Origin of the sequence: Nonomuraea sp. NPDC049758 (genome assembly GCF_040674635.1) — a bacterium.
Lineage (GTDB): Bacteria > Actinomycetota > Actinomycetes > Streptosporangiales > Streptosporangiaceae > Nonomuraea.
Map to the genome: position 1 here is coordinate 333,625 of NZ_JBFAMZ010000007.1, position 55,544 is coordinate 389,168.

General features: G+C 74.2%; 57 protein-coding genes (2 of these 57 only partly in view). 21 read left to right on the forward strand and 36 right to left on the reverse strand.

Going from position 1 to position 55,544, the window contains the following annotated elements:
* The 3 genes from AB0J46_RS21080 to AB0J46_RS21090 form a co-directional block, all read right to left on the reverse strand.
* Positions 1-99, reverse strand: partial view of a hypothetical protein gene (locus AB0J46_RS21080; RefSeq protein WP_364334220.1) — the 5' portion only. It extends 408 nt beyond the left edge of the window; the window shows 99 of its 507 coding nt (coding positions 1-99); its start codon is at positions 97-99; the stop codon falls past the left edge of the window.
* A gap of 135 nt (positions 100-234) precedes the next feature.
* Complete coding sequence (locus AB0J46_RS21085; RefSeq protein ID WP_364334223.1) at positions 235-393, reverse strand: hypothetical protein; 159 nt, start codon at positions 391-393, stop codon at positions 235-237.
* 497 nt (positions 394-890) lie between these two features.
* Complete coding sequence (locus AB0J46_RS21090; RefSeq protein WP_364334226.1) at positions 891-1,997, reverse strand: dipeptide epimerase; 1,107 nt, start codon at positions 1,995-1,997, stop codon at positions 891-893.
* A gap of 107 nt (positions 1,998-2,104) precedes the next feature.
* Here AB0J46_RS21090 and AB0J46_RS21095 point away from each other — a divergent pair, with 107 nt between their 5' ends.
* Positions 2,105-2,608 carry a CAP family protein gene (locus AB0J46_RS21095; RefSeq protein WP_364334229.1) on the forward strand — a complete coding sequence of 168 codons (504 nt, stop codon included), beginning with the start codon at positions 2,105-2,107 and terminating at the stop codon, positions 2,606-2,608.
* 19 nt (positions 2,609-2,627) lie between these two features.
* Here the strand turns inward: AB0J46_RS21095 and ppk2 are convergent, their stop codons facing one another.
* The 4 genes from ppk2 to AB0J46_RS21115 form a co-directional block, all read right to left on the reverse strand.
* Complete coding sequence (gene ppk2 / locus AB0J46_RS21100; protein WP_364334232.1) at positions 2,628-3,587, reverse strand: polyphosphate kinase 2; 960 nt, start codon at positions 3,585-3,587, stop codon at positions 2,628-2,630.
* Between the two features lie 103 nt (positions 3,588-3,690).
* Positions 3,691-4,767 (reverse strand): phosphate ABC transporter substrate-binding protein PstS, encoded by a 1,077-nt coding sequence (pstS, locus tag AB0J46_RS21105; protein ID WP_364334235.1) that lies wholly within the window; start codon positions 4,765-4,767, stop codon positions 3,691-3,693.
* Positions 4,768-4,835: 68 nt separating this feature from the next.
* Entirely contained in the window at positions 4,836-5,543 is a 708-nt protein-coding gene (locus tag AB0J46_RS21110) for an alpha/beta hydrolase (protein ID WP_364334238.1), read from the reverse strand.
* A gap of 1 nt (position 5,544) precedes the next feature.
* A complete protein-coding gene (locus AB0J46_RS21115; protein WP_364334241.1) occupies positions 5,545-6,303 on the reverse strand; it encodes a DinB family protein in 759 nt (252 codons plus the stop codon).
* A 72-nt stretch (positions 6,304-6,375) separates the two neighbouring features.
* Here AB0J46_RS21115 and AB0J46_RS21120 point away from each other — a divergent pair, with 72 nt between their 5' ends.
* Positions 6,376-7,332 (forward strand): WYL domain-containing protein, encoded by a 957-nt coding sequence (locus AB0J46_RS21120; protein WP_358293426.1) that lies wholly within the window; start codon positions 6,376-6,378, stop codon positions 7,330-7,332.
* Here AB0J46_RS21120 and nhaA read toward each other — a convergent pair.
* Both nhaA and AB0J46_RS21130 read right to left on the reverse strand, forming a co-directional pair.
* On the reverse strand, positions 7,329-8,546 hold the full coding sequence (gene nhaA, locus AB0J46_RS21125) for a Na+/H+ antiporter NhaA (RefSeq protein WP_364334244.1): 1,218 nt from the start codon (positions 8,544-8,546) through the stop codon (positions 7,329-7,331). The two genes, AB0J46_RS21120 and nhaA, sit on opposite strands and share 4 nt — an antisense overlap.
* A 103-nt stretch (positions 8,547-8,649) precedes the next feature.
* Positions 8,650-8,796, reverse strand: coding sequence for a hypothetical protein (locus AB0J46_RS21130; protein ID WP_364334247.1), 147 nt, complete (start codon positions 8,794-8,796; stop codon positions 8,650-8,652).
* A 97-nt stretch (positions 8,797-8,893) separates the two neighbouring features.
* Between AB0J46_RS21130 and AB0J46_RS21135 the strand changes: the two genes are divergently transcribed.
* The 3 genes from AB0J46_RS21135 to AB0J46_RS21145 are packed head-to-tail and all read left to right on the forward strand — an operon-like array spanning position 8,894 to position 9,902.
* Complete coding sequence (locus tag AB0J46_RS21135) at positions 8,894-9,265, forward strand: hypothetical protein (protein ID WP_364334250.1); 372 nt, start codon at positions 8,894-8,896, stop codon at positions 9,263-9,265.
* Positions 9,262-9,564: a MerR family transcriptional regulator gene (locus AB0J46_RS21140; protein ID WP_364334253.1), complete on the forward strand. Its 303-nt coding sequence runs from the start codon at positions 9,262-9,264 to the stop codon at positions 9,562-9,564. Before AB0J46_RS21135 ends, AB0J46_RS21140 begins: the two co-directional genes overlap by 4 nt.
* A 5-nt stretch (positions 9,565-9,569) precedes the next feature.
* The gene (locus AB0J46_RS21145; protein ID WP_352353939.1) at positions 9,570-9,902 is read left to right on the forward strand and encodes a YnfA family protein; all 333 of its coding nucleotides are present in this window, start codon (positions 9,570-9,572) and stop codon (positions 9,900-9,902) included.
* Here AB0J46_RS21145 and AB0J46_RS21150 read toward each other — a convergent pair.
* On the reverse strand, positions 9,880-10,569 hold the full coding sequence (locus tag AB0J46_RS21150; protein ID WP_364334257.1) for a glycosyltransferase family 2 protein: 690 nt from the start codon (positions 10,567-10,569) through the stop codon (positions 9,880-9,882). The two genes, AB0J46_RS21145 and AB0J46_RS21150, sit on opposite strands and share 23 nt — an antisense overlap.
* The gene (locus AB0J46_RS21155) at positions 10,566-11,546 is read right to left on the reverse strand and encodes an NAD-dependent epimerase/dehydratase family protein (RefSeq protein ID WP_364334260.1); all 981 of its coding nucleotides are present in this window, start codon (positions 11,544-11,546) and stop codon (positions 10,566-10,568) included. Before AB0J46_RS21155 ends, AB0J46_RS21150 begins: the two co-directional genes overlap by 4 nt.
* Before the next feature lie 128 nt (positions 11,547-11,674).
* On the opposite strand from AB0J46_RS21155, the gene AB0J46_RS21160 reads away from it, so the two are divergent.
* From AB0J46_RS21160 to AB0J46_RS21170, 3 genes are read left to right on the forward strand one after another with little or no spacing between them, the layout of a single operon-like run.
* The gene (locus tag AB0J46_RS21160) at positions 11,675-13,009 is read left to right on the forward strand and encodes a glycosyltransferase 87 family protein (protein WP_364334263.1); all 1,335 of its coding nucleotides are present in this window, start codon (positions 11,675-11,677) and stop codon (positions 13,007-13,009) included.
* 41 nt (positions 13,010-13,050) lie between these two features.
* Positions 13,051-13,665 carry a TIGR04282 family arsenosugar biosynthesis glycosyltransferase gene (locus tag AB0J46_RS21165; RefSeq protein ID WP_364334266.1) on the forward strand — a complete coding sequence of 205 codons (615 nt, stop codon included), beginning with the start codon at positions 13,051-13,053 and terminating at the stop codon, positions 13,663-13,665.
* Entirely contained in the window at positions 13,662-14,273 is a 612-nt protein-coding gene (locus AB0J46_RS21170) for a methyltransferase domain-containing protein (RefSeq protein ID WP_364334269.1), read from the forward strand. Before AB0J46_RS21165 ends, AB0J46_RS21170 begins: the two co-directional genes overlap by 4 nt.
* Positions 14,274-14,360: 87 nt before the next feature.
* Here the strand turns inward: AB0J46_RS21170 and AB0J46_RS21175 are convergent, their stop codons facing one another.
* The 4 genes from AB0J46_RS21175 to AB0J46_RS21190 all read right to left on the reverse strand — a co-directional run bounded on the left by AB0J46_RS21175 (position 14,361) and on the right by AB0J46_RS21190 (position 18,066).
* A complete protein-coding gene (locus AB0J46_RS21175; protein ID WP_364334272.1) occupies positions 14,361-14,870 on the reverse strand; it encodes a PepSY domain-containing protein in 510 nt (169 codons plus the stop codon).
* Positions 14,871-14,998: 128 nt separating this feature from the next.
* Entirely contained in the window at positions 14,999-15,838 is an 840-nt protein-coding gene (locus AB0J46_RS21180) for a GNAT family N-acetyltransferase (protein ID WP_364334275.1), read from the reverse strand.
* Positions 15,839-15,906: 68 nt separating this feature from the next.
* Complete coding sequence (locus AB0J46_RS21185) at positions 15,907-16,953, reverse strand: methyltransferase (RefSeq protein ID WP_364334278.1); 1,047 nt, start codon at positions 16,951-16,953, stop codon at positions 15,907-15,909.
* Between the two features lie 183 nt (positions 16,954-17,136).
* Positions 17,137-18,066 carry a hypothetical protein gene (locus tag AB0J46_RS21190; protein ID WP_364334281.1) on the reverse strand — a complete coding sequence of 310 codons (930 nt, stop codon included), beginning with the start codon at positions 18,064-18,066 and terminating at the stop codon, positions 17,137-17,139.
* 164 nt (positions 18,067-18,230) lie between these two features.
* Between AB0J46_RS21190 and AB0J46_RS21195 the strand changes: the two genes are divergently transcribed.
* Positions 18,231-18,845 carry a peptide deformylase gene (locus AB0J46_RS21195; protein ID WP_364334284.1) on the forward strand — a complete coding sequence of 205 codons (615 nt, stop codon included), beginning with the start codon at positions 18,231-18,233 and terminating at the stop codon, positions 18,843-18,845.
* A gap of 24 nt (positions 18,846-18,869) precedes the next feature.
* Here the strand turns inward: AB0J46_RS21195 and lexA are convergent, their stop codons facing one another.
* On the reverse strand, positions 18,870-19,529 hold the full coding sequence (gene lexA, locus AB0J46_RS21200) for a transcriptional repressor LexA (RefSeq protein WP_364334287.1): 660 nt from the start codon (positions 19,527-19,529) through the stop codon (positions 18,870-18,872).
* Positions 19,526-20,347: a CPBP family intramembrane glutamic endopeptidase gene (locus AB0J46_RS21205; protein WP_364334290.1), complete on the reverse strand. Its 822-nt coding sequence runs from the start codon at positions 20,345-20,347 to the stop codon at positions 19,526-19,528. Before AB0J46_RS21205 ends, lexA begins: the two co-directional genes overlap by 4 nt.
* Before the next feature lie 213 nt (positions 20,348-20,560).
* Here AB0J46_RS21205 and AB0J46_RS21210 point away from each other — a divergent pair, with 213 nt between their 5' ends.
* Both AB0J46_RS21210 and AB0J46_RS21215 read left to right on the forward strand, forming a co-directional pair.
* Complete coding sequence (locus AB0J46_RS21210; protein ID WP_364334293.1) at positions 20,561-21,529, forward strand: EamA family transporter; 969 nt, start codon at positions 20,561-20,563, stop codon at positions 21,527-21,529.
* A gap of 91 nt (positions 21,530-21,620) precedes the next feature.
* On the forward strand, positions 21,621-22,970 hold the full coding sequence (locus AB0J46_RS21215) for a S8 family serine peptidase (RefSeq protein WP_364334296.1): 1,350 nt from the start codon (positions 21,621-21,623) through the stop codon (positions 22,968-22,970).
* Between the two features lie 71 nt (positions 22,971-23,041).
* Here the strand turns inward: AB0J46_RS21215 and AB0J46_RS21220 are convergent, their stop codons facing one another.
* The 4 genes from AB0J46_RS21220 to AB0J46_RS21235 form a co-directional block, all read right to left on the reverse strand.
* The gene (locus AB0J46_RS21220) at positions 23,042-23,764 is read right to left on the reverse strand and encodes a hypothetical protein (RefSeq protein WP_364334299.1); all 723 of its coding nucleotides are present in this window, start codon (positions 23,762-23,764) and stop codon (positions 23,042-23,044) included.
* Positions 23,765-23,851: 87 nt separating this feature from the next.
* Positions 23,852-24,895, reverse strand: a complete 1,044-nt coding sequence (locus tag AB0J46_RS21225) for a helix-turn-helix transcriptional regulator (RefSeq protein WP_364334302.1) — start codon at positions 24,893-24,895, stop codon at positions 23,852-23,854.
* A gap of 60 nt (positions 24,896-24,955) precedes the next feature.
* The gene (locus tag AB0J46_RS21230) at positions 24,956-25,828 is read right to left on the reverse strand and encodes an aldo/keto reductase (RefSeq protein ID WP_364334305.1); all 873 of its coding nucleotides are present in this window, start codon (positions 25,826-25,828) and stop codon (positions 24,956-24,958) included.
* A gap of 6 nt (positions 25,829-25,834) precedes the next feature.
* Positions 25,835-26,782 (reverse strand): NAD-dependent epimerase/dehydratase family protein, encoded by a 948-nt coding sequence (locus AB0J46_RS21235; protein ID WP_364334308.1) that lies wholly within the window; start codon positions 26,780-26,782, stop codon positions 25,835-25,837.
* A gap of 72 nt (positions 26,783-26,854) precedes the next feature.
* Here AB0J46_RS21235 and AB0J46_RS21240 point away from each other — a divergent pair, with 72 nt between their 5' ends.
* Together AB0J46_RS21240 and AB0J46_RS21245 are read left to right on the forward strand one after the other, a co-directional pair.
* On the forward strand, positions 26,855-27,784 hold the full coding sequence (locus AB0J46_RS21240; RefSeq protein ID WP_364334311.1) for a LysR family transcriptional regulator: 930 nt from the start codon (positions 26,855-26,857) through the stop codon (positions 27,782-27,784).
* Between the two features lie 50 nt (positions 27,785-27,834).
* Complete coding sequence (locus AB0J46_RS21245) at positions 27,835-28,296, forward strand: VOC family protein (protein WP_364334314.1); 462 nt, start codon at positions 27,835-27,837, stop codon at positions 28,294-28,296.
* A gap of 24 nt (positions 28,297-28,320) precedes the next feature.
* Here the strand turns inward: AB0J46_RS21245 and AB0J46_RS21250 are convergent, their stop codons facing one another.
* Positions 28,321-28,620 carry a hypothetical protein gene (locus tag AB0J46_RS21250; protein WP_364334317.1) on the reverse strand — a complete coding sequence of 100 codons (300 nt, stop codon included), beginning with the start codon at positions 28,618-28,620 and terminating at the stop codon, positions 28,321-28,323.
* A complete protein-coding gene (locus AB0J46_RS21255; protein ID WP_364334320.1) occupies positions 28,617-28,763 on the reverse strand; it encodes a hypothetical protein in 147 nt (48 codons plus the stop codon). The genes AB0J46_RS21250 and AB0J46_RS21255 overlap by 4 nt, the downstream gene beginning before the upstream one ends.
* Before the next feature lie 108 nt (positions 28,764-28,871).
* Here AB0J46_RS21255 and AB0J46_RS21260 point away from each other — a divergent pair, with 108 nt between their 5' ends.
* Positions 28,872-29,513 carry a 4a-hydroxytetrahydrobiopterin dehydratase gene (locus AB0J46_RS21260; RefSeq protein ID WP_364334323.1) on the forward strand — a complete coding sequence of 214 codons (642 nt, stop codon included), beginning with the start codon at positions 28,872-28,874 and terminating at the stop codon, positions 29,511-29,513.
* Between the two features lie 13 nt (positions 29,514-29,526).
* Here AB0J46_RS21260 and AB0J46_RS21265 read toward each other — a convergent pair whose 3' ends face one another.
* Both AB0J46_RS21265 and AB0J46_RS21270 read right to left on the reverse strand, forming a co-directional pair.
* Positions 29,527-30,585: a cobalamin-dependent protein gene (locus AB0J46_RS21265; protein ID WP_364334326.1), complete on the reverse strand. Its 1,059-nt coding sequence runs from the start codon at positions 30,583-30,585 to the stop codon at positions 29,527-29,529.
* Positions 30,582-32,156: a PP2C family protein-serine/threonine phosphatase gene (locus AB0J46_RS21270; protein ID WP_364334329.1), complete on the reverse strand. Its 1,575-nt coding sequence runs from the start codon at positions 32,154-32,156 to the stop codon at positions 30,582-30,584. Before AB0J46_RS21270 ends, AB0J46_RS21265 begins: the two co-directional genes overlap by 4 nt.
* Positions 32,157-32,392: 236 nt before the next feature.
* Between AB0J46_RS21270 and AB0J46_RS21275 the strand changes: the two genes are divergently transcribed.
* The 6 genes from AB0J46_RS21275 (at position 32,393) to AB0J46_RS21300 (ending at position 39,506) form a co-directional block, all read left to right on the forward strand.
* Positions 32,393-33,751, forward strand: coding sequence for a potassium transporter TrkG (locus AB0J46_RS21275; protein ID WP_364334332.1), 1,359 nt, complete (start codon positions 32,393-32,395; stop codon positions 33,749-33,751).
* Entirely contained in the window at positions 33,744-34,406 is a 663-nt protein-coding gene (locus AB0J46_RS21280; protein WP_352326306.1) for a TrkA family potassium uptake protein, read from the forward strand. Before AB0J46_RS21275 ends, AB0J46_RS21280 begins: the two co-directional genes overlap by 8 nt.
* Positions 34,407-34,520: 114 nt before the next feature.
* Positions 34,521-35,648: a M20 family metallopeptidase gene (locus tag AB0J46_RS21285; RefSeq protein ID WP_364334336.1), complete on the forward strand. Its 1,128-nt coding sequence runs from the start codon at positions 34,521-34,523 to the stop codon at positions 35,646-35,648.
* 113 nt (positions 35,649-35,761) lie between these two features.
* Positions 35,762-36,649, forward strand: a complete 888-nt coding sequence (locus tag AB0J46_RS21290; RefSeq protein WP_358293482.1) for a GNAT family N-acetyltransferase — start codon at positions 35,762-35,764, stop codon at positions 36,647-36,649.
* Positions 36,646-37,755 carry an o-succinylbenzoate synthase gene (gene menC, locus AB0J46_RS21295; protein WP_364334339.1) on the forward strand — a complete coding sequence of 370 codons (1,110 nt, stop codon included), beginning with the start codon at positions 36,646-36,648 and terminating at the stop codon, positions 37,753-37,755. The genes AB0J46_RS21290 and menC overlap by 4 nt, the downstream gene beginning before the upstream one ends.
* Positions 37,756-37,844: 89 nt before the next feature.
* The gene (locus AB0J46_RS21300) at positions 37,845-39,506 is read left to right on the forward strand and encodes a helix-turn-helix domain-containing protein (RefSeq protein WP_364334342.1); all 1,662 of its coding nucleotides are present in this window, start codon (positions 37,845-37,847) and stop codon (positions 39,504-39,506) included.
* On the opposite strand, the gene AB0J46_RS21305 is transcribed toward AB0J46_RS21300, so the two are convergent.
* The 7 genes from AB0J46_RS21305 to AB0J46_RS21335 form a co-directional block, all read right to left on the reverse strand.
* On the reverse strand, positions 39,484-41,559 hold the full coding sequence (locus AB0J46_RS21305) for a prolyl oligopeptidase family serine peptidase (protein ID WP_364334345.1): 2,076 nt from the start codon (positions 41,557-41,559) through the stop codon (positions 39,484-39,486). The genes AB0J46_RS21300 and AB0J46_RS21305 overlap by 23 nt on opposite strands.
* The gene (locus tag AB0J46_RS21310; protein ID WP_364334348.1) at positions 41,556-42,779 is read right to left on the reverse strand and encodes an erythromycin esterase family protein; all 1,224 of its coding nucleotides are present in this window, start codon (positions 42,777-42,779) and stop codon (positions 41,556-41,558) included. The genes AB0J46_RS21305 and AB0J46_RS21310 overlap by 4 nt, the downstream gene beginning before the upstream one ends.
* Complete coding sequence (locus AB0J46_RS21315) at positions 42,776-44,638, reverse strand: ABC transporter substrate-binding protein (RefSeq protein WP_364334351.1); 1,863 nt, start codon at positions 44,636-44,638, stop codon at positions 42,776-42,778. The genes AB0J46_RS21310 and AB0J46_RS21315 overlap by 4 nt, the downstream gene beginning before the upstream one ends.
* 59 nt (positions 44,639-44,697) lie before the next feature.
* The gene (locus AB0J46_RS21320; protein WP_364334354.1) at positions 44,698-45,591 is read right to left on the reverse strand and encodes an ABC transporter permease; all 894 of its coding nucleotides are present in this window, start codon (positions 45,589-45,591) and stop codon (positions 44,698-44,700) included.
* Positions 45,588-46,538, reverse strand: coding sequence for an ABC transporter permease (locus AB0J46_RS21325; RefSeq protein ID WP_358293491.1), 951 nt, complete (start codon positions 46,536-46,538; stop codon positions 45,588-45,590). The genes AB0J46_RS21320 and AB0J46_RS21325 overlap by 4 nt, the downstream gene beginning before the upstream one ends.
* Positions 46,535-48,595, reverse strand: coding sequence for an ABC transporter ATP-binding protein (locus tag AB0J46_RS21330; RefSeq protein ID WP_364334357.1), 2,061 nt, complete (start codon positions 48,593-48,595; stop codon positions 46,535-46,537). Before AB0J46_RS21330 ends, AB0J46_RS21325 begins: the two co-directional genes overlap by 4 nt.
* Before the next feature lie 171 nt (positions 48,596-48,766).
* The gene (locus AB0J46_RS21335; RefSeq protein ID WP_364334360.1) at positions 48,767-50,155 is read right to left on the reverse strand and encodes a serine hydrolase domain-containing protein; all 1,389 of its coding nucleotides are present in this window, start codon (positions 50,153-50,155) and stop codon (positions 48,767-48,769) included.
* A 220-nt stretch (positions 50,156-50,375) separates the two neighbouring features.
* Between AB0J46_RS21335 and AB0J46_RS21340 the strand changes: the two genes are divergently transcribed.
* On the forward strand, positions 50,376-52,223 hold the full coding sequence (locus AB0J46_RS21340; RefSeq protein ID WP_364334363.1) for a S8 family serine peptidase: 1,848 nt from the start codon (positions 50,376-50,378) through the stop codon (positions 52,221-52,223).
* 251 nt (positions 52,224-52,474) lie between these two features.
* Here the strand turns inward: AB0J46_RS21340 and AB0J46_RS21345 are convergent, their stop codons facing one another.
* The 4 genes from AB0J46_RS21345 to AB0J46_RS21360 form a co-directional block, all read right to left on the reverse strand.
* Positions 52,475-53,668: an NAD(P)/FAD-dependent oxidoreductase gene (locus AB0J46_RS21345; protein WP_364334366.1), complete on the reverse strand. Its 1,194-nt coding sequence runs from the start codon at positions 53,666-53,668 to the stop codon at positions 52,475-52,477.
* Positions 53,669-53,827: 159 nt separating this feature from the next.
* A complete protein-coding gene (locus AB0J46_RS21350; RefSeq protein ID WP_364334369.1) occupies positions 53,828-54,286 on the reverse strand; it encodes a hypothetical protein in 459 nt (152 codons plus the stop codon).
* A gap of 2 nt (positions 54,287-54,288) precedes the next feature.
* Complete coding sequence (locus AB0J46_RS21355; RefSeq protein WP_364334372.1) at positions 54,289-54,858, reverse strand: hypothetical protein; 570 nt, start codon at positions 54,856-54,858, stop codon at positions 54,289-54,291.
* Between the two features lie 97 nt (positions 54,859-54,955).
* On the reverse strand, positions 54,956-55,544 hold the 3' portion of the coding sequence (locus AB0J46_RS21360) for an NAD-dependent epimerase/dehydratase family protein (RefSeq protein ID WP_364334375.1). It continues 368 nt past the right edge of the window; 589 of the gene's 957 nt are visible here — the last part of the coding sequence; the start codon falls outside the window, past its right edge; its stop codon occupies positions 54,956-54,958.

Sequence of the window (55,544 nt, forward strand, 5' to 3'; positions counted from 1 at the left end):
TTCGCCGCTGGTGGCCGCATGAGCGGCCGGGGTCGCGATCAACGAATTGGCGAGGAGCGCCATGATGATCGCTGCGATCACGGCCTTGAGTTTGAGCATGACACCGTCCCGTGTTTGTCTGACCTTCGGAAGTCGAGCGCCCGCGGATTCGCAGAGATGGTTCGCCGCCGCATATGCCATCACTTTGTCCGCGCAGCAGAGTCCGTGCCGGAAGTCCGGCCCGGGTCGCACACCTCACCCGCCGCTGTGCGGCCAGTAGTCGTTGCCCGTCGGGGCGATCCCGCCCGAGCTGGGCCAGGGTTCCTCCTTGGCGGCTGCGGGGCCGGCGGCCAGGGCGAGTCCGACTGCGGTCAGCAGCCCGATCGCGGCGATTCTGAGCGTCGTCCTGGTCATGCCGTCACCTCTCATCGCTGTTGATGTTCGACCTCCCGACAGCGCACAGCGCGGGGCCGCCGCCTGTCACCGTGTTCCAGCCTGAGCAGGAACAGACGGCTCACAGCCCGGTCGGCCGCCGCCTCGACACTCCCCCGCGTCGCCGTTCGGACAATCGCTTTCGGGCCCGCCGGGGCCTCTGCCCGGCGCTGGTGAACCGATTGCTGCGTCCAACCGGACGGGCTGATCGCCGACTATGCCCGCTCCCGCTTTGGATCCGCTGTGGATCGGCTGTGGAGCCGCTTTAGGCCCGTTCGCTCGCGCGTGACGACACTGACAGCGTCAGCATGGTGACGGGCAAGCCAAGCGTGGGGCCGCCCCAGGGCGTCTGTTCAGATCTTGTGCCAGCGCCTTGCCGCCGGCCGGATGCGCTCGCGTCAACCTGGCCGGGCTCCGTAGTCACCGACCACCGCGCGGGACGGGGCCGGGACGTGTGTCCCGGCCCCGGTTCTCGTTCGTCAGACGGTCCAGTGGGCCGTGGACAGGGCGCGGACGGCGTTCTCGTCCACCTCGACGCCGAGGCCGGGGCCGGTGGGCACCAGGGCCGTCCCGTCCGAGACCTCCACCGTCGGGCCGCCGACGTACGCCGAGTGCACGAACTGGCGGCCGTTGAGGTCGACGGGGGTGTCCACGCCGAACGCCGCGAACAGGTGCAGCGAGGCGGCGAACCCCAGGTCGGTGTCCGTCAGCCCCGAGCCCATGATGCGCAGCCCGGCGTCCTCGGCCAGCTGGCACAACCGGCGCGACAACGTCAGCCCGCCCGATCGCTGCACCTTGGCGATGGCGATGTCGACGGCGTCGAGCTTGACGAACGTGGCCAGGTCGGAGGGGTGGCGCAGGCTCTCGTCGAGCGCGACCGGGAGCGGGCTGTGGTCGCGCAGGCGGCGCAGCCCGGTGACGTCGTTGGCGGGCAGCGGCTGCTCGAACGCCGTGACGTCCAGGTCGGCCAGCCGGCGGGCCATGCGCAGCGCGCCGTCCACGGTGTAGGCCTGGTTGGCGTCCACCCACAGCGGGGCGTCGGGGGCCGCCTCCCTGACGGCGGCGACGACGGACAGGTCCGTCGCCTCGTCGTGCAGGCCCACCTTGACCTTGAACGCGTGGTAGCCCTCCGCCCGCCCCTCCTCGACCGCCTGCCGCACCTCGCCGGGCGTCTGACCGGCCACGATCCAGCCGAGCGTGATCCGGTCGCGGCGGCGCTGACCCCACAGCACGCCGACGGGCACCCCGAGGGCCCGGCCGAGCAGGTCGTGCAGGGCGATGTCGAGCGCGGACTTGGCGATGGGCGACCCGATCGTCAGCCCGCGGTTGATCACCTTCTCGTAGGCCGCGCAGGCGCCGTCCAGGTCCCAGGCGGGGCGGCCGAGGAGGGCGGGGGCCAGGTAGCCGGCGATCGTCGTCGAGATCGACTCCACGGTCTCGTACGTCCAGGCGGGCGTCGGCGTGGCCTCGCCCCAGCCGGTCACCCCGCCGGCCGTCACCTTGACGAGAACCCGCTCGGCGGGCTTCCCCTCGGTGGTGACGTTTCCCCCTGAAATGCTGAACGAACGGATGGACGGCAATTCCACGACGAATATCTCAATACGCTCGACGACCAGCGACTTCATCATTCTCCAATGAGCAGGAATTCATGCTTACCCGAGCATTTAAGCCTCCTGAATCTAGCACGCCGTAATTGATTTCAGAATCAACGACAGGAATTCATTCGGCCCTTCGCCGGGGCCTCCTCCTGGCCGAAGCACTGAACGAGGCCAACGCCTACCGCGCCAAGCACCACGCGCCCCCCATGGAGATGGACGCCAAGCTCGTCGAGTACGCCAAGGAGCGCGCGTCCTCGCGCTCGGAGTACGCGAAGCTGTCGGCCGGCCACGACGGCCTGCGCGACACCACCGGCGAGAACATCTTCTGGGGCATGTCCTCCGGCTCGACGCCGAAGACCGCCGGCGACGCCGTGACCGCCTGGTACAACGAGATCGCCGACTACAACTGGGCGAACCCGCCGGGCGACCCGGCCAAGACCGGCCACTTCAGCCAGCTCGTCTGGAAGGACACCAGGAGGGTCGGCGCGGCCCGCGTCGCCGGCCAGGGCCCCGACGGGTTCGAGACCTACATCGTGTTCGTCTTCGAGAACCCGGGCAACTACGAGGGCGAGTACCCCCAGAACGTCCTGCCCGCCTGACCACCGGCGGTCCTGACGGTCACGGGTCGGTGCCCTGGGAGGCGACGTGGTCCTCGTCGAAGATGTCCCCCGCCGAGATCACGATCCGCGGGTCGGGCACGCCGACGACCTCGTCGTCCTTGTCGTCGTAGTCGAAGAGGCTGAGCACGTGGCGCATGGCCTCCAGCCGGGCGCGTTTCTTGTCGTTGCTCTTGATGACGGTCCAGGGCGCCGACTCGGTGTCGGTGTGCAGGAACATGTCCTCCTTGGCCTGGGTGTAGTCGTCCCATCTGCGGAGGGAGGCCAGGTCCATCGGCGACAACTTCCACTGCCGCACCGGGTCCACCTGGCGGATGATGAACCGGGTGCGCTGCTCGGCCCGCGAGACCGAGAACCAGAGTTTGACCAGGTGCAGCCCCGAGTCCACCAGCAGGTCCTCCAGGCGGGGCACCTGCTCCATGAACTCCAGGTACTCGTGCACGTCGCAGAAGCCCATGACCCGCTCGACGCCCGCCCGGTTGTACCAGGAGCGGTCGAACAGCACGATCTCCCCGTTGGCCGGCAGGTGGGCGATGTAGCGCTGGAAGTACCACTGGCCGCGCTCGCGCTCGCTCGGCTTCTCCAGCGCGACCACCGTGGCGCCGCGCGGGTTGAGGTGCTCCATGAAGCGCTTGATCGTGCCGCCCTTGCCGGCCGCGTCGCGCCCCTCGAACAGCACCACCAGCCGGCGGCCGGTGGCCTTGATCCAGTACTGCAGCTTGAGCAGCTCGATCTGCAGCAGCCGCTTGTCCCGCTCGTAGGTCTCCCTGGACAGGCGCTCGTCGTAGGGGTAGTGCTGCCGCCAGGTGTCCACCGGCTGTCCGTCGGCGCGCATCAGCACCGGATCGTCGTCGTCGCCGTCGTCCACCCACAGCCCGGGAGTGGTGTCGAGCAGTTCGCTGTGCTCCGCGGCCGCCAGGGGGGCGAGGACCACGGGCTGCTCGTCGCCTGGACCGGTCATGCGGCCCGCGACCGGATGTTCGCGTTCATGGCGTCCTCTCTTCACCGGATGCGGCCGGCTAATCGTGCCGGCCGGCACTGTTCCGGGAAATCCCGCGTGCCGTTCAGCTCGTTGCTCCCAGGCGGCCGCGTACCTGGGCGAGCAGGTCGTGCGGCAGGGGGGCGTAGCCGTACAGGGCCAGGTAGGACTGGCCGGCGTCGCCGGCGGCGTAGCCGAGGAAGGCGCGCGCCAGCGGGTCCGCCCGGCCCGCGCAGATGATCTCGTACGTGACCTGCACGATCGGGTAGGCGCCGGGGACCGGCCGCCTGTGGTCGAACGTCAGCAGCAGCCCGCGCTCGCCGCTCTCGACCGTGGCGCCCTGCAGGGCCTTGCTGGCGCTCTCCGGCGACAGCGCGGCGAACTCCCCGGCGGCGTTGCGCACGTCCGCGGTGCTCAGGCGGGCGCTGCCGGCGAAGCCGTACTCGACGTAGCCGATGGAGTCCCTGGTGTGCTGGAGCACCTGGGTCATGCCGCTGGAGCTGGTGACGCCCTGGCCGGCGCCGGTCCACGTCCTGGACGGCTGGTGCGGCCAGCCGCCGGTCGCCCGCAGGAACTCGGTGAGGTTCTGGGTGGTGCCGGACTGGCCGGAGCGGTGGAAGACGTGGATGCGGGTGCGTGGAAGGGGCTGGCCGGGGTTGTCGGCGGCGATCTCGCGGGCGTTCCACCTGGTGAGGCGCCCGGTGAAGATGCCGGTCAGGGTCGCCGGGGACAGCCGCAGGCCGGGCACGGAGGCGAGGTTGTAGGCCACCGCGACCGGAGCGACCACCATCGGCAGGTGCTCGGCCCGGCCGCCGCAGTGCCGGTCGGCCCGCGCCTGCTCCTCCGGGGTCATCGGCACGTCCGAGCCGGCGAACGCGCTGCGTCCCGCGATGAAGTCCTCGATGCCGCGGTCTGAGCCGTTGGCCTCGTAGACGACCCGCAGTTCGGGGTGGACGCGCTGGAACTCGCCGCTCCAGGCGTCCATCGCCCCCTTCTGCGCGGTCGAGCCCGAGCCGTGCAGCCACGCGACCACCGGCTCGGGAGCGGCGCCGTCCTCGCTGCTCATGCTCAGGAACACGGCCCCGGCCGCGGCGGCGGCCCCTCCGGCCAGTACGAGCACGGTGACCAGGACCGACTTGGCCGTCCATGTCAGCCTTGCCATTGCACAAGGCTATGAACCGGACGCGTCCGGACCCGTCATCCCTTGGTCAAGCCCTCGGACATGAAGGGTTACCTTGTCGCCAAGCCGCCCGGCGTCCCGTCGGCCGCGGCGGCCAGGAGGCGGGCCAGCTCGACCGGTTCGGTGAACATGGGCCAGTGCCCGGAGTCGAGGTCGACGAGGTCGAGGTGCTTGACCCGGGCCAGCTCAGGGGCCTCCCCGCCGTCGATCCACTCCCGTGCCTGCGCGGGGGTGAACTCGGGGCACACGACGACGGCCGGCACCCCGAACCGCCGCTCGTCCGTCAGCCGCACCACGCCCTTGGCCACCCCCTCGGGGACGGGGACCGCGGCGGCGGCGAACCGCCGCCTGGCCTCCTCGTCGAGGTCGGCCGCGTCCGGCCCCTCGAACGGCGCCCATCCCGGGAACGGCACGACGCCGTCCACGGCCTCGAAGAGGTCGGCGTAGGCGTCGCCGTCGGCGGCGGGGAAACCGCCGATGAAGGCGACCTTGCCCACCTTGTCCGGCCGCGCGTCGGCGGCCAGCCAGGCCAGCGTGCAGGCCGCGGAATGGCCGGCGACCAGGGGTGTTCCGTCGGCCGCGTCCACGGCGGCGAGCACGGCCGCCACCTGGTCGGCGAGCGTGGCGGCGGCGTTCCCGTCGCCCTGGCCGGGGAGGGCGACCGGCACGGGACGGTGGCCGAGCGCCTCGATCGCGGGCGTCACCTCGTCCCAGGCGGACGCGTCGAGCCAGAGGCCGCCGATGAGCAGGATGTCCATGTCAGTCTTCTTTCTCCAGTGCGTTCAGGTCGCGTTCCGCGTAGAGCCGGTGTTCCCATTCCTCGTGCAGGACGATGTGCAGGCACTCCTTGAGCGGGAAGCCGGTCAGCCGCGGCCAGCCGGGCTCGTCGCGGGTGACGTGTGAGGCGAGCAGCTCGGGCGTGAGCGAGGCGACGACCCGGCCGACCATCGCCCGGCGGTCCCGGCGGACGGCGAGCACCTCCGCCAGCGGCGGCCGGGCCGCGCGGTCCCACGGGACGCCGTCCCAGCCGGGCGCCTCGTCCCATGGCAGGTCGAGCGGGTGCCACGGCGAGGGGTCGCCCAGGATCATCCGGCCGACCCAGGCGGCCGAGGCGAAGTTGAGGTGCCGCAGCGTCTGGACGAAGGACCATTCGCCGTCGACGCTCTTGTGCAGCGCGGCCTCGGGGAACGTCGCGGCGCGGGCGAGGGTGCCCGCCCACAGGCGGTCCAGGATCGCCCAAGCCTCGCCGAAGCCTTCGGGGTCGTCGGGGCGCATCCGGGCGCGTTCAGGCATGCGGCGGTTCAGCTCGGCCTCGACGAGGGGGGCGATGTCCACGCCGTTCACCACGACGTTCCGCAGCTCGCCGCTGAGCTCGACGTCGACGAGCTCGGCGCCGCGCACCCGCACGCCGGACAGGTCGGCCGCGCGCACGCGGACGTCGCGCACGCGCAACCGGGTGAACGTGGCGCGCCGCACGCTCACGTCCTCGACGTGCGGGCCTTCCCGGGAGTCGGTCATGACGCCACACGCTAGGCGATATTCCGGACGTTCTACTTCCGGTTCCTGCCGGAACCGCTCTAATCTGCTCGGGTGCCGACCGAACTCAGCCCCACCGCGCGGGCCCTGCGCGCCATGGAGGTCCTCCGGCAGCGTCCCGGCGTGACGGCCGGGGAGCTGGCCGCGGCCCTGGGCGTGACCGAGCGCGCCGCCCGCCGGTACGTCGGGATCCTGCGGGAGGCGGGCATCCCCGTCGAGTCGGCCAGAGGCCCCTACGGCGGCTACCGGCTCGGCCGCGGCACCAGGCTGCCGCCGGTCGCCTTCACCGAGCCGGAGGCGCTGGCCCTGGTCATGGCGGTGTTCGACGGCCAGCCGGCCGCCACCGACCCCGACGACCTGGTGGGCACCGCCCTGTCCAAGGTCATCCGGGCCCTGCCGGAAGGCGTCGGACGGCAGGCCGCCGCGCTGCGCGAGCACGCCTCCGCCGCGCCCGACCGGTACGCGGCCCGTCCCGGCGTCGCCGTGACCAGCGCGCTGGTCGCCGCGTCCGCGGCCCGGCGGCGCGTCCGCATCGCTTACCGGAGCGGATCGGGCACGGAGTGGGAGGCCGAGGTCGATCCCTGGGCGGTCGTCGTCCGGTACGGGCGCTGGTACCTGCTGTGCCACTCCCACCGCGCCGGCGCGATCCGCACCTACCGGGTCGACCGCGTCCGGGCCGTCCACGAGACCGTCCACGGCTTCCGGCCGCCCGACGGGCTGGACCCGGTGGCGGCGCTGGAGGAGAACCTGGGCGCCGGATGGGCGTACGCGGCCCGCGTGGTCTTCGGCGCGCCCCTGGCCGAGGTGGCGCCCTGGGTGCACCCGCCCATGGGACGGCTCGAACCGCATGACGAGGGCTGCGTGCTGGTCGGCAGCACGGGCAACCCGGCCATGTACGCCCAGGAGTGGCTGCCGGCCGTGCCGTTCCCCTTCCGCGTCGAGGGCGGGCCGGAGCTGCGCGCGGCGGTCGCGCGCCTGGCCGCCCGCCTGGCCGCCGCGCTTCCCGGCTAGGCCGCCGCCCGCCCGGCCGTACGGTGCCGGCGGACGCGCGCGCCGAGGATCAGGGCGGCCAGCACGGACGCCGCCGCCGAGGCCAGCAGGATCGCGCCCTTGGCCTGCGTCAGGTACGCCGGACCGGTGTAGGAGAGCTCGGCGATCAGCAGCGAGACGGTGAAGCCGATGCCGCCCAGCACGCTCACCCCGGCGATGTCGCTCCAGCCCAGCCGCGGGTTGAGATGGGCGCTGGTGAGGCGCGCGGTGAGCCAGGCGGCGCCGACGATGCCGAGCGGCTTGCCGGCCAGCAGCCCGGCCAGCACGCCCCAGGTCACGGTCCCCGTCCAGAAGCCGCCCGCCCCCGACAGGGAGATCCCGGCCGACAGCAGCGCGAACACCGGCAGCACCACTCCGGCGCAGAACGGCCGCAACGCGTGCTCGGCGCGCTGCGAGGGCGGCTCCTGCTCGCCGGCGCGCGGGCTGGTGCGCATCAGCAGGCCCATCGCGACGCCGGCGATGGTCGCGTGCACCCCGCAGGCGTGCACGAGCGCCCAGATCAGCACGGTGAGCGGCCCGTACAGCAGCCACGCGGGCAGCGCGCGGCGCACGGCGGTGACCGCGCGGCCCCGCCCGTGCTGCAGGTACGCCCACACGCCCAGCGCGGCGGCGGCCCCCGCCAGGGCGGCGAGGTTCAGCCCCGAGGTGTAGCCGACGGCGATCACGACGACCGCGCACACGTCGTCCACGGTCGCCAGCGTCAGCAGGAACGTGCGCAGCGGGGCGGGCAGGCCGCGGCCCACGACGGCCAGGACGGCGAGCGCGAAGGCGATGTCGGTGGCCATCGGCACGCCCCAGCCGCGGGCCGCCTCGCCCGGCGCGGCCGCGTTCACCGCCAGGAACAGCAGCGCCGGCACCACCACGCCGCCGAGCGCGGCCACCACGGGCAGCGCGGCGCGGCGCGGGTCGCGCAGCTCGCCGTGCACGAGCTCCTGCTTGAGCTCGTTGCCGACGATGAAGAAGAACACCGCCAGCAGCCCGTCGGCGGCCCACGCCTGCGCGCTCAGGCGCAGGCCCAGCCACTCCGGGCCGAAGGACCACGTGCGCAGGGCCTCGTAGGAGCCGGCGAGGGACGAGTTGGCCCAGGCCAGCGCGGTCAGGGCGGCGACGATGAGCAGGACGCCGCCGACCGCGTCGGAGCGCAGGGCAGTGATGATCCGCGAGGAGGCAGACATGAAGGGAGAACTCCAGGACGGTACGGAAACGATCGGGCCGCCCAACGCGCGGCCCTGGCCTCATGGCAACCCGCGCACCCGGATCACGTCCGGGTGCGGGCGCTCAGCGGACCTGCGGCGGGCGGATGCCCGCGATCACGCCCCACGTGCTGACGTAGCCGTTCGTGCCGACCGGACGGAACTCCAGCGGGCGCAGCGGGCGGGCGTGCCGCTCGCGCGCGAGGTGGAGGCAGGAGCGGAATTCGCGCACCTTGCCTCCCTTTTGTCCAATCGTGTCCCCCTCCTACCCTACAAGTTCCCGCCGGCCCCTTGAATCCGGTACCCGGGTACGGGGTTACCGTCGGGACATGACCGCAGACCTGCCCCTCTCCCCCGGCTGGACGCCGTCGGCCTGCACGCTGCCCACCGCCCAACGGCCGCTGCGGGTGGCCGAGTTCGACGAGCTGTTCGCGCGCTCGGTGCGCTCGGTGCGCCGCCCCGCGCCCGACCGGCTGGAACTCGACCTGGCCCCCGACGGCCCCGACGGCCCCGGCGCCGACGCTTCCGGCGTGGCCGCCCGTGCCGCCGGGCTGGCCGCCCGGGAGAACGCCTGCTGCTCGTTCTTCACCTTCACCCTCACCGTCGGGGGCCAGGGCCTGACGCTCGCGGCGACCGTGCCCCCGCGGCACACCGGCGTCCTGAACGCCCTCCAGACCAGGGCAGAGGGACGGCCCGCGTGAGCCCCGAGGAGCCGTACCTGCGCAGCGGGCAGGTGGCCGAGCGGGCCGGGGTCAACCTGCAGACCCTGCGGTACTACGAGCGCCGCGGGCTGATCGCCGAGCCGCGGCGCAGCCCGGGCGGGCACCGCGCGTACCCGCCGGGGACCGTCGCGCTGGTCACCGTGATCAAGGCCGCCCAGCGGCTCGGCTTCACCCTGGACGAGATCGCCGCGCTGATCGGCGCCGGCCGCCGCGGCCACCCCACGGCCGGCCCCGGCTGCCCCCTGCCCGTCGACGCCCTCGCGGATGCGATGTACTGACCGTCATGACGATGATCCGCTCACTGCTGCTGTTCGCCCTGGCCGCGCTCGCCGAGATCGGCGGCGCGTGGCTGATCTGGCAGGGCGTGCGCGAGCAGCGCGGGTTGCTGTGGATCGGCGGCGGCGTCGTCGCCCTCGGCCTGTACGGCTTCGTCGCCACCCTCCAGCCGGACGCCAACTTCGGCCGCATCCTGGCCGCCTACGGCGGCGTCTTCGTCGCCGGGTCCCTGGTGTGGGGCATGGTCGCCGACGGGTTCCGCCCCGACCGCTGGGACGTCATCGGCGCCCTGATCTGCCTCGTCGGCGTCCTGGTCATCATGTACGCCCCCCGCGCCTGACCTCGGCCCCGGGTCGCGCGTCCGCCATGACGCGGCGCATGTCGGCGACGGCCCGCAGCGTCCCGCGCAGGGTGCCGGTCACCTTCGAGCGGCCCGCGCGGGGCAGGTAGTCCACGTCCGTCTCGCCGATCCGCCAACCGGCCGCCGCGGCGCGCAGCACCGTCTCCAGCGGGTAGCCGAAGCGGCGGTCGGCCGTCCCGAGCGACAGCAGCGGCACGCGGGCGGCCGCCCGCATCGGCCCGAGGTCGCGCAGCGCCACCCCGGTGCGCCGCCGCAGGCTCCGGGCCAGGACGGCGTTGCCCAGCCGGGCGTGCCGGGGCCAGACGCCGGCGCCGCGCGGCCGCCGGCGTCCGAGCACGAGGTCGAGCTCCCCGTCGAGGACGGGCCCGGCCACCCGGGGAAGCTGGGCGGGATCGAGCGAGGCGTCGGCGTCCATGAAGCAGACCAGGTCGGCGGAGGAGGCCAGCAGCCCGGCGTGGCAGGCGGCCCCGAACCCGCGCACGGGCTCGGCGACCACCCGCGCCCCGAGCTCGCGGGCGACCCGCGCCGAGCCGTCGGTGGAGCCGTTGTCGACGACGATCGGGCGGTAGCCGGCGGGCATGCGGCCGAGCACCCAGGCGAGCGCGGCCTCCTCGTTCAGGCAGGGCAGGATCACGTCGATCGTCATGACCGGGCGAACTCCGCCATCCCGGCCTCGAACCCGATCGCGGCGCGGAAGCCGAGCTCGGCCTCCGCCCGCCGGGGCGAGGCGACGATGTGCCGGACGTCGCCCAGCCGGTAGCCGCCGGTGACCCGCGGGCCGGGGCCGCCGCACCCGGCGGCGAGCACGCGGGCCATCTCCCCCACGGTGCGCGGCGTGCCGGAGGCGATGTTCCAGGCACGCAGCCCGCCGGGCGGCAAGGACGCGGTCAGGGCCGCGAGGTTCGCCCCGGCCACGTCGCGCACGTGGACGAAGTCGCGGAGCTGGCGGCCGTCCTCGAACACCGCCGGCGCCCGGCCGGCCCGCAGCGCCGAGCGGAAGATCGCGGCGACCCCGGCGTACGGGGTGTCGCGCGGCATGCGCGGCCCGTAGACGTTGTGGTACCGCAGGGCCGCGACGGTCCCGCCGGTCTCCCTGGCCCAGTTGGCGGCCAGGTGTTCCTGGGCGAGTTTGCTGGTGGCGTAGGCGTTGCGCGGATCGGGCGGGGCGTCCTCCTCGATGGGCGCCCAGCGCAGGGGCTCGCCGCAGCGCGGGCAGGGCGGCTCGAACCGGCCGCCGTCCAGGTCGTCCGCGGTCCGCGGGCCGGGCCGGACGTCGCCGTGCGCGGCGCAGGCGTAACGTCCCTCGCCGTAGACGACCATCGAGGAGGCCAGCACCAGCCGGGTGATCCCGTGCCTGGCCATGGCGGCCAGCAGCACGGCGGTGCCGAAGACGTTGACGCAGGCGTAGGCGGGCAGGTCGGAGACGTCCACGCCCAGGCCCACCTTGGCCGCCTGGTGCACGACGGCCTCGACGCCGGGCAGCAGCGCGTCCAAGGCCGCGGCGTCGCGCACGTCCGTGCCGGTCCGCGTGTCGAGGCCGACGACGTCGTGGCCCGCCGAAGCCAGGGCCTCGGCGACGTGGCCGCCGATGAAACCGGCCGAGCCGGTGACCATCACTCTCACGCCGCCGACGGTAGCCGCCGGGCCGGGCGGGCCGAAGCCGCGTTCGCGGTTCGTAAGGGTTCTTACGAACGACGAACGTGAACCGCCGCGGCGGCCCCGGACCGGCCTCCGGATGCGAGGCTGCCGCCGTGAACCGGAACACGACGGCGGCCGCCGGGACGCTCGCCGCCCTGGCGGCCGTGGTGCTGCGGCTGGTGACGGGCCCGCCCCACCTGGGCTGGTACCTGGCGGCCTGGGCGCTGTTCGCGGCCGCGCTGTGGCAGACCGCCCGGCTGCCGGAGCGGCGGGCGGCCGTCCTGGTCCTGGCCGGCGGGATCACGCTCGCCGCGACCGGCCTGGCCGCCCCGCCGAGCAGCAGCACCGACTCCTTCCGGTACGCCTGGGACGGCCGGGTGCAGGCCGCCGGCATCTCGCCCTACGACCACCCGCCGGCCGACCCGGCGCTCGTCCGGCTGCGCGACGACTGGCTCTTCCCGGCCGCCTGCGACGCCCCGTCCCTGTGGCCCCTGCCCGGCGGCGGCTGCACCCGGATCAACCGTCCCACCGAGCCGACGATCTATCCGCCGGTCGCGCAGGGCTACTTCCTGCTGGTCCACTGGTTGTCGCCGGACGGGGTGCGGCACAAGGCGCTCCAGCTGGGCGGCTTCGCGGCGGCCGTGGCCGTGCTGGCCATCCTGTGCCGGGCGGCGGGGGCCCGGCGGGCGGCGTACTGGGCGTGGTGCCCGGCCGTGCCGGTGGAGGCGGTGAACAACGCGCACGTCGACATGCTCGGCGTGCTGCTGGTGGTGCTGGCCTTCACCGCCGTGCGGGGGCGCGGCGCGCTGCTCGGCGCGGCCGTGGCGGCCAAGCTGCTGCCCGTGACCGCGCTGCCCGGCGCGCTGTCCGGGGTGCTGTCCGGGGGCCCGGGGGGAAGTGTGGCCTGGCGGCGGGTGCTCGGCGTCGTCGGGCCCGCCGGGCTCGTGATCGCGCTGTCCTATCTGCCGTACGTGCTGGTCTCGGGCGCCTCGGTGGCGGGCTACCTGCCGGGTTACCTCAAGGAGGAGCGCTACGACGGGCCCGGCGGCGGGAACCGTTATGCCGTCCTGCGGCTGTTCGTGCCGGACGGGTGGGCGCCCTGGGCCGCGGTCGCGCTGCTCGTCCTGGTCGTCCTGGCCGTCCTGCGGTACGGCGACGCCGACCGGCCCTGGCGCGGCGCGCTGCTGGTCAGCGGCTCCCTCCTGCTGCTGTTCACCCCCGGCTACTCCTGGTACGCGCTGCTCGTCGTCGCCCTGGCCGCGCTGGACGGACGGTGGGAGTGGCTGGGCGTCGCCCTGGCCGGCGCGGTCGCCTACACCGCCGGCCCGGCGGCCCCGGGCACCCCCGGCACCCCCGCGTACGCCGCGGCTGCCCTCGCCGTGCTGGCCGGCTGGGCCGTACGGCGGTCCCGCGGCGATCACCTGCTGTCATCGGCACGGAAGGACTGAGGAAGCTGAGTCGTCCCACGTTCGAGCACCTGCCGCAGATCGTGCTCATCGCCAAGGAGCCCGTGGCCGGGCGCGTCAAGACCCGGCTGACGCCCCCGTACAGTCCGGCCGAGGCCGCCGCGCTGGCCGAGGCCGCGCTCCGCGACAGCCTGCGCGCCGTCGCCGCGACCCCCGCCGCCCAGCGGGTCCTCGCCCTGGACGGCCTGCCGGGCCGCTGGCTGCCCCCCGGTTTCGTGGTGATCCCGCAACGCGGCGCCGGCCTGGACGAGCGCCTCGCGGCGGCCTTCACCGACGCCCACCGGCTGCGGCCCGGGCCCGTCGTGCTCATCGGCATGGACACCCCGCAGGTCACGCCCGAGCTGCTGCGCGAGGCCGGGGAGGCGCTGGCCGACCACGACGCGGTGTACGGCCCGGCGGCCGACGGCGGCTTCTGGCTGCTGGGGCTGCGGCGGCCGGACCCGGCGCTGCTGCTCGGGGTACCCATGTCGCACCCGGAGACCGGCAAGTTCCAGCTCGACCGGCTCGTCCGCGCCGGGCTGGCCGTCCACCACCTGCCCGAGCTGATCGACGTCGACACCGCCACAGCCGCGACCGAGGTGGCCCGCCAGTCCCCCGCCTCCTGCTTCGCCACCACCCTCAGAACGCTGCACCGGTGATCGGGGAGATCTATGCGGCCGCGCTCGCGGGTGAGCGCGCCGAGATCGAGTACCTGGACGGCACCCGCGCCGAGCTGGCGGCCGCGCGCTGGTTCGCGCCGATCGACGGCGACGAGGAGATCCTGAGCCGCTGCCGCAGCCCCACGCTGGACATCGGCTCCGGCCCCGGCCGGCTCACGGCGGCGCTGACCCGGCGCGGCGTCGCCTCGCTCGGCATCGACGTCACGCCGCACGCCGTCGCCCTGACCCGCCGGGCGGGCGGATTCGCCCTCCTGCGGGACGTCTTCGACGACGTCCCCGGCACCGGCCAGTGGGCGACGGCGTTGCTCGCCGACGGCAACATCGGCATCGGCGGCGACCCCGCGGCGCTGCTACGGCGGGTCCGGCAGCTCGTACGGCCGGGCGGCACCGTCCTGGCCGAGCTCGCGCCGCCCTGGACGCGCAGCCGGGTCGACCGGGTACGGCTGCGGGTGGGCGTGCGCGCCGGGGACTGGTTCGGCTGGGCGACCGTCTCGGCGGCCGACATCGAGCGCCTGGCCGCGAACGCCGGATTCACGGCCGCCCACTGCCGGCCGACGCACGGCCGCTGGCTGGCCCACCTGCACTAGCCTCCAGATGGGCCGGCGTTCGGCCAGATCCCGCCGCCCAACACGCGCCGGGATCAGTGTCCGGTCGGGACGGCCGGTCGGCGTCGCTCAGTCGTCGTCGCCGTCGTCGTCGCTGCCGGTCTTGCCGTGGTCGTCGGCGTCGTCGTCGCTCTTGGCGGTCTTGCCGTGGTCGTCGGCGTCGTCGTCGCTCTTGGCGGTCTGGTCGTTGGTCTGGTCGGTCTTCTGGGCGTCCGTGCTGTCGCCCGAGCGGTCGTCGGCCTGGTCGTCACCGTGGTCGTCAGCCTCGTCGTCGGTCTCGTCGGCGAGGACGGTGCCCTTGGCGGCGTCCACGGTGATCTCGCGCTCGGTGCCGTCGGCGGCGTCGATGTCGATCTCCCAGACCTGGCCGGCGTCCTCGTTCTCCAGCTCGGCCGAGGTGACCTTGCCGCCCGGCACCTTCTCCAGCGCCGTCTTCTCGGCCTGCTCCCGGGGGACCGCCGGAGCGGGCGCGGACGCGGCGGCAGCGGTGGGGGTGGAGGCGGTGGCGAAGGCGGTGCCGACGCCGGCGGCGAGCACGCCGGCCGTGGCCAGTCCAGCGATGATCATAGGCTTACGCATGCGGAATCACTCCGTCGTTCGGTCGTCGTCCTGACGCCTCCCAGAGTGGCCGCCGGGACGATAGCGACGAACTGCGGGAACCCTAACGTCCGGTTAAGACGCCGACGACCCCCGCCCCCCTGACGGACCTACTCGTAACGGGCGCGGCGGGCGATCTTCTCGAACCCCAGACCGCCGAAGAGCGCGGCCGAGGCCGGGTTGTTGACGTTGACGTCCAGGAAGACCTGGTCGGCGCCGCCCTCGCGCATCCGGCCGAGCGCCGCGACGGCGAGCGCCCGCGCCAGCCCGCGCCGCCGCCACCCGGGCACGGCCCCGACCTGGATCAGGAACTCCTCCGCGCACGTCACGAAGCCGACGGCGACGTCGCCCTCGAACGCCACCAGCGAGCACCCCGGCAGGAACTCGTCGTCGACCAGCCAGTCCACCCACTGCTCCCGCGTCCACCCGGGGAAGCCCGGACGGTCTGCGAAGGACGCCGAGTACGCCTGGTGAAAGGCCCCTTCGGTGAGTGGGGACCACTCCTCGACCGTCACCTGCGCCGGCATCGGGACGTCCGGCAGCGGCCGGGTCAGGTCGCGCCGGAAGACGTCCTCGGCGAACGCCTGGCGGAAGCCGCGCGCCAGGAAGAGCTCGTGCGCCTGCGGGGTCAGCGACTCGGTCTCCAGCCGTGCCTTCCCGGGCTCGGCGGCCAGCCGGTCGAGCAGGCCGGACCCCAGCCCCCGTCCCCGGTGGCCGGGGTCGACCAGGCCGGTCGCCGCCGACGTCTCGCCCACCGGCCGCACGGCCCCGCAGGCCACCAGCCGCCCCTCCGTGAACGCGCCCACCGCGGTGTCCGTGACGTACCGGCGTTCCAGGAAGGAGGGCGACGCGGTGGCCGGGAGCCCGCCGTCGCGTGCCGCGCACCTGCCGGCCAGCTCGGCGATCGCCGGCAGGTCCGTGGCGGACAGCGCGGCCCATTCGATGGTCACCGTGGTCTCCTTCGCGTGCGGATGATCGAGTATGTCACCACGCGGGGCCGTGCCGGAGGAGAGCCCGGTCAGCCGCTTCGGGGGACGCAGTCGAGGACGACGTTGCCGAGCGGCGTGTGACGCACCCCGGCCACGTCGAGCCCGGCCGCGTCGGCGAGCGTGGTGTAATCGGCGACGGTGCGCTCCCGGCCGCCGCTGATCACGAGCATGCGCAGGTCCATCTCGGCGAACATGGCCGGGTCGTCGTCGGCGCCGCCCCGGGACTCGATCACGACGACCCGTCCGTGCGGCCCGGCCGCGTCGGCGCAGCGCCGCAGGACGCGCTCGGCGTCGGCGTCGTCCCAGTCGTGGATCACGCGCCTGAGCACGTAGACGTCGCCGCCGGGGGGCAGCGGCTCGAAGAAGCTCTGGCCGGCGAACGCGCACCGCCCGTCCAGCCCGAGCCCGGTCAGGTACCGGCGGCCCCGCTCCAGCGTGTCCGGCAGGTCGACGAGCGTGGCCCGCAGCCCCGGGTGGGCGCTCAGCATCTCGGCGATCAGCGCGCCGGTGCCGCCGCCGACGTCGACCACGTGCCGTACGCCGGACCAGTCGTACCCCTCGGCCGCGTCGGTGAGGTCGTCGGCGCCGGTGGCCATCAGGGCGTCGAACGACTCGCCGACCTGCCGGTGGGCGGCGAGATGGCGCCAGATCGGGGCGCCGTGGACGCTCTCCCATGCGGGCCGCCCGGTGCGGACGGTGTGCAGCAGGCCGGTGAACGCGACGTCCATCTGCCCGCCGAAGCCGTCGAGGTCGAGCCGGTCGCGCATCATGGAGGGGTGGCCGGCGGCCAGCAGCGCGGCGGGCTCGTTGACCGCGAACACGCCGGGCTCCCGTTCGGCGTAGACGCCGTGGCAGGAGAGGTGGCGCAGCAGCCGGCCCAGGGCGTCGGCGTCGGCGCCCGACCGGCGGGCCAGCTCCTCGACGGGCAGCTCGTCGGCGCCCATCAGATCGGTCAGGCGCAGGGTGGCCGCGACGCGCACGGCCATCGGGGTGACCATGTCCGTGACGGGGGCCAGCACCTCCCACGCCGCCTGCCACGCCGTCGGGTGGACGGTCTCGTCGCCGGTGCCTGTCACGGCTGCTACCCCCTTCTCCTAAAGGATCAAGGCTCGCCCGCAACCTACCACGCGATCCCGGCCCCGTCCGGTCCCGCACGAAAAGCCCAGTAGGTCCCGCGCGCAAACCCCGGCCGGTCCGATGCGGAAACCCCGACCGGTCCCGCGCAAAACCCCGGCGCGGGGGCGGCCTCCGGGGGTGTCTCAGCCCAGGAGCCTGGAGAACAGCGCCCCGAGACCGAGGCCGCTCAGGAGCGACCTCGGCCGGTCCTGCTCGGTGGTCGCCGCCGACAGGGGCACGTCGGCAGCGGGGCAGGCCGCCGAGGGCCGGCCGGTCAGGACGTCCAGCGTCCTTCTGACGCCGAGCGCGTCGAGCAGCGACACCCGGGACGACGAGCTCGTGACCGACATGCCGTCCTCGCCGGCGCGGATGGTCGAGGTGCCGTCGGTGACGCACGTCTCGGGCCGGTTGACCAGCGCTTCGAGCACCGCCGTGGCTCCCGCGGCGTCCAGCAGGGACGCCGGCTCCGCCTCGGCCGACGAGCCGGCGTCCGGCAGCCCGGTCTCCGCCCAGCCGGTCCCCGACGCGCCGATGCCCCACGTACCGATGTCCGACGCGCCGGTGTCCGACGTGCCGGTGCCCGACGTGCCGGTGTCCGACGTTCCGGTGTCCGACGTTCCGGTGGCCGACGTGCCGGTGGCCGGGGCGCAGTCCAGGGCGGCGGCGACGAGCGGTTCCAGGATCCGCCGGGCCGGCGTGTCGCCGTCCGCCGCGGTCAGCCGGGCCTCCTCCGTGCCGCCGTCCGGCCTGCTCACCCCGATCTCCTGCTCGACGTCGAGCAGGAAGGCGTCGAGCACGCCGGGGAACTCGGCGGCCTCGGCGAACGACGCGTCCGCCGAACGCGGGAGCGCCCCGGGCCGATCCGCCGGGCGGACGAGCCCCTGCAGGAACGTCCGCACGGCCGAGGTGTCGAGCAGCGCGCCCGCCGCGACCGAGGGCCCGCCGGTGATCTCCAGCTGGGCGGCGACGCACGGAGCGGCGGCCCTGCTGCCGTCCTCGGCCGCCGCCGGGCCCGCCGCCGTCAGCAGCCCCGTTGCGGCCAGGCCGAGGACGGCGATCGTTCTCTTGCACATGGGTGTCTCCCTGCGACGTTACGTGATCATCCGCAGCGATCATTACCCATTGCAGTGGATCAACTACTCTATGAATGTTTCTAGCCCTCTTTACCCGCCGAAACCGGGTCACCGCGCATGCTCTACCGTCTGCTGAGCGAGCGACGTCGAGCGGAAGGACCCCCATGAGCCCCCTGAACGGCACCGGCCCGAGCGCCGAGGAGCTGACCGAGCGGGTGCACGCCCTGCTCGCCTCCCCCAGGCCCTGGTCGGTCACCCAGATCGGCGACCCCGTGCTGCGCCGGACCGCCGAGCCGTACGACGGCCAGCTCTCCGACGCGCTCCTGCGCGACCTGCTCGACGCGATGTTCCGGCACCTGCCGGGCGTGGGCGTGGGCCTGGCCGCGCCGCAGGTCGGCATCCCGCTGGCGCTGGCGGTCATCGAGGACCCGGCCGAGCTGCCGGCCGACCTGGCCGCCGAGCGCGAACGCGTTCCGCAGCCGCCCCTGGAGCTGGTCAACCCCGTCGTGACGCCCCTCGGCCCCGGCTTTCGCGCGTTCTACGAGGGGTGCCTCAGCGTGGAGGGGCTGACCGCCGTCGTGCCCAGGCACGCGCGGGTACGGCTGTCGGCCCTCGACGGGGACGGCCGCCCGTACGAGAAGGAGCTGTCCGGCTGGCCGGCCCGCATCGCCCAGCACGAGACCGACCACCTGAACGGCGCGATCTACCTGGACCGCGCCGACCTCCGCTCGTTGTCGACCACCGCCAACCACGAACGGCTCCTGGCCTCCCGGTCCTGACGCCGCCGCGTCACACGCTGCCGGTCACACGCTGCGGATCACCGAGACCACGATCCCCAGCACCACGGCCCGGTCGCCGTCGATGACGTCGTAGCGGGGGTTGCGCGGTTCGAGCAGGACGTGCCCGTCGCGCCGCCGGTAGACCTTCACGGTGGCCTCGCCGTCGATCATGGCGGCGACGATCTGCCCCGAGTGCGCCTCGGGCTGCTGCCGCACCACCACGATGTCGCCGTCGCAGATGGCCGCGTCGATCATCGAGTCGCCACGCACCCGCAGGCCGAACACGGTGCCGCGGCCGGTGAGGTCGCGGGGCAGGGTCAGGGTGTCGTCGAGGTGCTCGTCGGCCAGGATGGGCGTGCCCGCGGCGATGTCGCCGACCACGGGGACGCTCACCAGCTCGGCGGGCGGCTCGGCCGACGGCGGCCGCAGGAACAGGCGCACGTCGATCGGGCGGGTCATCGTCGCGCCACGGCTGAGGAAGCCCTGCTCCTCCAGGCTCCTCAGGTGTTTCGAGACCGACGAGGGCGAGCGCAGCCCTACCGCCTGGGCCAGCTCGCGGGTGCTCGGCGGGTATCCGTGTCCGACCACCCAGTCGCGGATCGTGGCCAGGATCCGCTGCTGTCGTTGCGGCAGGGCCGAGACGTTCAGGTGCTCGAACGTGTCATGGTCGTCGTAGGTGGTCACAGAGGAATGCTAGAGGCCGGCCGCCCGGAGCGGTGGCGGCCTCCGGCGGAACGGGCGATCCCGGCCGCGAGGGCGCAGGCCGCCGTGCCCGCCAGGACGAACAGCCCGGTGTCGCCGGCCAGGTACTCGGCCACCACCACGGGCCGGTCGGTGACGACGGCGTGCTCCAGCAGCAGGGCGAACGTCGCGTTGTGCGCGAAGTGGGCCAGCACGGCCGGCCACACGCTGCCGGACATGACCCGCAGGTACCCGAAGAGGAACGAGAACGCGATCACCGACCCGCCGAACAGCGGCAGCACGACGGCCCGCGCCCCCTCGGCGTGGTAGTACGGCGTGAACAGGATGTACGGCAGATGCCAGGCGATCCACACCACCCCGGCGACGAGCATGGACGTGCGCTCCCCCAGCCAGGCGAGCCGCGGCTGCAGGTAGCCCCGCCAGCCGATCTCCTCGGCGAAGGCCAGGATCGGCCCGGTGACGAGCACGGCCGCCACCGACTGCGCCCAGTCGCCCCGCGGCGCGGTGAACCGTCCGAACCCCAGGACGACCGCGCCCGCGGTGGCCAGCAGGCACACCCCGGCGGTGGCGGCGACGGCGGCCGGCCAGGCGCGCAACCCGGCCCGGCCGAGGCCGAGGCGGCGCAGCCCGTCCCTGGAGAACCCCTCCCGGGTGACGACGAACAGCAGCACCAGCACGGTGAGCAGCGGCGACAGGGCCAGGACGAGCCCGTCCGCGACGCGCGCGGTGGCCGCCGAGACGGCGAGCACGAGGACGATGTAGACGATCGACGTGACGCGGTCGTCGAGCTGTCGGAACACGGGCGGACCTTCCTCCGGGGGCGGGCCCCGCCAAGTGTTCAGGAGCCTGCTCCCGCCGCCCATCGGCCGAAGATCCGAATCGCCGCCCCGCCTCTGCCACCCGGGGACTACGACCACCGGCTGAGGGCCGGTAATCGCGTTGCGCCCGCGCCGGGGCGCGTGTCAGGGTCGTGGCTTCCTGTCAGGCAGTGGTGACGGCGCTGGTGGTGCGGTATGAGGTATGCGGGGCTCGCGCTCGCGTTCGGGTCCTCGTCGTGTTTCGCGTTCTCGGGGCCGATGGCCAAGTACCTCGTCGCGGCCGGGCTGACGCCGATCGAGGCAGTGTGGGCGAGGATGGCGGCGGCCGGGCTCCTGCTGCTGGGCGTGCTGGCCGTGGTCCGGCCCGCGGCGTTGCGCATCCCGCGGGCCAGGTGGCCGTTCTTCGCGCTGTACGCGGTCGTGGCGGTGGCCGGGGTGCAGTCGCTGTACTTCGCGGCGATCACCCGTCTGCCCGTGGGGGTCGCCCTGCTGCTGGTCTACATGGCCCCGGTGATGGTGGCGGCCTGGGTGCGGCTGGTCCGGAGGGTCCGGCTGCCCCGGGCGGCCTACGCGGGGGCGCTCGTCGCCCTGGCCGGCCTCGGGATCGTCGCCGAGGTCTGGCACGACCTGCGGCTGGACGCGCTGGGCCTGGCCCTCGGCCTGCTGGCCGCGGCCTGCTCCGCCGGATACTTCCTGATGAACGACAGCTTCGGGGACGACGTCGACCCGCTCGGGCTGGTCGCCTGGGGCATGGCGGGCGCGGCCGTCGCGCTGGTCCCGGTCGCCCGCCCGTGGGGGCTGCGGTGGGAGGCGTTCACGATGTCCGCCACTCCCGCGCCCGGCGCCCTGACGCTGCCCGTGCCGGTGGCCTTCGCGTGGATGGTGGTGGTCGCCAGCGTGGTGGCCTACATCCTCGGGGTGAACGCGGTGCGGCGGTTGTCGGCCGCCGTGGGCGCCACGGTGGCGTCGCTGGAGGTCATCGGCGGCGCGCTGGCGGCCTGGGGGGTGCTCGGCGAGGGCCTGGGCGGGCTGCAGATCGCGGGCGGCGTGATCGTGCTGTCCGGCGCGCTCCTCGCCCAGACCGCGACCCGCCGCACACGACCATCCCGAGCGACGGTGCTGGACGGCGACAAAGAGGTGACCTCGGGAGCAATGAAGTGCTGACACTACTGTAAGTAGTTAATTCACTACAACGGGTATTTACAAGGGGAAGCAACGAGTGTCCCATCCCCGTCCCGAGGAAGGAGGTGGAGCTTTGCGTGTCCTGATCCAGCTCCGCCCCGCCCGTGAAACCGTCGAAGCCGTCCTCGACCCCGGCGTTACCGCCACGGTCGCCGACGTGGCAGGAGAGCTGCCGGGAATCGTCCTGGACCAGGCGTTCGCCCCGCTGGCCCTGCCGCGCGCGCTGCCCGCCGCGCCCTCAGGCGGCCTGCTGTCGTCGATCAACCGGCCGCTGGGCTTCTCCCTGTCGGCCGAGCACGCCAGCGTGCTCGTGCGCGGCGAGCTCTCCGACGACGACCTGCCGTCCAGGCTGGCGTTGTTGTCGTCGTCCGTACGCGAGGTCGTCGGCGTGTTCGCCGACCCGTCCATCCATCCCAACCTGACCTGCGCCGACACCGGCCCGGTAGGCGACTGGCACGACGTCGAACGGCTGCTGCACGCCTCCGACCTGCGCGCGGCCGGCTACGACGGCCACGGCGTCAACCTGGCGGTGGTGGACGGCGGCGTCAACGCCGACCACGTGAGCACCAAGCTCGGCCGCCAGGTCACCCTCGACGCCGGGCACAGCTGGGCCCCGCCCGGCGTCACGCCCACACCGGGGCGCTACCCGGTGGAGCACGGCAGCCTGTGCGCCTTCAACACCCAGCTCGCCGCCCCGCGCTCGACGCTGCTCGACATCGCCGTCCTGCAGAGCAGGAAGGGCACGGTCGAGGGCATGCTGTCCGACGCCGTGGCCGCCTACACCCACCTGCGCGGGCTCCTGGAGGCCATGCCGGCCGAGTCCCGCTCGCTGGTCGTCAGCAACAGCTGGGGCCTGTACAACCCGGAGCAGGACTTCCCGCCCGGCCATCCCGGCAACTACTCCGACAACCCGATGCACCCGTTCAACGTCATGATCTCCAGCCTGGAGCACGCCGGGGCCGACATCGTGTTCGCGGCGGGCAACTGCGGGCGCGACTGCCCGGCGGCGAGCTGCGGGTTCACCGACATCGTGGGCGGCAACGGCCATCCGAAGGTGGTCACGGTGGCCGGGGTCGACACCCACGGCGAGCGCGTCGGCTACTCCTCGCAGGGGCCGGCCCGGCTGGGCGACCACAAGCCCGACCTGGCCGCCTACACCCACTACGCCGGCTCCGAGGCCAGCGGCCCCGGCACGCCCGACACCGGCACCTCCACCTCCTGCCCCGTGGTGGCCGGCGTCATCGCCGCCCTGCGCACCCGCCACCCGTCCACCAAGTTGTCGCCCGCGCAGCTTCGCACGCTGCTCAACCGCACCGCCGAGGACCGCAGCACGGTCGGTTTCGACCACGACTACGGCTATGGCATCGTCAACCCCGCAGGCGTCCTGGCCGCGCTCCGCTCGCACCGCACCCGGGCCGCCTGAACCGCGACGGCGCCGCGCACCCGTGGGTACGCGGCGCCGCCGTCCGCCGGGGAGGGCCGGTGGACGAAGGGTCAGCCGTGGTTCCAGACCGAGGAGATCCGGTCGTTCCACCCGCTGGGGACGAGGTTCGGGATGTCGGAGAAGGGCGGCACGATCAGCGAGCTGCCGCCGAAGTTGATGTGCTCGTAGTAGCGGACCGTGCAGTTCGTGCCGCCCATGGAGCTGATGACGTCGTTCCAGTCGTGCAGGTGCAGCGGCCCGTGGTGGACGTCGGTCAGGTCGTTGTAGGCCTGGCGGGCCGGGCACCAGAACCAGTCACCGGCGTACTCGACGTGCTCGAACATCTGCACCTCGCCCCGCGTGGCCGGACGCGGGTCGCGCAGCAGCGCCGCGGCCCACAGCGCGCCGTTGACCGCGGTGTCGTCGGTGACCGCCGTCAGGCGCTCGGGGTGGTAGAGGTAGGTCAGCGGACGGCCGTCGAACCGGGCCAGGTCCGCCGGGTCGTGCTCGACGCCGTCCACGACCACCGCCATGGCGGGCGCGGGGTGGGTGATGGGCGCGGCGGCGAGCGCTGTCGCGGCCCCGGACCGGGTCAGCGCCCTGGCGGGGTCCGCCGGAACGGGCTTGGCCGAGCGCGGCGCCCTGACCGCCTTGGCGACGAGCTGCTCCAGCGTGGTGATGTCGTGGTCGCGCAGGAGGGCCAGCACGTCGGCCTCCTCCAGGCCCCCGACGTGGTCGGAGAAGTCCAGGAAGCGCTCGACCTGGCGGCGGGCGGGGGTTGAGATCTGGGTCACGGGTGCCTCCCCTTGGTGGTGCTGCGTACTCCCTCATGGTCGGGCGGGGCGGCGGCGCGGGCAGCCCCCCGGTGTTGGGGATGGCGGTCAGGCGGTGAAGGCGGCCATGAGCTCGTCCCGGCCGCTCGCGCCGGTCTTGCGGAAGATCGCTTTGAGGTGGTCGTGCACGGTGTGCCCGGACAGGTCGAGCAGCCGGGCGATCTGCTTCGGCGCGGCTCCGGCGCACAGCAGGTCGAGGACGCCGCGTTCGCGCGGGGTGAGGGCGTGCCAGTCGCAGAACGAGGGCAGCAGCAGGCCGCCGGTCGCCGCCTGGATCACCACGGCCACCTCGCCCGTGCCGTCCTCGTCCAGGGCCTGGCCCTCGACGGCGAGCCAGCGGCCGTACCGGGCCGCCGGGGCGCAGATGATCGGCCGGTCGGCGTCCACGCCGCGCGCGTGCTCGGCGGCGTCGGCGGCCAGGGCCGTGACGAACGTGTCGGCCAGCCAGGCGTGCGCGCCGTGCCGGTCGGGGCGGCGCAGCAGGTCGAGCCACGCGTGGGCCTGCGGCGTCACGGCGCGGACGCCGCGGTCGGGGCCGACGACGATCACCCCGGCGGGCAGGGCGGGCACGGTGGGGGCGAGCGGGGCGGCGGTGACGTACCTGCGCAGCGCGGTCATCAGGGCCGGGGCGAGCAGCGTGGCCCTGTGCCGGTCGTCCTCGGTGAACGGCGCGGCGTCGCAGGCCCGGACCAGCCCGAGCAGGCCCCACACGCCGCCGCGCCCGTCACGCAGCAGCAGCCGCAGCTCGCAGGAGGCGCCACAGGCCGCGAACGCCCGCCGCGTCCCCTCCTCGGCGCCGGCCACCGCGACCGGCACCCGCAGCCGGGCCAGCGACGCGGGCCGGCACGGGTCGCCGTGGGCGCGGCGGTGGGCGAGCAGGGAGACGGCCAGCTCGCGTTCGTAGCGGTGCCAGAAGCTGAACGAGCCCTGCCCGAGCCCGGTCGCCGGGCTGGTGCCGACCAGCCTCAGCGCGTCGTGCGGCAGCAGCGGGGCGATGGCGGCGGACACGGCCGCGCCGACGTGCTCGGCCGCGACGCCCCGGTCCATCAGGGTGCGCACCTCGTGGACCGCACGGTCCTGGCATGAGCTCACGCGGCCAGGTCAGCACGCCGCGGCCCCGCCCGGCAAGCGCAGGGTAGTCATTCGGCTACGTCAGGTCATATTCAGCCGCCGCAGCTCGTCCTCGGTCAGCGTCAGGGCCGTCGCCTCCGCCGACGCCCGCACCGACTCCGGCCGCGTGGCGCCCGGGATGGGGACGACGTGCTCGGAGTGGGCCAGGTGCCAGGCCAGGCAGACCTGCTGCGGGGTGCGGCCGCGTTCCTCGGCCACCTCGTGGAAGGGGGTGCGGGGCGGGGCGGCGCCGGGACCGTCCAGGGCGCTGCGGGCGATGCCGCCGAGGGGGCTCCACGGCAGGAAGGCGATGCCGAGGCGGTCGCACAGCCGCAGCTCGGGCAGGCTGTCGCGGTGTTGAGGGCTGTAGCGGTTCTGCACCGAGATCAGGGAGTCGCCGAGGACGGCCCTGGCCTCGTGGATCTGCTCGCAGGTCACGTTGGAGACGCCGGCCGCGCGGATGAGGCCCGCGTCGAGGAGGTCGCGCAGCGCGCCCACCGACTCCGCCCACGGGACGTCCGGGTCGGGCTTGTGCAGCTGGTAGAGGCCGATCGCCTCGACGCGCAGGCGGCGCAGTGAGCCCTCGCAGGCGGCCCTGAGGCGGTCGGGACGGCCGTCGACCGTCCAGGAGCCGTCGCCGGGACGGCCGCGCCCGCCCTTCGTGGCGACCAGCACGCCGGAGGCGTCGCCGGACCAGGTGGCCAGCGCCTCGGCGACGAGCTCCTCGTTGTGGCCGCGCTCGCCGGCGTGCCAGTGGTAGGAGTCGGCCGTGTCGATCAGGGTGAGGCCCGCGTCCAGGGCGGCGTGCACGGTGGCGATCGCGCGGGCGCGGTCCGGACGGCCCTCGATGGACAGCGGCATGGCGCCCAGGCCGACGGCGCCGACCTCGGCGGTTCCGATGCGGCGGGTGATCATGGTCGGTCAGCCTTCCGGGAGGAGGTCGGCGACGGCTCGCGGCAGCCAGGCCGCGACGTCGGTGAACGTGAAGCCGAGCGCGGCGGCCCGGCCGGCGTCGACGGCGTAGGAGCGGTCGAAGGAGAACGGGGAGGCGGGCTCGCCGCCGGTCACCACGCGGTGGACGGGCGCCGGCGAGCCGGTCGCGGCGGCGACGGCCGCGCACAGGCCGGTGACGGTCAGCGTGTCGCGGGAGGCGGCGTTGAGCGCGCCGGTGACGTCGGTGCCCGTCGCCGTCCAGTGCAGGAACGCGGCGATCTCCGCGTGGTGGACGAACGACGTGGGGGCCGGGTCGCGGTGCACGGCGACCGGCAGCCCGGCGCGCACGCGGTCCACGTAGTGGCGCAGCCGTCCGGTGAAGTCGGCGTTCCCGCCGCCGAGCACGTGGGCGCTGCGCACGGCGAGGAACGGGAAGGCCGGGTCCCGGGCGAACACGGCCTCGGCCTGGCGTTTGCCCTCCGCGTACGCGGCCGCCTCGCCGAGCAGCCGGGACAGGGCGTCCGGCGATCCCCACGGCAGGCCGCGGTCCACCGGCCAGGACGCGGCCTCGACCGTCTCCTCGCGGACCGGGGCCGCGGCCGGGGGCAGCAGGGACGGCGAGGTGGCCGGGTCGTAGACCTCCATGGTGGAGGTCATCACGTAGCGGGCGGTGCGGCCGGCGAAGACCCGGCGGGCGACGTCGGCATGCGAGGGCGTGTAGCAGACCTGGTCCACGACGGCGTCGAAGGCCCGGCCGCCCAGGGCGCGGGCGAGGGCCGCCGCGTCCGCCCGGTCGGCGACGACGTGCCCGGCCCCGGACGGCGGCGCGGCCGAGCCCCGGTTGACCACGGTCACGCGGTCCCCGCCGGCCAGCAGCAGGCGGATCAGGCGGCGGCCGAAGTAGCGGTTGCCGCCGATGACGCAGATGTGTCGCATGCGGCCAAGACTGGCCCGGACGGCGTCAGCAGTGGTAGTGGTGACTTGCTGGCCTCGTGTTAAGGAGAACTGTTGATCGACGCCCATCGGCTCCGGGTGCTGCGGGAGGTGGCCGCGCACGGCAGCTTCAACCGGGCGGCGGCCGCGATGCTGCTCACGCCGTCCGCCGTCTCGCAGCAGATCGCCGCGCTGGAACGGCAGCTCGGCACCCCGGTCGTCACCCGCAGCACCCGCGGCGTGGTCCTCACCGAGCCGGGCCGGCTGCTGGTGGAGACGGCCGAGACGATCGCGGCCGAGCTGCGGCACGCCCGGGAGCGGATCGACGAGCTGGCCTCGGGGCGCCGGCGGCTGACCGTGGCCACCTTCACCAGCGGCGGCCGCGCGCTGCTGCCCGGCGTGCTGGCGCGGTTCGTCGCCGCCCATCCCGACGTCGCGACGAACGTGGTCGAGCGGGAGCCGGAGGACAGCCTGCCGCTGGTCCGGCGCGGCGAGGCGGACCTGTCGATCGCCTACCACTTCGACGGGCCGCTGCCGGTGCTGCCCGGCGACCGCACGGGGCTGGCCTGGACGCCGCTGGCCGAGGACCCGCTGTCGGTGGCGCTGCCGGCCGCCCATCCGCTGGCCGGCCGGGCGTCGCTGGACCTGACCGAGCTGGCCGAGCAGCCGTGGGTGATCGGCTGCTCCAAGACCGAGGCGTTCCTGCGCGGGTACGCCGCCGCGGCCGGGTTCGAACTGCGGGTCAGCGGCTCCACCACCGACTACCACCTGGCGCAGGCGCTCACGGCGGCCGGGCTGGGCGTCAGCCTGGTGCCGTCCATCTGCCTGGCGCGCGACACGCCCGGCCTGGCCGTCGTGCCGCTGAACCCGCCGCGTCCGGCCCGCTACATCGGGATCGCCACCGCCCTGCGGCGCGACCACCCGCTGGTGCCGACGCTGGTCGGGTGGCTGCGTGAGGAGGCCGCGGCACTGGGACGGCAGCGGACCGATCCTGTCCGCCGGTGATGTCACAGTGTCCCCGGGAACCTCTTCCCGCACCGAACGGAGTGATTCATATGAGCCGCCATGTCCAGATCACCTTCGACGCCCACGACCCGAAGGCGCTGTCGACGTTCTGGCGTGACGCGCTGGGCTACGTCCACCCCGGCCCGCCGGGGGTCGAGCTGCCGCAGGGCGCCGACCCGCTGGCCGCCTGGGACGACTTCCTGGCCGGGATGGGCGTCCCCGAGGAGGAGCGCGACACACGGTCGGCCATCGAGGACCCCGACGGCCGGGGCCCCCGGGTGTTCTTCCAGCGGGTGCCGGAGGGCAGATCCGCCAAGAACCGCGTGCACCTCGACGTCCGGGCGGCTCCCGGGCTGCACGGCGAGGAGCGCATGGCGGCGCTGGAGGCCGAGTGCGAGCGGCTGGCCGGGCTGGGCGCGACACGGGTGCGGCGACACGAGCCCGAGCCCCCGTTCGCCGCCGGCCACATCGTGATGACCGACCCCGAGGGCAACGAGTTCTGCCTCGACTGACATCCAGGACGTCCGGCTGCGGAATCAGTCGTCGGCACACCTGCATGGCACGATGACCAGCGTGCCCGCTTCGATGTGGGTCACCTTCTTCGAGCCGAGGCAGAAGCGGCATTTCAGCGTCTCGGCGATCCACGGGTCGGACCATACGTTGTGCTGCCAGGCCGGCGGCGGGCCGTCCGGGGGCGGTTCCGCGCCGCGCTCGGCGGGCTCGTTCTCGCCGCCCACCTGGCCGAGGCCGCCGCAGAACGTGCAGGAAAGGAACAGCTCGCCGAGCTGCACGCCGCGGCGGCCCCGGCATTCGGGGCAGGTGATCGGGTCCGTCACTTACGGCCGGTCCCGCTGCAGGACTTGCACGACACCCATGTGGACTGCTTCTTCGAGTCGCCGTTCCGGTCGATCCACTCCCCGCCGGCACCCATGCAGATGCCGCACACCGGACGCTCTTCCTGCTCGTCGTCGTACGCCATACTGCGGACGGTAGCCGAGCATGCGCAGACTGTCTGCCGCCTGGCGGATCTGGTGCCCTTACCTCAGTCGCGGGGAAGTCAGAAGGTGAGTGCTGCGAGAATGGCCGTATGGCCAAGCTGACCGGAGCGCAGATCGCACAGGAGGGGCCGGCGGGGTGGGCGTACCTGCTCGGCAGCCTGCACACCCGGCTCCACACCGGCACGTTCGCGGCCGGGCTCGCACTCGTCGACGCCATCGGCGCGGTGGCCGAGGAGATGGACCACCATCCCGATCTCGACCTGCGCTACACCCATGTCGACGTCCGGCTGTCCAGCCACGACGCGGGCGGCGTCACCGAGCGCGACGTGCGGCTGGCGCGCGCGGTCACGACGCTCGCCGCCGACGCCGGGGTGCGCCTCGACCCGGCCTCCGTCTCGGTGCTCGAACTCGGCCTCGACACCCCCGCGCGGGACACCGTCCGGCCGTTCTGGGCGGCGGTGCTGGCGGTGCCCGCCGACGACCGGGGCGAGCTGCAGGACCCGGCCGGCGCGCTGCCCGGCGTGTGGTTCCAGCCGTCCGGCGACGAGGAGCCCCGCCAGCGCTGGCACCTCGACGTGTGGGTGGAGCCCGCGCAGGTCCAGCCCCGGATCGACGCGGCGCTGGCGGCGGGCGGGCGGCTGGTGCGCACCGACGGGGCGCCGCGGTTCTGGGTGCTGGCCGACCCCGAGGGCAACCACGCCTGCCTGTGCACCTGGCAGGAGCGCGACTGAGCCGCGGCGGCGGTCAGCGGGGCCCGTCGGGCAGCCCGTTCAGTGCCTGGGCGAGCAGCTCGCGGGTGCGCGGCAGGCCGGCCAGGCGGGCGGCCAGGGCGTCCAGCGTGACGGCCAGCACCCGGGCCGGCGCGCCGCGCGCAGTCAGCACCTGCGCCATCCAGCCGATGAAAGACGTGAACAGGCCGGGGTCGTCGACGTAGGCGGCGGCCTTGAGGTAGTCGACGACGTAGGCGACGTCCTCGGCGGTGTGGCCGGTCGGCTCCTGGCCCCCGGTGACGGGCACGTGCTCGTCCAGCTCCCGCATGACGCCCCTGACCAGCTCGGGCGCCACGTCGGTGAGCGCCGTGTACTCGGGACCGGCCAGGTGCGGCGGCCGTCCCGGGCTCAGCCCGGTCGCGGCCCGGCGCGGCGGCCCGGCGTCGAGCAGGTCGGCGGCGGCCCGCGCGTCGGGCGCCCAGGCGTCGGCCCCGAGCAGGCGGGCGTAGCGGCCGTCGGGCCCGAAGGCGGCGCCGCCGACGAGCACGGGCGCGCCCGCCGCCTGGCAGGCGCTGATGGCCGCGTGCGCGGCGGGCAGCCGGGTGGCGATCGACCCGGACAGCGCGACCGCGGCCGGGGCGGTCCTGTGCACGTGCACGACCAGGTGCGCGGTCGGTACGTGCGCGCCCAGGTAGTCCACCTGCCAGCCGCGCAGCCGGAGCACCTCGGCCAGCAGCCGGGCCGGGAAGGTGTGCCACTCGCCGTCCACGCACGCCACGCTCACCCGTCCCCTGGCCGGGCCGGTGCGCTGGCCGCGCGCGCCCGGCTCGTGGGCCAGCACGGCCAGCACCCGCTCGTGGACGGCGGTGGCCGTGTGCTCCTGGGCGACGGTGAGCCGGTTGGCCGCCCAGTCCAGGCCCACGCGGGCCTGCGCGACGGCGACGACGTCCAGGAGCATGGTCTCCAGGGGCACGCCGGCGTCGAGACCGGCCCGCGCGGCGTCGATCGCGGCGTACTCGTCGCCGGACGTCGCCGCCGCCCGTAGCGCCTCGACGCAGCGCTCGATCTCGTCCCGCATGCCGGAAGCGCTCACGCCGGAAGACCTCCGTCCGGGCCGTCGGGGGCCTCGCGCGCGCCGATGGCGACGATGGCGATGTCGTCGCGCTCCCGCTCGCCCGCCCACTGGGAGGCGAGCATCTGGACGCGTTCGGCCAGCGCTGCGGCCGGCATGCCGGCGCACTGCCGCAGCTCCTCGCGCAGCCGGTCGTCGCCGAACATCTCGTCGCCCAGCGGGCCGCCCCTGGCCTCGATGACGCCGTCGCTGTAGAGCAGGCACGTCTCGCCGGGGGCCAGGAGCACCGTCTCGGTGACGCTGGTGATCTCGTCGAGCAGGCCGATCAGGGTGCCGCGGGTGCGGGCGTCCTCCACCCGGCCGTCGTTGCGGACGATCATCGGCGGCGGATGGCCGGCGCTGGTCAGCCGCAGCTCCAGCCGGTGGCCGCGGCGCTCGACCCCGGCCAGCACCAGCGTGACGTAGCGCGGGCTGGGCCCGGCGAGCAGCACCTCGTTGAGCCGTTCCAGCACGCGCTGGTGGTCGTCGGCCAGCGGCAGCAGGGCGCGCAGCGTGTTGCGGATCTTGCCGGTCAGCACGGCGGCCTCCAGCCCCTTGCCGGAGACGTCGCCGAGCACCACCAGCGCCGCCCCGCCCGATCCGGCGACCGGGTGCACGTCGTAGAAGTCCCCGCCGACCAGCGCGCCGTGGCCCGCCGCCCGGTAGCGGGCCGCCACGTCGGCGACGTCGAGGTACGGCGTCATCGGCGGCAGCAGGTCGGCCATCAGCGTCTCGGTGATGGCCCCCTGCTCGGCGTACACGCGGGCGATGGAGATCGCGGTGCCGGCCCGGGCCACGAACAGCCGGGCGAAGACCTCCTCTGCCGCGGAGAAGCCGGCCGAGGAGCGCAGCAGGATCAGCGCCCCCGCGGGCAGGCCGTAGCCGGGCAGCGAGATCACCCCCACGGAACGCGTGTCGTGCCGCCCCTCGCCCAGCACCCAGCCGGGCGCCTGCCCGGGGTCCACCCAGCGGGCGGGCACCGGCGGGAAGGCCCGCAGCGCCTCGGCCAGCCCCGGCATGGAGCGCGGGTCGATGTCCAGGTTCCGGCGCACGGCCGCGCCGCCGGCCTCGTGGTAGGCGACCTCGTACCGGCGCGAGCCGAACGGCACGACGACCCGGGCGGCGTGGGCGAGGTGCGTCACGGCCAGGCGGGCGACCGCCTCCAGGCAGCGGTCGAGGTTGAGCGAGGACAGCAGCTCGGTGGCCGCCGCCACCATGGACGCGGCCGAGTCCCGCTCGCCCCGCAGCACCTCCATGGCCCGTTCCGACGCGGTGACGTCGACCAGCCACCAGGTGACGCGGTCGCGCCCGGCGCGCACGGGATGGGCCTCGAACACCCGCTCGCCGACCGGCCCCCGGACGGGCTCGGGCATGCTTTCGGCGTCGGGCGAGGCGGCCAGGCGGGCGCACAGGTCGTGGTGGGCGCGGGCCAGCCAGTCCGGCCCGATCCGCGGCGCGTCGCCCAGCAGCGACCGGGCGGCGGCGTTCGCCTCTTCGACGGCGCCCGAGGCGTCGGCGACCAGCATCGGGTACGGCGTGTCCTCCCCCAGCATGCCGATCGCGCCCCGTTCGTGAACACCTACGAGATTTTCACTCTACTGACGTGACCTGCACGGCTTTCCCGACGCCGAATCGTCTTTGTCGCATTTTTAGCCGCGTTACCTTCGGAGCACGCTCCGGCCCCCGTCTGCGGACGCGTGTGCCGGAGCGGTGGCCGGGTGGTCTACCGTCTGATGGTGCTCGCCTCACACCATGTCCCCCGTACGGCCGCGCACGGCGGGGGCGCGCCATGAGAAGCCTGCGGCTGACGGGCGCCTTCCTGTCCCGGTTCCACCATCCGGCGCAGGTCATCGCGACCGGGTTCGCGGCCCTCATCCTGACCGGCACGGCCCTGCTGACCTCGCCCATGGCCACGGCCACGGGCGAGTCGGCCGGCTGGCTGACCGCGCTGTTCACCGCGACGTCCGCGGCCTGCGTGACCGGCCTGGTCGTGGTGGACACCGCCACCCACTGGTCGGTGGCCGGGGAGGTGGTGATCGCCATGCTGGCCCAGGTGGGCGGGCTGGGCATCATGACGATGGCGACGCTGTTCACGGTGCTGGTCGCGGGCCGGCTGGGGTTGCGCGCCCGCATGTTCGCCCAGGCCGAGACCAAGACGCTGAGCATGTCCGACGTCCGGCGCGTGGTGCGCAACGTGGTCATCTTCAGCCTGGTCTCCGAGCTGATCGTCGGCGCCGTGCTCACCGGGCGCTTCGTCACGGGCTACGGCGAGCCGCTGGGCCGGGCGATGTACCTGGGCTGGTTCCACGCGGTGTCGGCGTTCAACAACGCCGGGTTCGCGCTGTGGCCGGACAACCTGATGCGCTTCGTCACCGACGCGTGGATCTGCCTGCCGATCGCGTTCGCGGTGATCATGGGCGGGCTGGGCTTCCCGGTGGTGTTCGAGCTGGCCCGCGCCTGGCGCCGGCCCAGCCGGTGGTCGGTGCTCACCCGGGTCACCGTCGGGGTGACGCTCGTCCTGCTCGCGGTGGGGACGCTGGTCTTCCTGGTGACCGAGTGGCGCAACCCCAGGACGCTCGGCGGGCTCGACGACTCCGGCAAGCTGCTGGCCGCGTTCTTCACCGGGGTCATGCCGCGGTCGGGCGGGTTCAACAGCCTCGACATCGGCCAGCTCTACCCGAGCAGCCTGCTCGCCACCGACCTGCTGATGTTCATCGGCGGCGGCAGCGCCGGCACGGCGGGCGGCATCAAGGTCACCACGTTCGGGCTGCTGGCGTTCATCATCTGGGCCGAGCTGCGGGGCGAGCCCCGGGTGAACATCGGCCACCGGCGCCTGGCCGAGTCCGCGCAGCGCCAGGTCATCTCGATCACCATGATCGGCGTCGTGCTGGTCGCCGTCTCCACCTACCTGCTGCTCGCCCTCACGCCCCACAGCCTGGACCAGGTGCTGTTCGAGGTGGTCTCGGCGTTCGGCACGAACGGGCTGTCCACCGGCATCACCGCCGACACCACGCCCGCCGGGCACCTGCTGCTGGCGGCGCTGATGTTCATCGGGCGCATCGGCCCGCTCACGCTGGGTTCCGCGCTCGCCCTGAAGGAGCGCACCCGTCGCTACGAACTACCCGAGGAACGTGTCATCGTTGGCTGACAAGAAGACAGACCCCGTCGTGGTCATCGGCCTGGGCCGGTTCGGCACCTCGCTCGCCCTGGAGCTCACCCGGCGCGGCACCGAGGTCCTGGCCATCGACAACCGGCCGAAGGTCGCCCAGAGCCTGGCCGGGCAGATCACGCACATCGCCACCGCCGACTCCACCGACCTGGAGACGCTGCGCCAGCTCGGCGTGCCCGACTTCTACCGGGCGGTGGTGGCCATCGGCGGCGATCTGGAGGCCAGCATCCTGACCACGTCGCTGCTGATCGAGCTGGAGATCGACGACATCTGGGCCAAGGCCGTCAGCCGCCAGCACGGCCGGATCCTCGGGCGCATCGGCGCCCATCACGTCGTCTTCCCCGAGCACGACATGGGCGAGCGGGTGGCCCACATGGTGACCGGCCGGATGCTGGACTTCATGCAGGTGGACGAGAACTTCGCGATGGCCAAGACCCGGCCGCCCAAGGAGTACATCGGAGTGCCGCTCGGCCGGTCCAACCTGCGCCGCAAGCACGGCGTCACCGTGGTGGCGGTCAAGAGCGCGGAGGAGGAGTTCACCTACGCCGGTTCCGACACCGAGCTGGGGTACGGCGACGTGATCATCGTCTCCGGCCGCACCGAGGACGTCGAACGCTTCGCCGACCTCACCTAGCCGGACGGTCGTCGGCGGGGCCCAACGGGACGGGCCGATGTTGGCCGCGGCGACAGGCCCGCCCGTGTCGTGGTTGACGATGATGGGCGGTCCGTCCGACCGGAGGCAGCCACCATGACACCACGCCGTACCCCGTCCGACCGGGCCCGTGAGGCCGCGATGATCGCCGACATCGAGCGGCTCGTACGCTGTGAGTCGCCGTCCGGCGACCTGGCAGCGGTCGCCCGCAGCGCCACGGCCGTGGCCGAGCTGGGCGCCGCCCACCTGGGGGCCGAGGCCGAGCGCGTCGTCATCGACGGGCGCACCCACCTGCGGTGGCGGTTCGGCGGCGAGCCCAAGGTGCTGCTGCTCGGCCACCACGACACGGTGTGGCCGATCGGCTCGCTGGAGCGGCACCCGTTCGAGGTGCGCGACGGGGTGCTGCGCGGGCCCGGCTGCTTCGACATGAAGGCCGGGCTGGTGATGGCCTTCCACGCGCTGGCGGCGCTGGACGACCTGGACGGCGTGACCGTCCTGGTCACCGGCGACGAGGAGCCCGGGTCCCCCACCTCGCGGCGGCTGGTCGAGGACGAGGCCCGCGGCTGCGCGGCGGCGCTGGTCCTGGAGGCGGCCGGTCCCGGCGGGGCGCTCAAGACCGAGCGCAAGGGCGTCTCCCGGTACGAGGTGCTGGTGCGGGGCCGGGCCGCGCACGCCGGGCTGGAGCCGGAACGCGGCGTGAACGCGACGGTCGAGGTGACCCATCAGGTCGCGGCCGTGGCGGCGCTGGCCGATCCCGCGCTGGGCACGACCGTCACCCCGACCCGCCTGGAGTCGGGCACCACGGTCAACACGGTGCCCGCGCGGGCCCGCTTCGACGTGGACGTACGGGTGAGGGACGCCCGCGAGCAGGACCGGGTGGACGCGGCGATGCGCGGGCTGCGTCCGGTGCTGCCCGGCGCGGGCGTCACGGTCGGCGGCGGGCCCAACCGGCCGCCGCTCCCGGCGTCGGCGTCGAAGGACCTGTTCGAGCGGGCGTGCCGGCTCGCCGACGCCCTCGGGATCGGCCCGCTGGCCTCGGTCGCCGTGGGCGGGGCCTCCGACGGCAACTTCACCGCCGGGACGGGCACCCCCACCCTGGACGGCCTGGGCGCGGTCGGCGGCGGCGCGCACGCCGACGACGAGCACGTGCTGGTCGCGGAGCTGCCGGGCCGCACCCGGCTGCTGACGGCCCTGGTCGCCGACCTGCTGGCCGCAGCGCGGTGACCGCCCCTCACAAGGGGGCCCCGGACGCTGTTGTCCGGGCGGACGAAACGGACGCCGCCGCCCGGTGCTCGCCGACCAGCTACGGGACGAAGGCGGCTGCGACCATGACCGGCGTGACTGATCTCATCCGTGACCGTCGCGACTCCCGGCCCGTCGAGGCCGCGTGCGCCGCGGCGCAGGCCGCCGCCGACGGCGCGGGCATCGACATCCGCCCCCTGGACAGCGTCGGCGAGCTGGAAGCCGTCCGCCGCCTGTACGAGCACATCTGGCGCACCGGCGAGAACAACCCCCCGGTGACGGCCGACATGTTGCGCGCGTTGTCGAAGGCGGGCAGTTACGTGAGCGGCGCCTTCGACGGCGACCGGATGGTGGGCGCCTGCTTCGGCTTCTTCTCGCCGCCGGCGCGCGCCGCCCTGCACAGTCACATCGCCGGCGTGCTGGCCGGCATGCAGGGCCGCAACGTCGGGTTCGCCATGAAGCTGCACCAGCGGGCCTGGGCGATGCTGCGCGGCGTCGGCGAGATCTGCTGGACCTACGACCCGCTGGTACGCCGCAACGCCTACTTCAACCTGGCCAAGCTGGGCGCCGACCCGGCCGAGTACCTGCCGGACTTCTACGGCCCCATGGACGACGACATCAACCGCGCCGACGCCACCGACCGCGTCCTGGTCCGCTGGCGGCTGGAGACGCCCGTCGTCGAGGCGGCCTGCGCGGGCCGTCCGGCCGTGGCGGACGCGGCGGCGGCCAGGGCGGCGGGCGCGGCCGTGGCGCTGGAGGCGTCGGCGGCGGGCGGGCCGCTGGTCCGGTACGCCCGCGCGGCCACCGTCCTGGTCGGCGTGCCCGGCGACGTCGAGGCGATGCGCGAGAGCGACCCGGCCCGCGCCGCCGACTGGCGCAGGGCGCTGCGGGACGTGCTGGGCGAGCTGCTCGAACAAGGTGGCCGGGTACGCGGCTTCGACCGGACAGGCTGGTACATCGTGGACAGACAGGAGACGGAGTGAAGATCACCGGTGTGGAGGTCCGCACGGTCGAGATGCCGCTCGTGACGCCGTTCCGCACGTCGTTCGGCACCGAGACGGTACGGCGGGCGGTGCTGGTGCGGGTCGTCACCGGCGAGGCCGAGGGCTGGGGCGAGTGCGGCGCGGGCACGGCGCCCCTGTACTCCTCGGAGTACACCGACGCCGCCGCCGACGTGCTGGCCCGGTTCCTGGTCCCGGCGCTGGCCGGCGTGGCGGACCTGGACGCGCACAAGGTCGCCCCGGCGCTGGCGGCGTTCAAGGGGCACCGGATGGCCAAGGCCGCGCTGGAGACGGCCGTCCTGGACGCGGACCTGCGCGCCCGCGGCGTCCCGCTGGCCCACGCGCTCGGGGCGGTGCGCGACAGCGTGCCGTGCGGGGTGTCGGTGGGCATCACCGGGTCGATCCCGGCGCTGCTGGACGCCGTCGCCGAGTACCTGGACGCGGGCTACCTGCGGATCAAGCTGAAGATCGAGCCCGGCTGGGACGTAGAGCCGGTCCGGGCCGTGCGCGAGCGGTTCGGCGACGTCCCGCTCCAGGTGGACGCCAACACCGCCTACGGGCGCGGCGACGCCCGGCACCTGGCCGGGCTGGACCCGTTCGGCCTGCTGCTGATCGAGCAGCCGTTCGCGCAGGACGACCTGCTCGGGCACGCCCGGCTGGCCGAGCGGATCACGACGCCGATCTGCCTGGACGAGTCGATCGTCTCGGCCCGCGCCGCCGCCGACGCGATCGCGCTCGGGGCCTGCCAGGTGGTCAACATCAAGCCGGGCCGGGTCGGCGGCCATCTGGAGGCCCGGCGCATCCACGACGTGTGCGCCGCGCACGACGTCCCGGTGTGGTGCGGCGGCATGCTGGAGACCGGGGTGGGCCGGGCCGCCAACGTGGCGCTCGCCGCGCTGCCCGGGTTCCTGCTGCCCGGCGACACCTCGGCCTCCGACCGCTACTACCGGACCGACCTGACGCCGCCGTTCCGCCTGGAGGACGGCCACCTCGCCGTGCCGACCGGCCCGGGGATCGGCGTCGCCCCGATCCCGGAGGTGCTGGAGGAGGTCACCGTCGCGACGACGTGGGTGCCGATGCCGTCCTGATCTGTTGGTCGGTTCCGACAGATCTGCCGGTGGCATTTCGTCGTCCCGGACGAACGATGTGCCACCGGGGCGGCGCTAGCGTCGGGAGCGTGCTCGTCCCCGTGACCGGCCTCCCGCGTGCCAGCCTGGGCCGCGTCCTGGAGGAACTCGGTACCACCCTGCTCCAGGTCGTCTGCGGCGACGCCGGGCTCGCCCGCGACATCGGCGGCGTCGTCATCCACGACCCGCTCGACGAGCCCGAGCTGCCCGCCGACGCGCTCGTCCTCGGTGTCGGCCTGCACGACCCGGCCGAGATCGCGCAGGTCGTGACCCGGCTCGGGCGGCACGGCGCCGCCGCGCTGGTCGTCCGCGCGCCCGTCGTCGCCGACGAAGGGCTGGTCGCGGCGGCGGGCCTGGCGGGCGTGGCGGTGCTGGCCTTCGCCCGCGGCGCGTCCTGGACTCACCTGGCCGGCATGCTGCGCGAGCTGACCTCCGACGGCGGCCGGCTCGGCCCCGACGCCCACGCCTCGGGCCGGATCGGGTCCGGCGACCTGTTCGCCGTGGCCAACGCCATCGCCGCGCTGCTCGACGCGCCCGTCACCATCGAGGACCGCCACTCGCGGCTGCTGGCCTTCTCCAGCCGCCAGGAGGACACCGACACCTCCCGCGTGCGGACGATTCTGGGCCGCCAGGTCCCCGAGCAGTACACCCGCATCCTGGAGGAACGCGGCGTCTTCCAGGCGATCTACCGCAGCGACCGGCCCGTCTTCGTGGCGCCCCTGCCCGACCCCGAGGGCCGGCAGCCGCCCGCGCTGCCCCGGGTGGCGATCGCGGTGCGCGCCGGCGACGAGATCCTCGGCACGATCTGGGTCGTCGTCCCCGAGCCGCTGGGCGAGGAGCGCAGCCAGGCGCTCTACGAGGCGTCCAAGCTGGTCGCGATGCACATGGTGTGGCAGCGCGCCGACGCCGACATGGAACGGCAGCTGCGGGCCGAGCTGCTGGGCACCGCGCTGGAGAGCGGGCCCGGCTCCCTGGAGGCCGCCCGCCGCCTGGGGCTGAAGGACGAGCCCGCGGTCGTCCTGGCGCTCACCGTCGTCGGCCCGGCGGGCGAGAGCCCGCTGCCCGCCCAGCTCGCCGCCGAGCGCAAGCGGCTCGCCGACGCCTTCGCCATGCACCTGTCGGCCGTGCACCCGCGGGCCGCCGCCGCGCTGGTCGGCGACGTCGCCTACGGCATCCTGCCGCTGCCGCAGAACCGGCAGGACGCCGACGAGCGCGCGGTCCTGGTGGCCACCGAGTTCCTGGCCCGGGTCGGCTCCCGGCTGCGCCCGCTGGTCGGGGTGGGCCGGCCGGCCGGGGACAACTCGGCCCTGGCCCGCTCGCGTTCCGGCGCCGACCGGGCGCTGCGCGTGCTGCGCTCGGGCGGCGCCGGGCGGCAGGTGGCCCGCCTGGACGACGTGCACGTGGACGCGCTGCTGCTGGAGCTGGCCGACCTCGTGCCGCGCGGCGACGTCCCCAGCGGGCCGATCGCCCGGGTCGTCGCCTACGACAAGGAGCACCAGACGAGCCTGGTCGAGACGCTGGACGCCTGGCTCGACGCCTTCGGCGACGTCTCGGTGGCCGCCGCCGCGATGTTCGTGCATCCCAACACGTTCCGCTACCGGCTGCGGCGCGCGGCCGAGGTGGGCCGGATCGACCTCGGCTCCCCGGACGCGCGCCTGTCGGCCATGCTGCAGCTGCGCCTGATGTCGATCAGGTCCGCGCCGGACGACTGACCGGGCCGCGCAGGCCGAGCGTGCCGATGAGGAAGGCCAGCCATTCGGCGTCCTGGGCGACCGCCACGTCGTGGGGGGTGGCCGCGCCGTGCCCGGCGTCGTCGAAGACGTGCAGCAGGACGGGCTCGTCCCCCTGCTGGGCCGCCTGGAGGCGGGCGGCGAACTTGCGCGCGTGCCAGGGACGGCAGCGCGGGTCCGTCGCCCCGGCCTGGAGGTAGACCGCGGGGAAGACGCCGGGGCGCACCCGCTCGTACGGCGACATCCGCAGCAGCCGCCGGACCTCGTCGGGGTCGTCCGGGTCCGCCCACGCCTTGCGGATGACGAAGTCGAGGTACGGGTCGCGGGTGCCGCCGATCAGGTCCAGCAGCGGCGCCCGCGGCAGGACGGCCCGCCACAGCTCGGGCCGGGTGGTGACGGCGATCCCGCACATGAGCCCGCCGTCGGAGCCGCCGGTCAGCGCCAGCCGGTCGGCGGCCGTCACGCCCTCGGCGATCAGGTGCTCGGCCACGGCCACCAGGTCGGAATCGCGGACGTGCCGCCGCTCCCGGTGCGCGGCCCGGTACCAGTCCCCGCCGAACTCGCCGCCCCCGCGCAGGTACGCCTGCACCAGCACGCCCCCGGCGGCGACGAAGGCGGCCAGGTCCGGCTGGTACTGGGGAAGTAGGGGCACGTTGGCCGCCCCGTACGCCGAGACGAGCACCGGCGCGGGCCGCGCCGGGTCGAGACCGGCCGGGCGCACCACGTGGTAGGGCACCGCGACCCCGTCGGCCGCCACCGCCTGCCCCTCTTCCACCTCGGCGTCGAGCGTGACCGCCGGGGCCGACAGGGTGTGCGGCGCGCCCTGGCCGGGCCGGTGCCGGTAGACGCCCCAGGAGCTGGTCAGCGTGGAGAAGGCGAAGACGAAGTCGGCCGCGGGCACGCCGGTGGCCAGGGCGGTCAGGGCGAAGAAGGGGGCGGCGAGCGCGCCCCGGCCGGGCAGCGGCACCTCATCGGCGACGGCGCCCGCGCGGTCGAGGATCCGCACCCGGGCGAACGTCCGGTCGAACTCGCTGAGGTACAGGTGCTCGCCGACCGGCGTGAGCGAGCGCAGCACGGTCTCGCCCTCGGGCACCAGCTCCGTCCATCCCGACGGGTCGTCCGGGTCGGCGGCGTCGAGCGGGATGGCGACCACCCGGCCGCGCGGCGCGCCGACGTCGGTCACCGCCACGTAGCGGTCGCCGACGACGTGACCGGCGACCGTGCCGGCGCAGCTGGTGACGAAGGGCCGCCACGCGGACCCGGGCACGGACAGGTCGCGGACGGCGCACGGGATCGGGCTGCCCACCCGGTGCGCGGCCACGGCCCAGCGGCCGTCCGGGGAGAACTGGACGAGCGTGTACTCCCGCGAGCCCGCCGGGACCGGGATCGGCTCCACGACGGTCTCCCCCGGCGTCCCGAGGCGGTGGCTGAACACCGCCTGCCGGAACTCCTCCGGCGGGCCGGTGAGCGCGAGGAAGGAGAAGCCGCCGCTGTCGGGCGTCCAGGAGACGCCGCCGGCCCACGCGCTGTGCAGGACCTGGCCGGGCGCGTCGAGCGTGCGGCCGGTGTCCACCTCGACGAGCCGGATGGTGTTGTGCTCGCTGCCGTCGGTGCACACGCCGAGGGCCAGGACGCGGCCGTCCGGGGAGGGCGCCAGCCAGGACAGCACCGCGTCCTGCGTGCCGCCGAACCGCGCCAGGTCGGTCACCGTCCGGCCGGGGCCGTAGGGCTCGTCGGCGACGACCACGGTGGACGCCGTCCCGCCGGGCGGGGTGACCGGGCGGAACCAGCGGCCGGCCGCGTACCTGGGCAGGGCCGGACGGGATCCGGTGTCGAAGGCCAGGATCAGGTCCCGGGCGGCCGCCGGGTCCTGCCCGTCGTAGGCGACGGCGGCGGCCAGCTCGGCCTGCCGCCGCTGCCACCGCCGCACCTCGGGCGTCTCCTCCTCCAGCCACCGGTACGGATCGGGCACGCGGATGCCCGCGACGTCCTGGACGACCTCGACGGTGCGCGCGGGCGGATAGGAAAGGGTCACGACAACTCCGGCGATTCAGGACGGGCAGGACGGGCGGCGGCGAACTCGGCCTGGAGCCGTTCGAACGCGCCGGGGACCCGGCTGACCCGGCGGACGTGGATCAGGGCGTCGTAGGCGGCCGGGAAGTCGTCCACCGGGTCGAGGCCGCCGCTCGCGAGCGTGCCGTCGATCCCGTCGAACAGCTCGCGCGGCGCGCGGCGCAGGTCGACGACGGTCACGGGCGGGCCGAGCCGGTCGAGCGGCGCCTCGACGCAGTTCGGCGGCAGGGTGCGCGCCTCCAGCGAGACGTCGCAGTCGAACGGGCGCGGGGAGCGCTGCGTGAAGCGCACCTCCGGGCCGGAGCCGTAGGTCGTGCCGACGACGACCAGGCCGTCTCCCAGGGACGCGGCGAGCAGGCCGCCCAGCGTCGGCCGGCCGTGGAAGGGCGAGCGCCGGACGTGGGAGTTGTGGGCGCTGACGACGATCCGCTGCTCCCGTTCGAGCACCCATTCCACGGTCTCGGCCATGAACCGGTCCCGGGGATAGGGCGCGCCCGCCGGCCCGGCCTCTCCCGTCTCGGCCTCGTCGGCGAACGCCTGGAGGGAGGCCGCGCACCGGCGCAGCACCGGGTCCGCCGACCGGAGCGCGCGCCCGGCCAGCTCGCGCAGCCCCGCGAGCAGGCGGGCCCGGCCGGCCGCGGGCATGGCTGCGTACCGGACCGCCGCCTCGGTGCGGCCGCCCAGGTCGCTCAGGATCAGCAGCTCCTCGTCGCCCGGCCCGGCCGGCATGCGGTCCAGGCACGCGCGCACCGCCGGGCCGGGCGAGGTGGACGAGCCGGGCAGGTCCATGCCGTAGAAGGAGACCTGTGCCGGGCCCGCCGAGTTGCGGCGGCGCATCCAGCGCAGCTGCCGCCGCATCGGCTCGCACTCGCCGAACCGGTAGGTGATGCCGTCGCGGGCGACCGTCGCCGCCGCGCCGGGCCCGCCGTGGACCCAGGCGTCCACGGCGAGCCCCTCGGCGAAGCCGGACTCCATCACGAACGCCGAGAACCCCAGCTCGCGGACGAGGATGCGGAACAGCCGGTCCTTGAGCCGGTGGAACTCGGTGACGTTGTGCGCCCCCTCGCCGACGGCCACCACGCGGGCGTCGCCGACCAGCTCGCGCAGCGTGCGGGCGTCCGCGACGGCGGCGGCGGCCGGGTCGAGGTGGCGCAGCGGCCGGGCGAAGGCGTCGGGCGTCATGCGTGGAAGTACCAGAGCTCGGGCGTGTACAGGTAGCTGAGCAGGGCCCGGAACGACGACTGCGGGCCGGACAGCGTGTCCTTCCACACGACCAGGGTGTGCGGGGTCGGGAAGAACAGCACGGGCAGCTCCTGGGCGATCCTGGTCACCTCGGCCGACAGGGCCCCGGCGTCGGCGCCGAAGGTCGAGGCGTCGATGAGCCGGTCCACCTCGTCGTCGCGGTAGCCGCCCAGGTTGAAGCTGCCCTTGGCGTTGAACACCGTGTTGCTGCTGGGGTAACCGGCCGCCAGGTAGAGTGGTCCGTAGTCCTGCATCGCCCACTCGTTCTTGTTCGCGGGCGCGAAGGTGTTGCCGTAGTTGGCGTACATGTACGTGAGGGACTTGGTGACGATCTTGACCTCGACGCCGAGCTTCTTGGCCGCCGAGGCGAAGGCGACGTCCCGGGCGCCGACGTAGGCGGGGGTGTTCGCGGAGGCCAGGGTGAAGCTGATCTTCTGGCCGCGCGGGATGCCGGCGCCGCACTCGCCCGGCCCGGTGCCGGGCCGCACGCAGGTGGTGGAGCCGTTCGGGACCACCTGCCAGCCGTTGTCGGTGAGCAGCTTGGCCGCCGCCGCCGGGTCGTGCGGGTACGGCGGCGCGTCGCCGAACGCCGGCGGGTACGGCGAGCCGCTGCCCGCGGTGCTGTAGTTGGGCGAGCCGGCGCCGTTGTAGATGCCCCGGCCGGCGATGTAGCCCGGCTGGTCGATCAGGCGCTGGAGGGCCTGCCGGACGTACGGCTGGGCGATGATCTTGTCGAAGCCGTTCACGGTGTTGCCGAAGTTGATGGTCAGCGAGTCGAAGCGGGCGGGCGCGGGCGCGCCGTAGACGTTGAACCCCTTGGCCTTCAGCGCGCCGATCTGCGTGATGAAGCTGGAGTCGAGCGTGCCGACGGTCAGGTTCCCCGCCTTGAACTGGTTGAGCACCGCGGCGGCCGAGGTGAACGCCTTGAAGTCGACCTGGTCGAGCCGCGAGTCGCCGGGCCCGCTGTAGGACTCGTTGGGCGCCAGCGAGAACGAGCCGGTCGTCGGGTCGAAGCTCTTGAGCCGGAACGGGCCGTTCACCACCTGCCACAGCGGGTTCGTGGCGAACGTGGACTGCGACTCCGACTCCTTGGTGAGGTACTTGTAGATCGCCGTGGCGTTCTTCGGCTTGGTGTAGTCGAGGTGCGGGCCGCCCGCGCGGTCGATGTCCCACGCCTTGGACGGCATCACGTACAGCAGCGTCAGCATCGACATCAGGTACGACGGGTTGTACGCCGTCTCCAGTTCGAGGGTCAGCGTGTCGGGCGCGGCGGCCTTGGCGGTGACCCCGTCGGGGAACTGGCCCGGGGTGTAGAAGCTCCAGTTGGCCGGGCTCTCCGCGAGCGCCGCCTTGAGCAGCGTCAGGGAGAAGACGACGTCACCGGCGGTGACCGGGTTGCCGTCGGACCACTTGTAGTCCTTCATCTTGATGGTCACGGTCTTGCGGTCGGTGCTGTAGGCGGGCGGCTCGGCCAGGCTCAGCTCGGCGTCGGCCACCTGGTCGCCCTCGCCGCTGGGCCGGTAGAGGGAGCGCCACATCAGGCCGCGGGCGATGACGGTCCCGTTGGCGGCGGCCGGCGGGTAGGGGTAGATGTAGTTCGGGCTGAGGCCGGGGGTCAGCGCGACGGTGACCGTGCCGCCGTCCTTGGGCTTGCCCGACTGCGCCGGCTGGCTGGCGTACCCCGCGGCGGGGTCCTTCGCGGCGCCCCCGCCGCCGGTGCACGCTGTGGCGAGCACCGCCACCGCGGCGGCCAGCGCCACCGCCAGGCGTGCTCGCTGCTTTCCGGACACGTGCGTCATTGCAGGCTCCCTACATGTGGGGGTGGAGATGTCAGTCGGCGTTCATCAGTCGGCGTACGTCAGTCGGCGCGGCGTCCGACGGCGTCGCGCAGGGCGTCGGCGAGCAGGTTGAGCGCCAGCACCGTCAGGACGATGCAGCCCCCGACCGGGTAGATCAGCCACCAGTAGTCGGCCGAGATGTAGGCGACGCCGCCGGCGAGCTGGCTGCCCCAGTCCTCGGTCGGGTACGTCAGCCCGAACCCGAGGAAGCCCAGCGCCGCCACGACCAGGATCGCGTCGGCGACCTGGAACGTGATGTTGACGATGATCACGCCCAGCGCGTTCGGGATCAGGTGGGTGAGGATGAGCCGCCGGCGGGAGGCGCCCATCACCCGCGCGGCCAGCACGAACTCCCGCACCCGCAGCGTCAGCACCTCGCCGCGGACCAGCCGGGCGGAGACCAGCCAGGAGAACCCGCCGATGACCAGGCTCAGCGACAGCGCGTCGGCGTGGAAGCGGGCCGACAGGATCAGGACGAAGAACAGGAACGGCACCGAGAGCATGACGTCGACCAGGCGCATGAGGAACCCGTCCACGACGCCGCCGGCCAGGCCGGCGACCGCGCCGTACAGGGTGCCGATCGCGGTGGCGAACAGGGCGGCGAGCAGGCCGATCTGCAGCGACAGGCGGCCGCCGGCCATCAGCCGGCCGAGCACGTCGAAGCCGTTGGCGTCCGTGCCGAGCGGATGGCCCGGGCCGGGCGGCAGGGCCGCGTTGACCAGGTCCACGTCGATCTGGTTGGTGCGGTAGAGCAGCGGTCCGAGGAAGCAGAACCCGGCGATCAGCAGCAGGAGCAGGCCGCCGGTCAGGCCGAGCGGGCTGCGTCGCAGCCCGCGCAGCACCGAGCGCCGGCTCCGCGCTGGGACGGCCTCGGCCTCGGCCTCGGGCCCGGCCTCCACGTTCTGTGTGGTCATTTCGTCAGCTCGATTCGGCGGTCGGCGGCGGCGACCACGAGGTCGGCGACGAAGTTGCCGGCCACGGTCAGGACGCCCCCGACGAGGGTGTAGGCGAGCAGCACCGGATAGTCCTCGCGTTGCAGGCTGTTGAGGAACAGCAGGCCGAGGCCGGGATAGTTGAACAGCGACTCGACGATCAGGTTGCCCGCCAGCAGGGTCGGGATGAGCGTGCCGACCAGGGTGACCAGCGGCAGGCAGGCGTTGCGCAGCAGGTGGCGCAGCAGGATCAGCCGCTCGGGCAGGCCCTTGGCCCGCGCCACCCGGATGTAGTCCTGGCCGAGCTGGTCCAGGGCCGAGGAGCGCTGGTACTGCGCGAAGACCGCGACGCTCGCCGCGGCCAGCGTGATGACCGGCAGCGCCATCGCCCGCGGATCGGTGAGGACGACCCAGGGCGAGTGCGACTGGGACGCCTCCGCCGGGAAGATCGGCAGCGCCTGGCTGAAGACGGCGATGAGGATCAGCCCGAGCAGGAACGACGGCGTCGCGTAGAGCACGTACGAGACCGCCGTGAGCAGCCGGTCGGCGACGCTGTTGCGCCGGACCGCCTGCAGCACGCCGAGCGGCACGGCGATCACCAGCGCCACCGCCAGGCCGGCCGCCGAGAGCATCGCGCTGCGGCCGGCGTTCTGCCCGAGCAGGGTGGCCACGTTCTCGTTCAGCTTGTACGACCTGCCCAGGTCTCCCCGGGCGAGCTGGCCCAGGTAGCCGACGTACTGGGCGAGGACCGGGCGGTCGTACCCGTGCTGCCGGTTGAAGTCGGCGACCGCCTCGGGCGAGGCGCGCTGCCCCAGGACCACCCGCCCGGGGCTGTCCGAGACGAGGTGCAGCAGCAGGAACACCACCGCGGAGATGCCGAGCAGGACGACGACCGAGATCGCCAGGCGCCGGACGACGTACCAGGTCATGACCGGGAGGCTCCCTTCAGCGGGGTGGCCGCGGGTTCGAGCGGCTGGAGCGGGTGGTGGCAGGCGACCTGGTGGCTGCCGGTGACCGGCCGCGGAAGGGGCTCGGCCTGGGCGCACAGGTCGTCGGCCAGGGCGCAGCGGGTGCGGAAGCGGCAGCCGCTGGGCGGGGCGATCGGGCTCGGCAGCTCGCCGCGTACGCGTTCGCCGCGCGGCTGCCGGGCCTGCGGGTCCGCGTCGGGGACGGCGGCCAGCAGGCCGGCGGTGTAGGGGTGGGCGGGGGCGCCGTACACCTCTTCGGTGGTGCCGGTCTCGACGAGCTTGCCCAGGTACATGACGCCGACGCGGTCGGCCAGGTACCGCACGACGGCGAGGTCGTGGGAGATCACCACGCTGCTGAGGCCGCGTTCGAGCTGGACGGCGCGCATGAGGTTGAGCACCTGGGAGCGGATGGACACGTCCAGGGCGCTGACCGGCTCGTCGGCGACCAGCACCGCCGGGTCCAGGGCCAGTGCGCGGGCCAGGTTCACCCGCTGCCGCTGCCCGCCGGACAGCTCGTGGGGGTAGCGCTCCATGACGCCCGCGGGCAGGCCGACGTCCCGCAGCAGCTCGCGGGCGCGGGCCGTGCGGTGGGCGCGGTCGCCCGCGCCCTGGATCGCCAGGGGCTCGCGCAGGATCGTGCCGATGCGCATGCGGGGGTCGAGGGCGGCGCCGGAGTCCTGGAACATCATCTGCAGCCGGCTCCGGCGCGGGCCGAGCGACCGCGCGCCCATCCGGCTGACCGGCTCGCCGTCGAAGATCACCTCGCCGGAGGTGGGCCGGTCGAGGGCGACCAGCATCCTGCCCAGGGTAGACTTCCCGCACCCCGACTCGCCGACCAGCCCGAACGTCTCCCCCTCCGCGACCTCGAAGCTCACGCCGGAAACCGCCTTGAGGGTGCGGCGCGCGCCGAACAGGCCCCTGCCGCCGACCGGGTACTCGCGCCTGAGGTCGACGACGCGCAGCCGCGGCGCGCGCTCCGCAGACGCCGCGGGCTCCACCGGGCGGGTGCGGAAGCGGCTCTGGACCCGGTCGGCCGGTCCGGTGGCCGGGTGATGACAGGCGTGGACGTGCCCGCCGTCCTCGGCCGTGGCGGCCGGACGCTCCTCGCGGCACCGGTCGGTGGCGGCGTCGCAGCGCGGCGCGAACGGGCAGCCGGGCCCGGCCGCGGTCAGGTCGGGCGGCGCGCCGGGGATGCTGAACAGCCGCTCGTCCCGGTCGTGGGTGAGCGAGGGGATCGAGGCCAGCAGCGCGTGCGTGTAGCGGTGCCGGGTCCGGGCGAAGAGCACGGGGGTGGGGGCCGTCTCGGCCAGACGGCCGGCGTACATGACGCCGACGCGGTCGGCGTGCCGGGCGATGACCCCCATGTCGTGGGTGATGAGGATCATCGACATGCCGAGCCGGGAGCGCAGGCCGTCCAGGAGGTCGAGGATCTCGGCCTGGATGGTGACGTCGAGCGCCGTGGTGGGCTCGTCGGCGATGACGACCCGCGGCTCGCAGGCCAGCGCCATCGCGATCATCACGCGCTGCCGCATGCCGCCGGAGAGCTGGTGCGGGTAGTCGTCCATGCGCTCGGCCGGGCGGGGCAGGCCGACCAGGGCGAGCACCTCGGCGGCGCGTTCGCGGGCGGCCCGCCTGGAGGCGCCGTGGTGCAGCCGGACCGGCTCGGCGACCTGCTCGCCGATGCGCCGGGTCGGGTTCAGGGCCGTCAGCGAGTCCTGGAACACCATCGCGATCTCGTTGCCGCGCAGGGCCCGGTAGCGCGCGGCGGGCAGGCCGACCAGCTCCTCGCCGCCGAAGTCGATCGAGCCGCCGGTCACCCGGCCGCCGGCCGGCAGCATGCCCATGATCGCGAGACCGGTCATGGACTTGCCGGACCCGGTCTCGCCGACGATCCCCAGGGTCTCGCCGCGGTTCAGCACCAGACTGACGTCCGAGACCGGGCGGACGACCCTGTCGCCGCGCCGGATCTCGACCGACAGATCCTGGATCGCCAGCACGCGATCGCTCTCCAAATCCATCCGACGATAGTGGGACCCGCGTCCCCGGCGGTGTTCGTCGCGGACATCGAACGTTGGGGCCGGGGTTCGTCCGGGCGTACCAACTGATCAGCGCGGTGCGGAGACGGGGGGGCGGGCATGAGGACGGCCCGCCGGCGCTGTGCGCGGGCGGGCCGTCCTCGGTGCGGTGGTTCAGCCGGACGTGCGGCGGTCGGCGCGGCCGTCGTGCAGGTAGAGGGCGCGGCCGGTCCCGTCGTCGCCGAGGAAGGCGATCGGGGCGTGCGCGCCGCGCTCGGGTTCGAGGGGGATCAGCACGTCGTCGCGCCAGGCGGCCAGCTCGGTGCGGTACGGCACCTCGTCCAGGTCGGCGGTGATGCCCACGGGCGTCCGGCGCAGCCACAGCCGCCCGGCGCCGTCCAGGGTCACCTCCGTCTCGCAGGTGCTCGACGTGTACGTGCCCACGTACCGGGCGGCGTTCGCGGGCGGGACGGGCGCCGGGCCGGGCGCCGGGGGCGCGGGCGCCTCGACCCCGCCCAGCTCGCCCAGGACGCGGCCGGTGATCTCGGCGAACACGGGCCGCGTCCGGCCGCCGTTGGCGACGACGACCACGGCCACGTCGCGCCCCGGCGCCACACGCAGGCACGCCGCCTGGCCGACGGTGCTGCCGTCGTGGCCGAAGACCGCGCCGCCGGGCCGGTCGAAGAGCTCCCAGCCCAGGCCCCAGGCCGTGCCCTGGGCGAAGTCGGGCAGCCTGACCTGCGGCCGCCGCATCTCCGCGACGCTCGCCGCGCTCAGCACGCGGGCGCCGTCCGGGCCGGTGCCGCCGGCGAGGTGCATGCGGGCGAAGGCCAGCAGGTCACGCGGCGGCATCGCCAGCATCGACCCGGCGGGCGCGTTCGAGCGGGCCAGCGCCCACACCGGGGTCGGCCGGTAGGGGCCGTCCGGCGTGCGCTGGACGTGGCCGACCGCCGTGCGGTGCACGATCGCCTCGTACGGGTCGCAGGCGGCGTGGGCCATGCCGAGCGGCGTGAGCAGGTGGTCGCGCAGGCACGCGTCGAACGGCTTGCCCCGCACGACCTCGACGATCCGGCCCAGCACGCAGTAGCCGGCGTTGTTGTAGGAGAACATCTCGCCGGGCTCGAACAGCTGCGGCACGTCGTGCAGGACGTCCAGGAACCGTTCGACGCAGTCGTCGCCCTTGCCGGTGTCGGTGAAGACGTCCCCCTCGAAGCCCGCGACGTGGCACATCAGCTGGCGCGGGGTGATCCGCCGGGCGGCCCGCTCGTCGCCGATCCGGAACGCCGGGAGGCGGTCGCGCACGGGCGCGTCCAGGTCGAGCAGGCCCTCGTCGGCCAGTTGCATGGCCAGCGTCGCGGTCAGCACCTTGGTGATCGAGCCGATCTGGAACAGGGAGCCGGGGGTCGCCTCGACGCCCGTCGCCGTGCTCAGCGTCCCGGCCGCGACCTCGACCGTCCGGCCGCCCGCGTGGACCGCCACGGCGGCCCCGGGCACCTGGTTCTCGGCGAGCAGTCCCGCCAGCCGGTGACGCAGCCACGCATCGATCTCCTCCAGCTCCGGCACCGGTGTCCCCCCTGGTCGACTCCGCCCGACCCTAGAGCCGGCGGGGACCGCCCGGTTCGTCCACCGCCACTATGACGCCCCCGGTTCTTCGTCGGAACGACCCAGACCGATGTGATCTGTGACAGATATTTCAGTATTGCCTGACTCGCTGTCATATGCGATGTTCCGCTCACAAGCCGCATGAGCACAGCTCATGTCACCCCCGGAGAAAGGCGTTTCCATGCGTCGAATCTCAACCCTGTTAGCCCTGGCCTCCGGCGTCTGCCTGGCACTGTCCGGCTGGGCCACCGCCGCCGAGGCCGACTCCCCGGCCGCCGCCGACCAGCAGCGCTACATCGTCCAGCTCTCTGGCGTGTCGCGGGCACAGGTGGCGAACGAGGCGCAGCAGCAGGTCACGGCGCACAAGGGCGTGCTGGTGGGAACCTACCGGTACGCCTTCAACGGCTACTCGGCCCTCTTCACCCCCGAGGAGGCCGCCAAGCTGAAGGGCGAGTCCGGTGTGCTCACCGTCGAGCCCGACCACGAGGTGCACGCCTTCGCGCAGACGGTGCCGAGCGGCATCAAGCGCATCTTCGCCGACCAGAACATCAACCTCGACATCGACGGCACCGACGACGTTCGCGTGGACGTGGACGCGGCGGTCGTGGACACCGGCGTCGACCTCGACCACCCCGATCTGAACGTGGTGGCCAGCACCAACTGCACCAGCGGCGTCTGCTCGGGCACCGGCGACGACGACAACGGGCACGGCAGCCACGTGGCCGGCACGATCGGCGCCATCGACAACTCCGTCGGCGCGGTCGGCGTCGCCCCCGGCGCCCGCATCCACGCCGTCAAGGTGCTCAACTCGGCGGGCTCCGGCACGCTGGCCGGTATCGCCGCCGGTCTCGACTGGGTCGTGGCCAGGGCGAGCACGATCGAGGTCATCAACCTGAGCCTCGGCTGCCAGGGCTGCAGCAGCTCCGCGATCAGCAACGCGATCACGAACGCCACCAACGCGGGCATCGTCGTCGTCGTGGCCGCCGGCAACAGCTCGGCCGACGCCTCCGGCTTCTTCCCCGCCAACCACCCCGACGTCGTCACCGTCTCGGCCGTGACCGACTTCGACGGCCAGCCCGGCGGCCTGGCCGGCACGATCACCGTGCCGTGCCGCACCGACGGCGCGACCGACACCGACGACACCCTCGCCTGGTTCTCCAACTACGGCACCACGGTCGAGGTCGCCGCCCCCGGCACCTGCATCTACTCCACGTGGATGAACGGCGGCTACAACACCATCAGCGGCACCTCCATGGCCAGCCCGCACGTCGCGGGCGCCGCGGCCGTGCTGACCAGCGGCTCGAACAAGCCCACCACCCGGGCGGGGGCGCTGGCCGTACGGGACAGGCTCAAGGCCACGGGCAACCTCAACTGGACCGACGACGCCAGTGACGGGGTCAAGGAGCCGCTGCTCGACGTGCACGACGCCACGCAGTACCCGCCGACGACCGGTGGCAACCAGCCGCCGGTGGCGAGCTTCACCCAGTCGTGCGACAACACCACGCGGGCGTGCTCGTTCAACGGCTCCGGCTCCAGTGACCCGGACGGGAGCATCGCCTCCTACGCGTGGACCTTCGGCGACGGCTCCACCGGCAGCGGCGCGACCGTGTCGCACACCTACGCCGCCGCGGGCACGTACACCGTGGCCCTCACCGTGACCGACAACGGCGGGGCCACGAACTCCACCAGCAAGAGCATCACGGTCGGGACCACCCCCGGGAACTGCACCGGCTACCAGACGCCGTTCTCCGGCAACCTGACCAGCGGGCAGAACGTGTACTACCCGAACAGCTCCGGCTACACGGCCGCCGCCGGGACGCACCGGGCGTGCCTCGACGGGCCCTCCGGCGTGGACTTCGACCTGTACCTGCAGAAGCAGGGCATCCTCGGCTGGACCACGGTGGCCAGCAGCGCGGGCAGCGGGCCTGACGAGTCGCTGACCTACAACGGCACGGCGGGCACCTACCGCATCCGCGTGTACGCGTACAGCGGAAGCGGCGCCTACACGGGCGGCTACACCAAGCCGTAACCCCGCACCTCTGCGACCCCGTGCCCCACACGGGGTCGCTCCCCTTTTCCGGCCCCCGCGTTCCCCCACACGGGGGTCGCTCCCGTCCTCCGGCCTCCCGCGGTCCCTCACACGGGGGTCGCTCCCGTCCTCCGGCCTCCCGCGGTCCCTCACACGGGATCGGAGTCCCCATCCGCGTTTCTACCCGATCTCGGGCACGCCGCGTCCGGGGTCCGCTGCGGCCGCTCACGAGCCTGGCTCGCCGGGGATCGTCAAGGTCGCCGGACCGTGCCCACTCCCGCCGGGAGCCGGGGGTTGATCTCGGGGAAGGAGCCGTCGCCGAACAGGATCCGCGCGGCCAGCGCCCGGCCGGGACGGGTGCGCAGGACGGTCACCGCGGCCTCCGCCGCGACCGGTGACCGGATCCCCGCCAACAGCCGCCGCAGCAACAACCGGCCCCGGAACCGGGCCCGCAGCGCGGCCCCGTCGTACCGCTTCAGCACCTCTCGGTCACCGGTACGCAGGTAGTCGGCGATCACCGACGCGGCCAGCTCGGACATCCGCAGGCAGGGGTCCAGCCCACCGGCCGTCAGGGGCGACACCGCGCCCGCCGCGTCCCCGACCAGCAGCCCGTCCGGGCACGCCAGCCGCCGCAGCACGCCCCCGACCGGGATCGGGCCTCCCCGGCGCTCGACCGGTCCGGCGGGCGTCGCGCGACCGGGCGCGTCGGCGGCGAAGGCGTCCAGCAGACGGCGGACGCCGGCCCGCATCGCCCCCGGCTCCCCCGCGACCCCCACGTGGGCGTGCCGCCCGTCGTCCACCACCCACCCGAGGTACCCCGGAGCCACCCGGGGATCCAGCACGCAGTGGAACGCCGGAACGCCCGAACCCGGCGCGACCGCATGGACGATCTCGGCGCCGACGAGAAACCGCCGGTTGACGTCGAGACCGAGATCACGCGCCACCCGCGACCGCGCCCCATCCGCCCCCACAACAAACCTCACCCTCACCACCTCCACCCCCACAACGCCGACCGCGCCCTCCGCGCCGTCCGCGCTCTCTGCGCCGCTTGTGCGTTCCAGGTGTACGAGGCCCGATGAGCTGCCCGTGTACCTGACGCCCAGCAGGACGCGGGCGCCGGCCGACTCCGCCGCGCGGCGGGCGTGCTCGTAGACGGCGGCCATGTCGGCCACCCGGAACTCGTCCCGGTCGCTGGTGAGCCGGATCGGCGAGCGCCGCGACGGCGGATACAGCAGGACGTCCCGGACACCGGGCCCGAGCAGGTGGCCGGGTAGGTCGAAGTCGTCGAGCGTGCGGCGTACGAAGATCCCGGTGGTCCGGACGCCGGCCGACAACGACCTGCGGCGGTCGACGACCATGACGTCCAGCCCCCGCCGGGCCAGCAGGCGGGCGGTGCTCAACCCGGCCAGCCCCGCCCCCACCACCAGAACGTCCACTGTCTGCATATTCCGGGACGTTAGGCCCGAACCCCCAGCCATGGGACAGTCTGCACTGCACCCGCCCCCAACCTGCACACCCCCACCACACCACCAGCGGCACGTTCACGCAGCAGAGGCCCGAGATCGGCAGCCGAGGTCACGCATCGCGCAAGCGGACGAGGGCCGTCAGCGCACCGCGCCCACGACCGCCTTGCCCTCGTGGGCCGCCGCCGCGTAGAACGGCGCCAGCGCCTCCAGTCCTTCGTACGTCCCGCCCGCGTGACCGGCGCCGAACCTCCACCCCTCCTCGGCCAGGCCCCGCGCGACCGCCGCCACCAGACCGGGATCCAGCACGAACGGCGGACCGTAGCCGACCTCGCACCCGGCCACGTCGTTCGCGCCGTCCTCGCCGGTGGCCACCGCCAGCCAGGGGAAGCAGTACCTCCATCGCGCGGTGCCGTGCTCGGCCTCTGCGCGTCCCTCGGCGATGGCGGTGAGCGAGCGGTGGTCGTCCGCGAACACGTCCGTCTCCAGGGGGAGACCGCGCGACCGGCTCTCAAGGACGGCCCCGATGAGGGCGGGTTCGGCCCGTACGGACTCCAGCAGCGCTACCTCGATCTTCGCGAGGCTCAACCTCATCGACACGCTCAGGAATCGTACGCGGCGTCCGGCACGTCCGGATGCTCCTGGAGTGCGGCGAACGGCCCCCGATCCACCACGATCACCTTGTCGCCGGCGTACCCGTCCAGGTCAGCGGCGTTCCAGCTCTCGGCCGGCCTGATCCGGTGGAACCGGAACGTCGCGCTGGTCTCGTTCGCGGTCACGACGCAGCGCACCGGGGCGGGCGGGTGCAGGGCGCGGGTGAGCCGGCCGACCTCCAGGGCGAGCGCCACGCCGTGCAGCAGCAGGACGCGCTGGCCCTCGTCGCCGATCACCGGCGCGTGATCGACGGTGACGACCTCGACCGGGACGAAGTCCTCCAGATGCACGGAACTCCGGTCGCACTCCCAGCCGGTGAGGTCGTGGAAGGGCGCGGGGGCACGTTCGGCGCCGTCCGTCGAGGCGGCCCAGCCGAGCACCTCACCCCGCCGGACCAGCCCCTGGGCCACCCGTTCCCGCAGGCCGGGAGCGAGGCCGCCCGGCGGTGCTGGCAGGGCCGGGCCGCCCGGCACACCGAGCAGACCGGCCGCGGAGTCGTTCATCGTCACGTGCAACACACCGTCCATGATCCCGGTCACGGCGCCCCCGCGCAGGCAGCCGACCGCCCATGCGGCCAGGGGGCCCGGGGGGGGCGGAGGCCCGGGGGGCGGAGGGTCAGGGAAGTAGGTGGAGGAGTTCGGTTTCTTCGTCGGTGGTCAGGCCGGCGCGGGTCACTCGGTGGCTGGAGGCGCGCAGCCAGGCGAGCGTGTCGCGGGCCGTGTCGGCGACCGGACGGATGCGCAGACCGGCGGCCAACGTGGCGGAGGTGTCCCGGGCCATGAACCCGGCGTATTCCGGCAACGGCAACCACAGCGGCAGCGAACGCGGCCCGGCCCACGGCTCGACCTTGTGCCCGGCGAGGAACTCCTGGCCCGCCCAGACGAGCTCCGGCGCCACCGCCAGCCCCTCGGCGATGCCCGCCAGCATCTCCCCCCTGGTGAAGGGCATGGAGATGCCGTCGTAAGGGCCGGTCAGCCCGGCCTGGGCCGCGTCGAGCGTCCAGGCCGCGAGATCGCGCACGTCGACGAGCTGCACCAGATCGCCGGGCGAGCCGGGAGCCAGCACGGGGCCGCCGCGCGCCAGCCGCTCGACCCAGTAGGTGAACCGGTCGGACTGGTCCTCGGGGCCGACGATCAGCCCGGCCCGTACGTGCAGCGCGCCGTCGCCGAGGATCTGCTCGCACGCCACCTTGGCCGGCCCGTAG

Excerpts from the sequence above, each read along its gene's own strand:
- AB0J46_RS21195 (WP_364334284.1), top strand. The coding sequence starts at position 18,231 with ATGAGCCCCCTGAACGGCACCGGCCCGAGCGCCGAGGAGCTGACCGAG.
- AB0J46_RS21320 (WP_364334354.1), bottom strand. The coding sequence starts at position 45,591 with ATGACCACACAGAACGTGGAGGCCGGGCCCGAGGCCGAGGCCGAGGCC.
- AB0J46_RS21330 (WP_364334357.1), bottom strand. The coding sequence starts at position 48,595 with ATGGATTTGGAGAGCGATCGCGTGCTGGCGATCCAGGATCTGTCGGTC.
- AB0J46_RS21210 (WP_364334293.1), top strand. The coding sequence starts at position 20,561 with ATGAGGTATGCGGGGCTCGCGCTCGCGTTCGGGTCCTCGTCGTGTTTC.
- AB0J46_RS21270 (WP_364334329.1), bottom strand. The coding sequence starts at position 32,156 with ATGCTGGGGGAGGACACGCCGTACCCGATGCTGGTCGCCGACGCCTCG.
- AB0J46_RS21260 (WP_364334323.1), top strand. The coding sequence starts at position 28,872 with ATGGCCAAGCTGACCGGAGCGCAGATCGCACAGGAGGGGCCGGCGGGG.
- AB0J46_RS21285 (WP_364334336.1), top strand. The coding sequence starts at position 34,521 with ATGACACCACGCCGTACCCCGTCCGACCGGGCCCGTGAGGCCGCGATG.
- AB0J46_RS21325 (WP_358293491.1), bottom strand. The coding sequence starts at position 46,538 with ATGACCTGGTACGTCGTCCGGCGCCTGGCGATCTCGGTCGTCGTCCTG.
- AB0J46_RS21315 (WP_364334351.1), bottom strand. The coding sequence starts at position 44,638 with ATGACGCACGTGTCCGGAAAGCAGCGAGCACGCCTGGCGGTGGCGCTG.
- AB0J46_RS21310 (WP_364334348.1), bottom strand. The coding sequence starts at position 42,779 with ATGACGCCCGACGCCTTCGCCCGGCCGCTGCGCCACCTCGACCCGGCC.
- AB0J46_RS21110 (WP_364334238.1), bottom strand. The coding sequence starts at position 5,543 with ATGGACATCCTGCTCATCGGCGGCCTCTGGCTCGACGCGTCCGCCTGG.
- nhaA (WP_364334244.1), bottom strand. The coding sequence starts at position 8,546 with ATGTCTGCCTCCTCGCGGATCATCACTGCCCTGCGCTCCGACGCGGTC.
- AB0J46_RS21190 (WP_364334281.1), bottom strand. The coding sequence starts at position 18,066 with ATGTGCAAGAGAACGATCGCCGTCCTCGGCCTGGCCGCAACGGGGCTG.
- AB0J46_RS21245 (WP_364334314.1), top strand. The coding sequence starts at position 27,835 with ATGAGCCGCCATGTCCAGATCACCTTCGACGCCCACGACCCGAAGGCG.
- AB0J46_RS21085 (WP_364334223.1), bottom strand. The coding sequence starts at position 393 with ATGACCAGGACGACGCTCAGAATCGCCGCGATCGGGCTGCTGACCGCA.
- AB0J46_RS21145 (WP_352353939.1), top strand. The coding sequence starts at position 9,570 with ATGACGATGATCCGCTCACTGCTGCTGTTCGCCCTGGCCGCGCTCGCC.
- AB0J46_RS21255 (WP_364334320.1), bottom strand. The coding sequence starts at position 28,763 with ATGGCGTACGACGACGAGCAGGAAGAGCGTCCGGTGTGCGGCATCTGC.
- AB0J46_RS21230 (WP_364334305.1), bottom strand. The coding sequence starts at position 25,828 with ATGATCACCCGCCGCATCGGAACCGCCGAGGTCGGCGCCGTCGGCCTG.
- AB0J46_RS21345 (WP_364334366.1), bottom strand. The coding sequence starts at position 53,668 with ATGCAGACAGTGGACGTTCTGGTGGTGGGGGCGGGGCTGGCCGGGTTG.
- AB0J46_RS21340 (WP_364334363.1), top strand. The coding sequence starts at position 50,376 with ATGCGTCGAATCTCAACCCTGTTAGCCCTGGCCTCCGGCGTCTGCCTG.
- AB0J46_RS21275 (WP_364334332.1), top strand. The coding sequence starts at position 32,393 with ATGAGAAGCCTGCGGCTGACGGGCGCCTTCCTGTCCCGGTTCCACCAT.
- pstS (WP_364334235.1), bottom strand. The coding sequence starts at position 4,767 with ATGGCAAGGCTGACATGGACGGCCAAGTCGGTCCTGGTCACCGTGCTC.
- AB0J46_RS21150 (WP_364334257.1), bottom strand. The coding sequence starts at position 10,569 with ATGACGATCGACGTGATCCTGCCCTGCCTGAACGAGGAGGCCGCGCTC.
- AB0J46_RS21175 (WP_364334272.1), bottom strand. The coding sequence starts at position 14,870 with ATGCGTAAGCCTATGATCATCGCTGGACTGGCCACGGCCGGCGTGCTC.
- ppk2 (WP_364334232.1), bottom strand. The coding sequence starts at position 3,587 with ATGACCGGTCCAGGCGACGAGCAGCCCGTGGTCCTCGCCCCCCTGGCG.
- AB0J46_RS21115 (WP_364334241.1), bottom strand. The coding sequence starts at position 6,303 with ATGACCGACTCCCGGGAAGGCCCGCACGTCGAGGACGTGAGCGTGCGG.
- AB0J46_RS21235 (WP_364334308.1), bottom strand. The coding sequence starts at position 26,782 with ATGCGACACATCTGCGTCATCGGCGGCAACCGCTACTTCGGCCGCCGC.
- AB0J46_RS21135 (WP_364334250.1), top strand. The coding sequence starts at position 8,894 with ATGACCGCAGACCTGCCCCTCTCCCCCGGCTGGACGCCGTCGGCCTGC.